The 57,671-nt window shown below is 54.8% G+C and carries 52 protein-coding genes, 1 tRNA gene and 1 pseudogene; 12 read left to right on the plus strand and 42 right to left on the minus strand.

What is annotated here, in order from left to right; all coding sequences use genetic code 11:
* Positions 1–219: 219 nt before the first annotated feature.
* Positions 220–1,260: an LOG family protein gene (locus WC370_04690; GenBank protein MFA5308770.1), complete on the plus strand. Its 1,041-nt coding sequence runs from the start codon at positions 220–222 to the stop codon at positions 1,258–1,260.
* A gap of 169 nt (positions 1,261–1,429) precedes the next feature.
* On the opposite strand, the gene WC370_04695 is transcribed toward WC370_04690, so the two are convergent.
* Positions 1,430–2,512, minus strand: coding sequence for an IS630 family transposase (locus WC370_04695; GenBank protein MFA5308771.1), 1,083 nt, complete (start codon positions 2,510–2,512; stop codon positions 1,430–1,432).
* 372 nt (positions 2,513–2,884) lie between these two features.
* Here WC370_04695 and pstB point away from each other — a divergent pair.
* Positions 2,885–2,977 (plus strand): annotated as a pseudogene (gene pstB / locus WC370_04700) (phosphate ABC transporter ATP-binding protein).
* 228 nt (positions 2,978–3,205) lie between these two features.
* On the opposite strand, the gene WC370_04705 reads toward pstB, so the two are convergent.
* From WC370_04705 to WC370_04730, 6 genes are all read right to left on the minus strand, one after another.
* A tRNA-Ala gene (locus WC370_04705) sits at positions 3,206–3,281 on the minus strand.
* A 30-nt stretch (positions 3,282–3,311) separates the two neighbouring features.
* Positions 3,312–4,124, minus strand: coding sequence for a transcription elongation factor GreA (gene greA, locus WC370_04710; protein ID MFA5308772.1), 813 nt, complete (start codon positions 4,122–4,124; stop codon positions 3,312–3,314).
* Positions 4,125–4,165: 41 nt separating this feature from the next.
* Positions 4,166–5,356 carry an NAD(P)/FAD-dependent oxidoreductase gene (locus WC370_04715; GenBank protein MFA5308773.1) on the minus strand — a complete coding sequence of 397 codons (1,191 nt, stop codon included), beginning with the start codon at positions 5,354–5,356 and terminating at the stop codon, positions 4,166–4,168.
* The gene (locus WC370_04720; protein ID MFA5308774.1) at positions 5,357–5,692 is read right to left on the minus strand and encodes a DUF1616 domain-containing protein; all 336 of its coding nucleotides are present in this window, start codon (positions 5,690–5,692) and stop codon (positions 5,357–5,359) included.
* A 59-nt stretch (positions 5,693–5,751) separates the two neighbouring features.
* On the minus strand, positions 5,752–6,792 hold the full coding sequence (locus WC370_04725; protein ID MFA5308775.1) for a PAS domain S-box protein: 1,041 nt from the start codon (positions 6,790–6,792) through the stop codon (positions 5,752–5,754).
* Positions 6,793–6,827: 35 nt separating this feature from the next.
* Positions 6,828–7,490 (minus strand): response regulator transcription factor, encoded by a 663-nt coding sequence (locus tag WC370_04730; protein MFA5308776.1) that lies wholly within the window; start codon positions 7,488–7,490, stop codon positions 6,828–6,830.
* A 221-nt stretch (positions 7,491–7,711) separates the two neighbouring features.
* On the opposite strand from WC370_04730, the gene WC370_04735 reads away from it, so the two are divergent.
* The 3 genes from WC370_04735 to WC370_04745 all read left to right on the plus strand — a co-directional run bounded on the left by WC370_04735 (position 7,712) and on the right by WC370_04745 (position 10,755).
* Positions 7,712–7,993 carry a hypothetical protein gene (locus WC370_04735; GenBank protein ID MFA5308777.1) on the plus strand — a complete coding sequence of 94 codons (282 nt, stop codon included), beginning with the start codon at positions 7,712–7,714 and terminating at the stop codon, positions 7,991–7,993.
* A gap of 42 nt (positions 7,994–8,035) precedes the next feature.
* Positions 8,036–10,108: an acetate--CoA ligase gene (gene acs / locus WC370_04740; protein MFA5308778.1), complete on the plus strand. Its 2,073-nt coding sequence runs from the start codon at positions 8,036–8,038 to the stop codon at positions 10,106–10,108.
* Positions 10,109–10,179: 71 nt separating this feature from the next.
* On the plus strand, positions 10,180–10,755 hold the full coding sequence (locus WC370_04745) for an acetate uptake transporter (protein MFA5308779.1): 576 nt from the start codon (positions 10,180–10,182) through the stop codon (positions 10,753–10,755).
* A 79-nt stretch (positions 10,756–10,834) separates the two neighbouring features.
* Here the strand turns inward: WC370_04745 and WC370_04750 are convergent, their stop codons facing one another.
* The 22 genes from WC370_04750 to WC370_04855 all read right to left on the minus strand — a co-directional run bounded on the left by WC370_04750 (position 10,835) and on the right by WC370_04855 (position 34,291).
* Positions 10,835–11,188: a histidine triad nucleotide-binding protein gene (locus WC370_04750; GenBank protein ID MFA5308780.1), complete on the minus strand. Its 354-nt coding sequence runs from the start codon at positions 11,186–11,188 to the stop codon at positions 10,835–10,837.
* 92 nt (positions 11,189–11,280) lie between these two features.
* The gene (locus tag WC370_04755; protein ID MFA5308781.1) at positions 11,281–11,709 is read right to left on the minus strand and encodes a pyridoxamine 5'-phosphate oxidase family protein; all 429 of its coding nucleotides are present in this window, start codon (positions 11,707–11,709) and stop codon (positions 11,281–11,283) included.
* A 14-nt stretch (positions 11,710–11,723) separates the two neighbouring features.
* Positions 11,724–12,128: a pyridoxamine 5'-phosphate oxidase family protein gene (locus WC370_04760; GenBank protein ID MFA5308782.1), complete on the minus strand. Its 405-nt coding sequence runs from the start codon at positions 12,126–12,128 to the stop codon at positions 11,724–11,726.
* 629 nt (positions 12,129–12,757) lie between these two features.
* Complete coding sequence (locus WC370_04765; protein MFA5308783.1) at positions 12,758–13,837, minus strand: isocitrate/isopropylmalate dehydrogenase family protein; 1,080 nt, start codon at positions 13,835–13,837, stop codon at positions 12,758–12,760.
* A gap of 701 nt (positions 13,838–14,538) precedes the next feature.
* Entirely contained in the window at positions 14,539–15,033 is a 495-nt protein-coding gene (locus WC370_04770; protein ID MFA5308784.1) for a 3-isopropylmalate dehydratase small subunit, read from the minus strand.
* A gap of 1 nt (position 15,034) precedes the next feature.
* Positions 15,035–16,288: a 3-isopropylmalate dehydratase large subunit gene (locus WC370_04775; protein ID MFA5308785.1), complete on the minus strand. Its 1,254-nt coding sequence runs from the start codon at positions 16,286–16,288 to the stop codon at positions 15,035–15,037.
* A 350-nt stretch (positions 16,289–16,638) separates the two neighbouring features.
* Entirely contained in the window at positions 16,639–17,592 is a 954-nt protein-coding gene (locus WC370_04780; GenBank protein MFA5308786.1) for a GNAT family N-acetyltransferase, read from the minus strand.
* On the minus strand, positions 17,593–17,802 hold the full coding sequence (locus tag WC370_04785; GenBank protein MFA5308787.1) for a hypothetical protein: 210 nt from the start codon (positions 17,800–17,802) through the stop codon (positions 17,593–17,595).
* Between the two features lie 374 nt (positions 17,803–18,176).
* Positions 18,177–19,721, minus strand: coding sequence for a carboxyl transferase domain-containing protein (locus tag WC370_04790; GenBank protein ID MFA5308788.1), 1,545 nt, complete (start codon positions 19,719–19,721; stop codon positions 18,177–18,179).
* A gap of 583 nt (positions 19,722–20,304) precedes the next feature.
* Entirely contained in the window at positions 20,305–20,565 is a 261-nt protein-coding gene (locus tag WC370_04795) for a Tex-like N-terminal domain-containing protein (protein MFA5308789.1), read from the minus strand.
* Positions 20,566–20,790: 225 nt separating this feature from the next.
* Positions 20,791–21,504, minus strand: coding sequence for a response regulator transcription factor (locus tag WC370_04800; GenBank protein ID MFA5308790.1), 714 nt, complete (start codon positions 21,502–21,504; stop codon positions 20,791–20,793).
* A gap of 65 nt (positions 21,505–21,569) precedes the next feature.
* Positions 21,570–22,331: a phosphate ABC transporter ATP-binding protein gene (locus WC370_04805; GenBank protein ID MFA5308791.1), complete on the minus strand. Its 762-nt coding sequence runs from the start codon at positions 22,329–22,331 to the stop codon at positions 21,570–21,572.
* Between the two features lie 54 nt (positions 22,332–22,385).
* Positions 22,386–23,690: an ABC transporter permease subunit gene (locus tag WC370_04810; GenBank protein MFA5308792.1), complete on the minus strand. Its 1,305-nt coding sequence runs from the start codon at positions 23,688–23,690 to the stop codon at positions 22,386–22,388.
* 47 nt (positions 23,691–23,737) lie between these two features.
* Complete coding sequence (locus WC370_04815; protein MFA5308793.1) at positions 23,738–24,679, minus strand: ABC transporter permease subunit; 942 nt, start codon at positions 24,677–24,679, stop codon at positions 23,738–23,740.
* A 6-nt stretch (positions 24,680–24,685) separates the two neighbouring features.
* The gene (locus tag WC370_04820; GenBank protein MFA5308794.1) at positions 24,686–25,465 is read right to left on the minus strand and encodes a cohesin domain-containing protein; all 780 of its coding nucleotides are present in this window, start codon (positions 25,463–25,465) and stop codon (positions 24,686–24,688) included.
* Between the two features lie 42 nt (positions 25,466–25,507).
* Positions 25,508–26,110: a hypothetical protein gene (locus tag WC370_04825; GenBank protein ID MFA5308795.1), complete on the minus strand. Its 603-nt coding sequence runs from the start codon at positions 26,108–26,110 to the stop codon at positions 25,508–25,510.
* Positions 26,097–27,824 carry a CARDB domain-containing protein gene (locus WC370_04830; GenBank protein ID MFA5308796.1) on the minus strand — a complete coding sequence of 576 codons (1,728 nt, stop codon included), beginning with the start codon at positions 27,822–27,824 and terminating at the stop codon, positions 26,097–26,099. Before WC370_04830 ends, WC370_04825 begins: the two co-directional genes overlap by 14 nt.
* A 16-nt stretch (positions 27,825–27,840) precedes the next feature.
* Positions 27,841–28,902, minus strand: coding sequence for a hypothetical protein (locus tag WC370_04835; protein MFA5308797.1), 1,062 nt, complete (start codon positions 28,900–28,902; stop codon positions 27,841–27,843).
* Positions 28,903–29,094: 192 nt separating this feature from the next.
* Positions 29,095–31,581, minus strand: coding sequence for a CARDB domain-containing protein (locus tag WC370_04840; GenBank protein MFA5308798.1), 2,487 nt, complete (start codon positions 31,579–31,581; stop codon positions 29,095–29,097).
* Positions 31,582–31,641: 60 nt separating this feature from the next.
* Positions 31,642–32,826: a substrate-binding domain-containing protein gene (locus WC370_04845; GenBank protein MFA5308799.1), complete on the minus strand. Its 1,185-nt coding sequence runs from the start codon at positions 32,824–32,826 to the stop codon at positions 31,642–31,644.
* Positions 32,827–33,146: 320 nt separating this feature from the next.
* Positions 33,147–33,947 (minus strand): phosphate ABC transporter substrate-binding protein, encoded by an 801-nt coding sequence (locus tag WC370_04850; GenBank protein ID MFA5308800.1) that lies wholly within the window; start codon positions 33,945–33,947, stop codon positions 33,147–33,149.
* Between the two features lie 104 nt (positions 33,948–34,051).
* Complete coding sequence (locus WC370_04855) at positions 34,052–34,291, minus strand: hypothetical protein (protein MFA5308801.1); 240 nt, start codon at positions 34,289–34,291, stop codon at positions 34,052–34,054.
* 305 nt (positions 34,292–34,596) lie between these two features.
* Between WC370_04855 and WC370_04860 the strand changes: the two genes are divergently transcribed.
* Positions 34,597–34,809: a hypothetical protein gene (locus WC370_04860; protein ID MFA5308802.1), complete on the plus strand. Its 213-nt coding sequence runs from the start codon at positions 34,597–34,599 to the stop codon at positions 34,807–34,809.
* 154 nt (positions 34,810–34,963) lie between these two features.
* Here WC370_04860 and WC370_04865 read toward each other — a convergent pair whose 3' ends face one another.
* Positions 34,964–35,566: a sulfite oxidase-like oxidoreductase gene (locus WC370_04865; GenBank protein ID MFA5308803.1), complete on the minus strand. Its 603-nt coding sequence runs from the start codon at positions 35,564–35,566 to the stop codon at positions 34,964–34,966.
* Between the two features lie 182 nt (positions 35,567–35,748).
* Here WC370_04865 and nusB point away from each other — a divergent pair, with 182 nt between their 5' ends.
* Positions 35,749–36,159: a transcription antitermination factor NusB gene (gene nusB / locus WC370_04870; protein MFA5308804.1), complete on the plus strand. Its 411-nt coding sequence runs from the start codon at positions 35,749–35,751 to the stop codon at positions 36,157–36,159.
* A gap of 24 nt (positions 36,160–36,183) precedes the next feature.
* Positions 36,184–36,438: an acyl carrier protein gene (gene acpP, locus WC370_04875; protein MFA5308805.1), complete on the plus strand. Its 255-nt coding sequence runs from the start codon at positions 36,184–36,186 to the stop codon at positions 36,436–36,438.
* A 55-nt stretch (positions 36,439–36,493) separates the two neighbouring features.
* Here the strand turns inward: acpP and purQ are convergent, their stop codons facing one another.
* The 8 genes from purQ to WC370_04915 form a co-directional block, all read right to left on the minus strand.
* Entirely contained in the window at positions 36,494–37,264 is a 771-nt protein-coding gene (gene purQ / locus WC370_04880; protein MFA5308806.1) for a phosphoribosylformylglycinamidine synthase I, read from the minus strand.
* Positions 37,265–37,380: 116 nt separating this feature from the next.
* Complete coding sequence (locus WC370_04885) at positions 37,381–37,902, minus strand: NYN domain-containing protein (protein ID MFA5308807.1); 522 nt, start codon at positions 37,900–37,902, stop codon at positions 37,381–37,383.
* A gap of 6 nt (positions 37,903–37,908) precedes the next feature.
* Positions 37,909–40,758 carry a phosphoribosylformylglycinamidine synthase subunit PurL gene (gene purL / locus WC370_04890; protein MFA5308808.1) on the minus strand — a complete coding sequence of 950 codons (2,850 nt, stop codon included), beginning with the start codon at positions 40,756–40,758 and terminating at the stop codon, positions 37,909–37,911.
* 302 nt (positions 40,759–41,060) lie between these two features.
* On the minus strand, positions 41,061–41,969 hold the full coding sequence (locus WC370_04895; protein ID MFA5308809.1) for a hypothetical protein: 909 nt from the start codon (positions 41,967–41,969) through the stop codon (positions 41,061–41,063).
* Between the two features lie 356 nt (positions 41,970–42,325).
* Positions 42,326–43,042 carry a thioredoxin-dependent peroxiredoxin gene (gene prxU / locus WC370_04900; protein MFA5308810.1) on the minus strand — a complete coding sequence of 239 codons (717 nt, stop codon included), beginning with the start codon at positions 43,040–43,042 and terminating at the stop codon, positions 42,326–42,328.
* 73 nt (positions 43,043–43,115) lie between these two features.
* The gene (locus WC370_04905) at positions 43,116–44,630 is read right to left on the minus strand and encodes a catalase (protein MFA5308811.1); all 1,515 of its coding nucleotides are present in this window, start codon (positions 44,628–44,630) and stop codon (positions 43,116–43,118) included.
* A 41-nt stretch (positions 44,631–44,671) separates the two neighbouring features.
* The gene (locus WC370_04910; GenBank protein ID MFA5308812.1) at positions 44,672–45,250 is read right to left on the minus strand and encodes a rubrerythrin family protein; all 579 of its coding nucleotides are present in this window, start codon (positions 45,248–45,250) and stop codon (positions 44,672–44,674) included.
* 27 nt (positions 45,251–45,277) lie between these two features.
* Positions 45,278–45,664 (minus strand): transcriptional repressor, encoded by a 387-nt coding sequence (locus WC370_04915; protein MFA5308813.1) that lies wholly within the window; start codon positions 45,662–45,664, stop codon positions 45,278–45,280.
* Positions 45,665–45,888: 224 nt separating this feature from the next.
* Here WC370_04915 and WC370_04920 point away from each other — a divergent pair, with 224 nt between their 5' ends.
* Genes WC370_04920 through WC370_04930 form a run of 3 tightly spaced genes read left to right on the plus strand, consistent with a single transcriptional unit; the run spans position 45,889 to position 47,952 of the window.
* The gene (locus WC370_04920; GenBank protein MFA5308814.1) at positions 45,889–47,076 is read left to right on the plus strand and encodes an FprA family A-type flavoprotein; all 1,188 of its coding nucleotides are present in this window, start codon (positions 45,889–45,891) and stop codon (positions 47,074–47,076) included.
* 23 nt (positions 47,077–47,099) lie between these two features.
* Positions 47,100–47,345: a hypothetical protein gene (locus tag WC370_04925; protein ID MFA5308815.1), complete on the plus strand. Its 246-nt coding sequence runs from the start codon at positions 47,100–47,102 to the stop codon at positions 47,343–47,345.
* A gap of 28 nt (positions 47,346–47,373) precedes the next feature.
* On the plus strand, positions 47,374–47,952 hold the full coding sequence (locus WC370_04930; protein ID MFA5308816.1) for a Fe-Mn family superoxide dismutase: 579 nt from the start codon (positions 47,374–47,376) through the stop codon (positions 47,950–47,952).
* 145 nt (positions 47,953–48,097) lie between these two features.
* On the opposite strand, the gene WC370_04935 is transcribed toward WC370_04930, so the two are convergent.
* The 4 genes from WC370_04935 to WC370_04950 form a co-directional block, all read right to left on the minus strand.
* A complete protein-coding gene (locus WC370_04935; protein ID MFA5308817.1) occupies positions 48,098–52,546 on the minus strand; it encodes a PAS domain S-box protein in 4,449 nt (1,482 codons plus the stop codon).
* A gap of 339 nt (positions 52,547–52,885) precedes the next feature.
* On the minus strand, positions 52,886–54,169 hold the full coding sequence (locus tag WC370_04940) for a (Fe-S)-binding protein (protein MFA5308818.1): 1,284 nt from the start codon (positions 54,167–54,169) through the stop codon (positions 52,886–52,888).
* A gap of 175 nt (positions 54,170–54,344) precedes the next feature.
* Entirely contained in the window at positions 54,345–55,730 is a 1,386-nt protein-coding gene (locus tag WC370_04945; GenBank protein ID MFA5308819.1) for an FAD-linked oxidase C-terminal domain-containing protein, read from the minus strand.
* A gap of 62 nt (positions 55,731–55,792) precedes the next feature.
* A complete protein-coding gene (locus WC370_04950) occupies positions 55,793–56,707 on the minus strand; it encodes a cation diffusion facilitator family transporter (GenBank protein ID MFA5308820.1) in 915 nt (304 codons plus the stop codon).
* A 507-nt stretch (positions 56,708–57,214) separates the two neighbouring features.
* Here WC370_04950 and WC370_04955 point away from each other — a divergent pair.
* Positions 57,215–57,433 carry a type II toxin-antitoxin system HicB family antitoxin gene (locus WC370_04955; protein MFA5308821.1) on the plus strand — a complete coding sequence of 73 codons (219 nt, stop codon included), beginning with the start codon at positions 57,215–57,217 and terminating at the stop codon, positions 57,431–57,433.
* Positions 57,434–57,671 lie beyond the last annotated feature (238 nt).

Below are 57,671 nucleotides of genomic sequence, written 5' to 3' on the forward strand. Positions count from 1 at the left end.
ACCGTTTAACAGCTATAAAACGAGAACTAGTAGGGTAATTATGAAGCGAACTACTTTAATCGCCGAGGGAGTATGACTGACAAAATCGCTGAACATTAAACCCTGACATTTTCCCTTGACAACAACAAACCGGAATTTAAATTATATTTTACACAACGTTAATCTGCCCTGAATACGGGCTTAACAATGCGGGCTTATTATAGTGATGGAAGTAAAAATATGAATGAAACACGACCGAACATCGCCGCCGATCTTTTAAAAGAAGCCGATGAAATTTTGACCGCCGGGGGCAAAGACCTGCGTTCCATATTGCACCGGGAAATTGTCACTAAAGCTCTAAAGTGCCGGCGTAACGACCTGGATATCCTCGACCTTAAGATATATAACCGGGTAGCCGCCGAGTTCTACTATGCCGCCCAGGTATTCAAGCCCTACCGGAACGTGCGCAAGGTATCTATCTTCGGGTCCAGTCGTGTGCAGGCCGGCACCCCGTACTATGAAATGGCTAAAAATCTCGGGCGTTTGATGAAAGAGCAGGGCTACATGGTGATAACCGGCGCGGCGGAGGGCATCATGCGGGCGGGTATTGAAGGCAGCGGCCCGGAAAACAGCTTCGGTGTGAATATCCTGCTGCCCGGTGAGAATAAGCCGGCTGATATCATCCGGGGCGACCCCAAATTGATGCAGTTCAAATATTTCTTTACCCGTAAGCTATTCTTCGTCATGGAGGCGGACGCCTTCGCGCTTTTCCCCGGAGGATTCGGCACCCACGATGAAGGCTTTGAGATTCTGACCTTGCTCCAGACCGGTAAAGCCCCGCCTATGCCGGTAGTACTGATGGAATTGCCCGGCGATGATTACTGGCAGACCTGGGACGAGTTCGTCCGGAAGCAATTACTGGCTAAAGATTTCATCCGTCCGGAAGACCTGTCCTTCTACCGGATAGCCCGCTCCCCGGAAGAGGGCGCGGCGCTGATAAAAGACTACTACAGCACCTATCACTCATCGCGGCAGGTGCAGGACAAACTGGTCATCAGGCTGGAAAAAGAGTTGCCGGAAGACGCTATCAGCCAGCTGAATGCTTCCTTCCGGTACATTATAAAAAGCGGGGGGATTGCCAGAACATCACCCCTTACCAGTGAAGAAGACGAGCCTGGCCTGCTGATTAAACCGAGGATTACCTTCACTTACGATAAAAAGAATGCCGGGCGTCTGAACCAGATGATTCTCATGATAAACCGGCTGGGACATTCTGCCTGACAATAAATCAGTTTTTTACTCCTCTCCGCTGTAATAGTCCCTGCATTGTATTCAGACAAACATATCTTGGTTATTGCTCGTTTATTCTTTTTAGTATTAATTAAATAATACGTAATCCGCCACTAACACATCCTTAATCCGGCCTTGAATTCTCTTTGCTAACCTGTAGCTAGTGTAGTGTTTCTATAATCGCTTTACAATGAGCAACTTTCTCAATAATGTTTTCAGCCCGCTTCGTCCAGACAAAAGGTTTCGGATCCTCATTGTTATAACGTATATATTCTTCTATAGCTGCTATCAATTCTGGGACACTACGAAAGATACCCCGACGAATCCTCTTTCGAGTGATTTCCCCGAACCATCGCTCTATTAAGTTTAGCCAGGATGAACTTGTGGGTGTAAAGTGCAATTTGAAACGGGGATGTTTTTCCAGCCATGTTTTTACATTCGGATGCCCGTGTGTTCCGTAATTATCCAGAATCATATGAATATCCAACTCCCCGGATACTTCCCGATTAATAGTGCGGAGAAATTTCAGGAATTCGATATGTCTATGTCGCGGATAACAAGAACCTAAAACTTTTCCTTCCAGGACATTCATAGCTGTAAAAAGACAGGTAGTTCCATTACGTTTATAATCATGCGTCATGGTTCCACAGCGGCCTTTCTTCATAGGGAGTCCAGGTTGTGTCCTGTCTAAAGCTTGTACCTGAGTCTTTTCATCTACACACAATACTACAGCCTTATCGGGCGGATTCAAATACACACCCACAACGTCAGTCAGTTTCTCCTCGAACCGCTTGTCTTTGGACAACTTGAAGGTCTTGACGCGGTGAGGTTGTAAGCCATGTGCATCCCATATCCTCTGTACCGTAGTATGACTAACACCCTGGGCTTTGGCCATCGTGCGGGTTGACCAGTGAGTCGAGTCTTTAGGTTTGGTTTGCAGGGTAGCTTCTACTATGGACTTCACTTTTTCCGCCTCAAGTCGTCGCGGACTGAGGCCATGAGAGGCATCTTCAGATAACCCGGAAAGTCCCTGTTCCTGGAAACGTTTGGTCCATAAAACAACCGTTGTCCGAGAGGTGTTTAATCTTTTAGCAATCGCATTATGAGATACATCCTCTGCCGCCAGCAAGCAAATCCTAGAACGTAATAAAATTCTTTGTGGTGTTTTCTTTGCCCGAAGCCAAGCTTCAATAGTTCTTTGGTCTTTTTCCGTCATAATCAATGCATCAGCTTTTTTCCACATATCTATATTATAGTGGAAATCAATAACATTGTATACATATTACTGTTACACTACACTAGATTGAACAGCCTGGTAATCTTTAAAAAGGTCGGGCAGGAAAATGGAAAAGATAACTCTGGCAGCGAGATATGAATAAAGCCATAGAAAGATACAAATCACTAACAAACGGCCTAAAGGTCAGTTGCTTTATCTGAGCCCTATTATATTTTTACCGCAGTAAATATCCTGGTGCCGTGGTCCTTACCCTATATCACCACCGGGCTGCTCTTGGGCTGCGCTGAGGCGGCCGGCAGCCTGGCGACTATATGGTTTATCTCCGGGACGGGGCAGTACGGCATCGGGTCTTTCAACCTGATGGATCAGGATCGGGCCGGCGCACTGGTGGAATACGGCAATACTTCTCATATATTTACCAATCCCAGATATAAGCGGACGGAGGACTATATTACCGGCCGGTTCGGGTAAACCTGCAGCGGAAAAATTCGATAGGATTCTTAAGGGCAATTCCGGAGGTTTCAAAGAGGTCAATGTTCGTAAACGGTAAGCTTAATGTTAGTGGAATTGGTGACATTAGAAATGGAGATAGGGGGACTCGAACCCCCGACCTTCCCGATGAATCGGGACGCTCTCCCGTGCTGTGTATAACGGTTTAATGACTTATTATTGGGGTTGGTGAAGTGGTGAGGCAGGGTCTGGTGGAGATAGGGGGACTCGAACCCCCGACCTCCGCGATGCGAACGCGGCGCTCTCCCGGCTGAGCTATATCCCCGTGTGACAAGACTATTATAGCATATTCAGGCTAGCGCTCGATGTTTTTTATCTGGTAGCGCAGCTTGCCGGCCGGCGCCGTAATCTCCACTGTCTCCCCGTCGCACCGCCCCAGCAGCGCCTTGCCCAGCGGTGAGGCGATGGATATCTTGCCCTTGGCGATGTTTACTTCCCGCGGGTCCACGATCATGTAACGGCATTCCTCGCCTGAGGCCAGTTCATAGATGACCATGGTATCGCCGATGCTTGATTTCTTGGTCGGCACTTTCTTTTCTTCGATTATCTGTGCCGCTTTTATCGTCTGCTCCAGCTCTTTGAGCCTCCCCTCCACGTGCCCCCGCTCCTCCCTGGCGGCGTGCAGCGGCGCGTTCTCCCGGAAGTCTTTGTCCGCGGCGGCGCGCTGTATTTCCCCCATAAGTTCCCGGCTCCTCTTTTTCAGCGTTTCCAGTTCTGTTTTCATTTCATCGTAGCGCTGCTGGGTGAGGGAGACGGTATCCGGCTGGGTTCTCCCGGCGGTGGTGGTGGACGGTGCGGTTTTGCCCTTTTTGGTTTTCATATGGGTGGCGAGGTTGGTACGGCTCCAGCCCGCTTTCTTGGCGTAGGTGAGGAAAGCGCGCAGTACCTCAAACTTTTTTCCGTAGTCAAGGTCGGACACATCCAGCTGCCCGGCATAGCTGGCTACGGCCGGTCCTGCCAGTTTGGCGAAAGAGCTTTGCCACCCGTACCACCGGGCGAATTTATACACCTCCGGCTGGCTGATGTCCCTATTTGCGGACGATAGTTTGCCCAGGTAAAGCGTTACCGCCTCGCCCAGGCTGGGGATTTGTTCCGTGCTGTCTGCCATTTATTTCTCCCTGTCTTTCTTACGCTTTATTCTAAACGCTATTAACGCCGCGGGTCAATGTTTTTGGGTTTGAAGGGCATCCGGACTATTCCCAGGTTTTTGGTTATCAGCTGGTATTTTAACAGGCTGGTGATGGTGCGCCCATGCCAGTCGAAGCTTACCTCCGGGGCAGCCAGCAGGGCTTTATCTATGCCGCCGGCCTTGATTATCTTGAACATGAGATTGATTTGTTTATCGCTCATTTTCTCAAAGATTTGCCGCGCCCAGTAGCCCGTCCTTATCTCTTTGCCCAGCTTCCGGCGCCAGGCGCGTTCATACTGTGCCAGCCGCTGGCGGGAAAGGTCGTCATCCGCCAGCGCCCGGTTAAGGGTGGCCGCTGCTATCTCCGCCCCCAGCAGCCCGTAAAAAATGCCGCCGCCGCTGGTCGGCTTTACCTGTCCGGCGGCATCGCCCACCGCCACTATTCTTTCACCGTAAGTGCGCGCCGGCGGCTTAAGCGGGATCGCCCCGTAGTGTAATTTAACGTCGGCGGAAGTTACTTTACCCTGCTCCGCCAGGCGTTCCAGCCACTTTTTCAGTTTTCGCCCCGCTTCCCGCCGTGCTAAAAGCCCCACTTTACCCCGGCCCGGCGTAGTAGGCACCAGCCAGCCGAAGAACCCCGGCGCCATGTCCCCGAACCAGACCTCTGTCTCTTCCAGTCCCGGAGTCTCCGTTTCCACCTGCACGCCGATAACGTAGTCTTTAGATACTCCCAGCCCCACCCGCTCGCTCAAGCCGGGCGTAAAGCCGGCGGCCAGTACGGCCGCCCTCCCCTGTATTGTCGATGCTTTGTTGTTATAAGAGACGGTAACGGCGGCATGCCCGCCTGTAACATTTATACCGGTTACCCGGGTCATAAACTGGTATTCCGCTCCGGCGCGCCGGGCCTGTTCCGCCATGGAAATGTCAAAAGCCGACCGGTCCAGCACCACGGCCTGCATTTCTGGCCGGTACACGCGCAGGCTGCCGCCGGAAGGTGAAAAAAGGGTGGCGCTGTTGAGACGGCGGAGGATAACCCTGTCATCTATATTAAAGGTAGCCACGCACTCCATGCCGACCAGCCCCGTACAGCAGGACTTCTCCCCCGGACGGGGCTTCTTTTCCAGCACCAGTACCTTGTAACCGTTTTCCGCCAGGCGGCGGGCAACCTCGCTCCCGGCTGGTCCGCCGCCGATAATTATCGCATCGTGCATTTACTCTCCGCCGGGTATCTTTGGGCCGCGCCGCCGGTATCTCTGGAAAAGGTAAATTCCCCCGGGGATGACCGTCAGCACGGCGATGGTAATCAAAGAGTTGGTCAGGTTGATATCCAGGTCGAAAATAATGTTCAGGACTACCAGGGATAAAGTAATCAGGGCGATGGAAAAGCCGATAGACAGGGCAATCCTCTCCAGGAGGTGTATTTTTTTAAAGATAACCAGCGTCCAGGCAAATCCCGGCACGAAAAATACCAGTATCCCCCCGCCCACCGCCCGCAGGATTTGCAGCGGCTCGGAAAACGTCATGGCGTATACCGGGCTCAAATCCATGTCACTATCCCACTTCCCCCAAGGATATCTCACTCTAGTATAACATGATGGATACCGCGCTATCCGGCGACCGGCCAGGGTAAGGTTACGGTAACCACCGTCCCTTTGCCTGGAGTGGACTTTATCTGCAAGTTGCCGTTCAGCAGCCTGGCCCGCTCATGCATGCCCATCAGCCCCAGCCGGCCCTCGCTGACCATGCCCTCTATTTTACCGGGCATCTCAAAGCCCTGCCCGTTATCGCTAACCGTCATCTTGATGTTCTTTAACCCGCCGTCCACCTTAATGTTCACGTTGTCCGCCCCGGCGTGCTTGCGGATGTTGTTCAGGGCTTCCTGGGCGATGCGGAAAAGCAATATCTGCGTTTCCGGCGGCAGCGTCCGCTCCATATTCCTGGTTTCCACCCTGGTGCGGATGTGCTGGTCTCTCTCCAGTTCCTCGGCAATCCACTCGAGAGCGGCCACCAGTCCCAGGTCATCGATAACGCGGGGGCGCAGACCCTGGGCCGTGGCGCGCAGTCCTTCCAGCGCTTTTTCCGCCTGGTTGCGGATATCTTTCAGGTTTTCTTTGACCTTAACCAGGCTCAAGCGCTGCGCCGCGGACAGCTTGTCCAGCTTTTGAATGAGGATAATCAGGTCCGGGGAGACGTCATCGTGGAGGTCTCTGGAGATGCGCTTGCGCTCTTCCTCCTGGGCGCGGGTAATTTGCTGGAGATAGGCACGCACATTTTCCTGAGCCTGTTTTTCCTGGGTCACGTCCCGGGCAACGTGCTCAAAACCGGTTATCTTGCCATTGGATATGATGGCGTTGGTGGACATTTTGACCGTTTTGATAGAGCCGTCCTTGATGTAGAACTGCTGCTCGTAAGGCTGGTTGAGCTCCTCGCCCCGGGCCAGCCTGTTGCGCACTTCCCGGGCCAGCGCCAGCGACTCGTTGCTGAGGAATTTAGCCAGGTGGACGCCCTTGACCTCCTCCACGCTATAGCCGGTCAGTTTGTGCCACGCCTGGTTGCCGTCCATGAAAAGCCCGTTAACGTCCTGAACCCAGATAGCGTCCGAGGCGTTCTCAAACAAATGGCGGTATTTCTGTTCGGATTCATCCATGGTTCGTATGGATTCTTTTGTAGAGGAAAAAGAGGTTACTGTATATCATCAAGGTCGATGTATCCCTGCTTAAGTCCTTTGATGATGGCGTCGGTGCGGCTACTGCAGCCGAGCTTATTGAAGATATTGGTCATGTGGGCTTTGACGGTACGCAGGCTGATAAACAGTTTTTCAGACATTTCCTTATTGCTTAGCCCGCGTGAAGCCCATTTCAGGATTTCCATCTCCCGCGAGGTCAACTGCCCGCCGGTATCGCGCTCGTCCTGGTTTTTGGAAAGGTTGGCCAGCCGTTGCACCAGCTTGCGTGTCACCTCGGGGTCGAGCACGGACTCGCCGGAGCGCACGGCGCGGATGGCTTTCACCACGTCCTTGCCGGGGGAGTTCTTTAAAAGGTAGCCGCAGGAGCCGGCTTCCAGCAGGCCGATGATATAGCGGATATCGCTGTAGGCGGTGAGTATGAGCAGGGCGGTGGATGGGCTGACCTGTTTAATTTGCTTGGTGGCTTCAACGCCGTTGAGCCGCGGCATCACGATATCCATGATAACGATATCCGGTTTCAGCTCTTTAGCCAGCCGGACGGCTTCCTCGCCGTCGGTAGCTTCTCCCACCAGTTCAAAGTCTTTTTCCTGCTCCAGGAGATTGCGCATGCCCTCTCTTAACATAGCATGGTCATCAGCGATTAATATCCTCGTTTTCATGCCGCTCCTGTTGCCTGAGATTGCCCGGTAACTCGCTTATATTGTAGAACGTTCCGGGGAAAAGCGCAATTTTCAAAGACATAAGACTCCGGCATTAGTACTAAAGGTCGTATTTGAGTAAGACTTTAGGATTCATAATATAAGACGGCAGGGCGGTTTGGTAGATTCTCAGTAGTGTTAGCATTAAAATAGCTGAAGGTGCGCGAAACCGGGGAGGCAGCGTGGGGCGCAGAAAAGATAGCAAACAGGCAAACCAGGAAGACCGCCAGGAGAAGAGGAAAGCCATTCTGGCCGCCCTGGCTAGAGTCTCCGATGACGGTCAGTTGCCGGAAAGTACCGCCGATGTCTCCACGTTAGAGCCGTACGATTATTACACCATGTCCCGCGAAGAGATAGCCGCGCTAATCAACGGCGACATGGAAAAACTGGAAAGCTGGGTAAGCAATATGGATAGAAACCACGCCACCCGGCTTTTGCGCTGGCTGATAAAAGAAAGGTGGTAATTTTAGTGCTATACTTATCATGAAACCCTGTAAGGGGAGTCATTGAACGATACACCAAAAAGAGAAAAGGAGTTTGATAAAAAAGTGAGTACCAAGGACAAAAAAGAGGCTGGTGGTAAGGCCAAGGAAGAGATACTTGGGCAAATCTCAGACCAGGCCATAACCTCCATGATGGAAGAAAACCGCGTGTTCCCCCCGCCCAAGGAATTCTCCAAGAACGCGGCTGTAAAGAGCATGGAAGAGTACAAGGCGCTCTATAACGATTCCATCAACAACCCGGACAAGTTCTGGGGCAAATGGGCGGAGGAGCTGGACTGGTTCAAGAAATGGGACAAATACGAGGTCTATGATTTCAAAGACAAGCCGGAAGTCAGGCACTTTGTCGGCGGCAAAATAAACGTTGCCTATAACTGCCTGGACCGCCACCTCAAGACGGCGCGCAAAAACAAAGCCGCCCTCATCTGGCAGGGCGAGCCGGACAGCGATGTCAAGACCTACACCTACCAGCAGCTGCACTATGAAGTATGCAAGTTCGCCAATGTCCTCAAGAAATTGGGCATCAAGAAAGGCGATTCCGTTTCTATCTACCTGCCGATGATTCCGGAACTGGCCATAGCCATGCTGGCCTGCGCACGCATCGGCGCTATCCATAGCGTGGTTTTCGGCGGATTCAGCGCCGAGGCCCTGCGCGATAGAATCCTGGACTGCAAATCAACACTGCTGATTACGGCCGACGGCTACTGGCGCAACGGCAAGCAAATCAAGAGCAAAGACGGCGCCGATAATGCCATGGCTGCCTGCCCCACCATCAAGAAAGCGATTATCGTAAAAAGACTCGGCATTGACATTAACATGACGGCTGGACGGGACTCCTGGTGGCATGAGCAGATGGGCGCCGCCGATATCACCGGCAAGTGCGAGGCGGAACCGATGGAGGCCGATGAGCCGCTTTTCGTTCTCTACACCAGCGGCAGCACCGGCAAGCCCAAGGGCGTTCTCCATACCCAGGCCGGCTACCTGCTCCACTGCTATCTGAGCATGAAATGGATTTTCGACATTAAAGACGAAGATGTCTATATGTGCACCGCGGACGTAGGCTGGATTACCGGGCACAGCTACATCGTTTACGGGCCGTTATCGGCGGGGGCTACCAGCCTCATGTTCGAGAGCGTCCCCACCTACCCCGCCGCCGACCGCTTCTGGCAAATCGTAGAAAAATTCAAGGTCAACGTTTTCTACACCGCTCCCACCGTAATCCGCTCCCTGATGAGAGAGGGCGAAGAGCTGCCCAACAAGCGCGACCTTTCCAGCCTGCGGCTGCTCGGCAGCGTGGGCGAGCCCATTAACCCCGAGGCGTGGATGTGGTATTACCGCGTTATCGGCAAAGAGAAATGCCCCATCGTGGACACCTGGTGGCAGACCGAGACCGGCGGCATCCTGATTACCCCGCTGCCCGGCGCCATGCCCATCAAGCCCGGCTCCGCCTCCCTGCCTTTCCCCGGCGTCGAGCCCATCATTTTCGACGAGAACGGCAAGGAAGTAGGTTCCAACGAGGGCGGCTGGCTCTGCATCAAGAAACCCTGGCCCGGCATGATGCGCACCATCTGGGGTGATGCCGCCAGGTTCAAGGAGACCTATTTCAGCAAGTTCCCCGGCTACTATTGCACCGGTGACGGCGCCCGCAAGGACAAGGACGGCTACTACTGGCTGATGGGACGCATCGACGATGTTATTAAAGTCTCCGGCCACCGCATCGGCACCGCGGAGGTGGAAAGCAGCCTGGTTTCCCATCCCAAGGTCGCAGAAGCGGCGGTTGTCCCAATGCCCCACTCCCTGAAGGGCGAAGGCATTTACGCCTATGTAACCCTGAAAACCGGGCAGAACCCGAGTACAGAACTGGAAGCCGAACTGAAGGCCCATGTCCGCAAGCAAATCGGCCCCATCGCCACGCCGGATGTAATCCAGTTTGCTGACGGGCTGCCCAAGACCCGCAGCGGCAAGATTATGCGCCGTATCCTGGTGAAAATAGCTGCCGGCAATACAGACAACCTGGGCGACACTTCCACTCTCGCCGACCCCTCGGTTGTACAGACACTGGTAGCTGGCAAGAAATAAAATACGAGATAAACGGCCGGGGCGGATTTTCTCTCCGGCCGTTTACTATATAAAAAGAATGGAGGATTTTCGTGTCACAAATCTCGACCAAGGAAGAACCATTGTGGGCAAATCCTGGCGCCCTGGGACTCGCTGCCTTCGGGTTCAACACTATCCTGCTGCAGATACACAATCTGGGCTGGATAGCCAGCACCATGCCTCTTATTTACGGCTTTTTCTGGGGGGGCGTGGCCCAGGTTATCGCCGGCATCATCGATGGGCGGCGCGGTGATACTTTCGGCCTGACAGCCTTTACTTCTTACGGCCTGTTCTGGCTGGGTCTCAGCCTGAGTTTTCTCCTGCAATGGACGGGCGTAGTCACGCTCGATAACGCAGGACTTGGGTGGACGTTTGTCATGTGGGGTATGTTCACCGGTTTCATGACCTTCGGCACGTTCAAGATGACCAAGATTCACATTACCATTTTCTCTACTTTAACGCTGCTTTTCTTCCTGCTGGCAGCCCACTTCTTCTGGGGCTTATCAGCAGTGGTGCCCGGCGTTGAAGGTATAATCTGCGGTCTGTCCGCGGTTTACGGAGCCGCGGCGATTGTCCTCAACAACAAATGGGGACGCACGGTTTGCCCGATGGGCGTCTGCAAAATGTAGAGATAAGTTTTGTGTAAAAAAAGGGGGAGGGCAATCAAAAACCCTCCCCTTATTTTTTATCCGGAGTCCGGTATAGCAGCTAACCCATGGTATCCAGCGGGCGCCCGCCCAGGATGTGTATATGGAAGTGGGGCACCACCTGGCCGGCCTCTTTGCCGTTATTGATGATCAGGCGGTAGCCTTTATCCGCCAGTCCCTGCTCTTTAGCCGCCCGGTTGGCCGCCATGATCATGCTGCCCGCCAGCGGGGCGTCCGCCGCCGTCAAGGCCGCTACGGACGCGATGTGCTTGACCGGGATAACCAGCAGGTGCACCGGCGCCGCCGGAGCTATATCCTCAAAGACCACGATTTCCTCGTCACGGTAGGTTATCCGCGCCGGTATTTGGCCGGCGACTATTTTACAGAAAATACAGTCGGGATTTTTTATAGTCATGATTTAAGTCTTTTCTTTAAGGGAAAATCCCTCTCTTGCGTAAAGAGGGGAAAGGGGAGATTTAGCCTTTCCCTTTTCCCCTCAACCAATAGCTACAGCGTCACCCACTCCTTGTGGGCAGCGGGGTCAACCGGCTTGCTCATATCCAGCACGGTGGCCTTGGCGTTCTTCAGCGTCATGACCTTAACGTAGTCCCAGCCGTTGGCGTCTACCTGGGGCTTGAGGAAGGGGCGGATTTTCAGCATTTCTTCTTTCTGGGCGTCCGTCATCTGCTTCCAGACATCGAACTTGCCGGCCACTCTCACCTGCACGCCGTTGGCGAAGTAGCAGAGCTCGACCTCCGGGTTCTTGGCAATCTGCTTGTAAACGTCCTTGACGGCCTGCATGGAAAAGATGATGCCGTCTTTCTCATTCGCTTTGTACGTGCCCATGGCGCGCACATGCGGCTTGGAACCTTCGGTCGTGGCCATGTAGGCCACCGGGTTCTTGGTGATGAATTCCAGGATTTCTTTTTTATCCAACGTAATACTCCTTCTTATAAATCAATAAAGGTGGTGGGGGCGGCCATATCCTGCATGCTCCAGGTGGTGGCCCGGCCCTTGAGGCGGCAGACCGCCATGCCTTCGTAGCTGTTTTCATAGGCGCCCTGCAAGAACGGCCGTTTGTTCACGATTTCCTTTTTCAGCGCCAGGTCTTCCAGTACTTCCATTTTGCCTCTCACCCTTACCTGGACGCCCTTGGCGAAGTAGCAGACCTCGACGTTAGGGTTGTCCGCAATCTGCTGGAAGACGTTTTTCATCTTGCCGGTATAGAAAATCAGGCCTTTTTCATCAGCGCGGAAGGTATCCATGCCGCGGACCCGGCCGGCTTTGCCTTCCACCGTAGCCAGGAAGCCGATGGGGTTTTCGGAGATGAACTGGAAAATCTCTTTTTTGTCCATTTGAACACTCCTTTGAATAAATTACCGCAGGGGCATTTTAGCATATACCGGATTTTACTTCAATGCGGGGGCGGGGGTTAAAGAAAGAAAAACCCAGTTAATCCCTGGTACCGACCCCTTTTCCTCTTATCCCCACCTGCGCTAAAGCTCCGGCGGACAAGCCTCTCCTCGCTGGCAGGGAGAGGGAGGATGTATTACACAGTCGGGGACGACGGTGTGTACCCGGTACTGACCCCTTTTCCTCTTATCCCCACCTGCGCTAAAGCTCCGGCGGACAAGCCTCTCCCCGCTGGCAGGGAGAGGGAGGGAGGATGAGTAATTTGTAGTTGGTAATTAGTAGTTGGGGGTACTTGACCTGACCCCTTCGAAGACGACCAGGGCAGGCTTTTAACAAGGGGGAGGCGGGAAGGGGAAAAGCAGGAATACCGCCGCGTCACTTTGGTTCGACAGGTCCCGATTCGCTACGGTCATGCGGGATGGCGATAAAATCGCTCACTCACCATGAGCGGTTCGACAGGTCCCGATTCCCTATGGTCATGCGGGACACCGGATGAGGTGCGAATCGGTGCGGGATGGCGGTAAAATCGCTCACTCACCATGGGTTCGACAGGCTCACCATGAGCGGATAATTATTTCAGATGCCGGATGACGGCATCGGCGACCTGCGAGGTGCCCACGGCGGAGGGGTCATCGCGGGAGGGTTTCATATCGTAGGTGACGCTCTTACCCTCTTTAATGACGGCGGCGATAGCGCTTTCCAGTCGGTCCGCGGCTTCGACTTCCCCGAGGTGCCGCAGCATCAGCACGCCGGAGAGCATCATGGCCATGGGGTTGACCTTGTTCTGGCCGGTGTATTTGGGCGCGGAGCCGTGGGTGGGCTCGAAGAGGGCGATGCCTTCCCCGATGTTGGCGCCCGGCGCCAGCCCAAGGCCGCCCACCAGCCCGGCGCAGAGGTCTGAGATAATGTCCCCGTACAGGTTGGGCGCCACGATGATATCAAACTCACCGGGACGGCGCACCAGCTGCATGCAGAGGTTATCGATAAGGACTTCATTTAGCTCAATGTCCGGGTAGTCTTTGGCGACATCCCGCGCCACGGCCAGGAAAAGCCCGTCCGAGAACTTCATGATATTGGCCTTGGTGGTGGCCGTGACTTTCCGGCGCTTGTATTTGCGGGCGTACTCGAAGGCGTATTTGACGATGCGCCGGGTGCCGAACTCCGTAATCATCTTGATGCTGATGCCGGCGTCCGACCGGATAACGTCGCCTTTTTGCCGGTTAATAAAAGCAATAAGGTCGGCGGTTTCTTTAGTGCCCTTCTCGAACTCCACGCCGGCGTAGAGGTCTTCCGTATTTTCCCGGACGATGACGATATCCACGTCCCGGTAGGGGGTGGGGGCGCCGGGATAGGTCTTGCAGGGCCGCACGCAGGCGTAGAGGTCTAAAGCCTTGCGCAGGGCGACGTTAACGCTGCGGAAACCGGTGCCGATGGGGGTGGTTACCGGGCCCTTGATGGCCACTTTATTTTTTTTGATGGAGGTCAGGACGCTTTCGGGGAGGGGGGTGCCTTCTTTGGCCATGACGTCCGCGCCGGCATAGGCCAATTCCCAGTTAAACTTAACGCCGGCGGCTTCCAGCACGCGGCGGGTGGCCTGCGATATTTCCGGCCCCACGCCGTCCCCCGGTATGAGTGTGATGTTATACGGCAATGTCAAACTCCTGAATAATTGTTTTTTATATTTTTTTTAGGGCGGCTTACGAGTGATTTGTACGTAAGCAATTGTTTTTTAATTTATGGTAAGTCAGCTATAAAATCCGGGCAATTGTTTTTTGTTATATGTTAAGTTGCCATAATGTACGGGCGGTGTTTTAACCCGGACAGTAAAGAGTGTAGCGTAAAAGGGGGGCGGGAGGCAACAGGGGGATGTCGCGGGGAAGAGGGATGAGAGAAGGGGGAAGTAGTTGGTAGTTGGGAGTACGGACCCCTTTTCCTCTTATCCCCACCTGCGCTAAAGCTCCGGCGGACAAGCCTCTCCCCGTTGACAGGGAGAGGGACGATAGATTACACAGTCAGGGACGATGGTGTGTACCCGGTACTGACCCCTTTTCCTCTTATCCCCACCTGCGCTAAAGCTCCGGCGGACAAGCCTCTCCCCGCTGGCAAGGAGAGGGACGATAGATGGATGGCTAATTTGGGGTCAGGGTTCAAGGCAAAGGGTGAGATTGCCACGCCTGCATGCCTTAACGCACTTCGGCGTGCGGGCACGTCACTAGATTTCCCGTAATGACCCTTCGACAAGTCCCGATTCCTGCGTCATGCGGGATGGCGACAAAGTCGCTCACTCAGGGTGAGCGGGAGAAAAAGCGGTGAGATTGCTTCGTTACTGCGTTCCTCGCAATGACAGTTAAACTACACCTTGATGTCCCCGTACTTTTTCACGTAGTCGATGAGGCCGCCCTCGTTGAGGATTTTGAGCATAACCGCCGGTATTTTGCCGGTGGCCAGCACGGCGCCGCTGGTAAGGTCTTTTACCGTGCCCGCCGTGAGGTCGATTTCAAGCTCATCGCCGTCATTGATTTTATCCGTATCGCAAATCAAGACGGGCAGGCCCAGGTTGATAGCGTTGCGGAAGAAAATACGGGCCACGCTCTTGGCTAAAATAGCGCTGACGCCGGCCATCTTGATGACCAGAGGGGCATGCTCGCGGCTGGAGCCCAAGCCAAAGTTATTGCCCCCCACCACGAAGTCGCCCGGTTTGACCTGCTTGGCAAAATTCACGTCCGCGTCTTCCAGAACGTGCTTGGCCAACTCCGGCAGGTTGCTGCGTAAAGATGCATACCGCCCCGGTATGATATGGTCAGTGGAAATGCTGTCACCGAATTTATGCGCTTTGCCAATAAGCATTTTATAAAACCTCCCGGGGATCGGTAATAAAGCCCTTGATAGCGGTGGCCGCGGCCGTGGCCGGGCTGGCTAAGTAAATAAAGCTCTTGGGGTTGCCCATGCGGCCTTCAAAGTTGCGGTTGGCGGTGGAGAGGCAGCTTTCGCCGTCGCCCAGCGCCCCCTGGTGCAGACCGAGGCAGGGGCCGCAGCCGGGCGGTAAAATAATAGCGCCGGACTCCACCAGCGTTTTGATATAGCCCTGCTGAATGGCCGCCAGCAGGACGGAACGGGAGGCCGGGGCAATAATCAGCCGGACAGTTTTAGCGGGTCTCTTGCCCTTTAAGATGCTTGTGGCGAGGGCCAGGTCTTCCAGCCGGCCGTTGGTGCAGGTGCCGATAACCACCTGCTGGATTTTCACGCCTTTCAAATCTTTAGCCAGGGCGGTATTGTCCACCGTGTGGGGCTTGGAAACAGTAGGCTCTAATTTACCGGCATCTATGGCTATCGTCTTTTCATATACAGCGGAGGGGTCGGCGGCGAGGGGCTTATAGTCTTTGCCCCGCCCCTGCGACTCCAGGAAGCGGCGGGTGGTCTCGTCCGAGGCGAAAAGCCCCACCTTGGCGCCGGCCTCCACGGCCATATTGGCGATAGTGAAGCGGCCGCTCATGCTCATTTTTTTAACGGTATCGCCGTGAAATTCCAGCGACTTGTAGGTAGCGCCGTCCGCGCCGATAAGCCCGATGAGGTGCAGAATCAGGTCCTTGGCGCCGACGCCCTTTTGAAAATCGCCGTTGACTTCAACCTTGAACGATTCCGGCACGCGTAACCAGTTCTTGCCCAGGCCCATGGCCACCGCCACGTCCGAGGAACCCATGCCGGTCCCGAAAGCGCCCAGGCCGCCGGCGGTCACGGTGTGGGAGTCCGCGCCGACCACCACGTCCCCCGGGCGGGCGTAGGCCTCCTGCACAATCTGGTGGCAGACGCCGTCCCCCGCTTCAGACAGGATGCAGCCGCTCTGCCGGGAAAAGTCCCGCAGGGTAATATGGTCGTTGGAGAGGTTGGCGTTGGGGGAGGGGGCGGCGTGGTCGATGAACAGCACCGTCCTATCAGCGTCCGCCAGCCGGCCCATGCCGCTGCTCTGGTAGAGACGCACGGTTAGCGGGCCGGTGGTATCCTGGACGAAAGCGAGGTCCACTTTAGCGATGACGATGTCCCCGGCTTTAGCGTCCGTGCCGCTCTTTTCACTTAAGATTTTTTCCGCTAGTGTTTTGGGCATGTGTTAAAAACCCTCTCTAGCTCTCCCTTTATGAAAGGGAGAGGATATATTGTACTGACTCCTTTTCCTTTACTGACCCCTTTTCCTCTTATCCCCGCCTGTGCTAAAGCTCCGGCGGACAAGCCTCTCCCCGCTGGCAGGGAGAGGGAGGATTCTAAAAACTCCCTATTATCCCTCTTTACGAAAGAGGGATGGTGATGTGTGGGGTACGCGGTGTTTCACCCACTTTACGGTTTATATTATACGTTAATTCCGGTCAAGGCTGAAATACCCGGATCCCGACCCCGTATCGCGGCCCCGATTCATTTCACCCTCAGGTTTCGCTCAGATAGGGAGGGGAATAGGGGGGATTAGCTTAGTTTCTCCCGCATTTTTTCTACAAAAAAGTCGAACTCCGCTTTGCTTTCATAGGGGGGCGGGAATATTTTAGCGTAGTCTATGGATGTTCCGGCGTAGGGGTCGTCCAAATACCGGGGGAAAAGGTGGGCGTGGAGGTGGGGGAGGGTGTTGCCGTGAATTTCCATGTTAATTTTTGTGGCTCCGGTGACCTCCTTGAGCGCTTTGGAGACCTTCTGCACGTCCGTCATATAGCCGATAAAGTCCGGAAGGGGCATATCTTCCAGCGTAACGTAATGCTTTTTACACACGACCTCGCACTTGCCCCAGAGTCGGCCCTGGGCGGCGAGCTGTGATGCCTCGACCCGGGAATACTCCAACTCTTTTATTACCAGAGTATCCGGGGGACCTTTTTCACCGTAGGAACAGACCGGGCATTTTTCCGCGTCCTGCCAGTCCAGGTAGGCGGCGTAGTGGTGGTGAAAGGAGGCGGGGCGGGGGATAGCGACGGGCGGGCGTTTCATCTGGATGGCCGGGACGCCGTTCTCCACGATGGTATTATCATATTCGACGAAGCTGAACCGCTCGTAGAGGACGCGTTCCTGCCGGATGGTCGCCTCGTCCGATTTTAAAATATTGGCGGTTATTTCTGTAGTGTTATCCAGTTGGTTGAGAGCGATTTCCATGAGCTTGCCGCCGACTATCTGAAAATCCGCCCCCTTGGTCACCCCCAGAAAGGTTATGCGGCTGTTGTTCCCGGAGAAAGCGATTATCCCCAGGCAGCGGCCGGAGATGCGGTCCACCGCGATGAAGGCCTCGCGCTGCTCTATCTTGGCCGCCATATAGTCGTCAAAGCCCTCATAGAACTTATCGATGTCCGGGATAAGCTCGCCGACTATATCGTCGGCTTCATAAGCCAGGGCCAGCCAGGCCGGAATATCGTCGGTGGTTACCGCTCTAATTAGCATCTATCTGCCTCTGATATACCGCATGACCGCCTTGCGGTGGTAGATGATGTGCCGCAGGCAGGCCACGGTAAAAATTACCGCCGCGATGATGTGTATTTCCATGGGGTCGCTGTCATGGGTGGCGATGGCCGAGACAACCAGCGCCACGCCGGAAATCATCATGACCCAGATATTTACGCGGTTGGCGATTTCTTTACGGTTAACGGTCATTTTACGCTCACCTTTAAACTGACCCTTTTTCCTCTTATCCCCGCCTGTGCTAAAGCTCCGGCGGACAAGCCTCTCCCCGCTGGCAGGGAGAGGGAGGATTTTAAAAACTCCCTATTATCCCTCTTTACGAAAGAGGGATGGTGATGTGTGGGGTACGCGGTGTTTCACCCACTTTACGGTTTATATTATACGTTAATTCCGGTCAAGGCTGAAATACCCGGATCCCGACCCCGTATCGCGGCCCCGATTCATTTCTTCATACGGGATGGCGACAAAGTCGCTCATACGGGGCAAGCTTGCGTAGGGATGATTTACATTTGGTACTCTGTTTTAAATATTTATTGTTACTTGCCCCTGGCTACCTGTTACTTACCCTACATGGGTATATTGCCGTGCTTGCGGGCGGGGCGGGTCTCTTTTTTATTCCGTAAAGCCTCTAAAGCGGCGATGATGCGGGGTCGGGTTTCTGCCGGCGGTATGACGGCGTTGATGTAGCCCATTTTGGCGGCCACGTAGGGATTATAGAGCAGGTCGCGGTACTCTTCGACTTTTGCCTGCTTGGCCGCAGCCGGGTCGGCCGCCGCCTGGATTTCCTTGTTGAAAATGATGTCCGAGGCCGCTTCCGCTCCCATGACCGCTATCTCCGCCTGCGGCCAGGCCAGGGTGTAGTCCGCCCCCAGCCCCTGGCTGCACATGGCGATGTAAGCACCGCCGTAAGCCTTGCGGGTGATGAGGGTTATCTTGGGCACGGTGGCTTCAGCGTAGCACCAGAGCAGCTTGGCGCCGTGCCGGATGATGCCGCCCCACTCCTGGTGGCTGCCGGGCAGAAAGCCGGGCACGTCCGCAATGGTGAGCAGGGGGATATTAAAGGCATCACAGAAGCGGATAAAGCGGGTGGCTTTATCGGACGCGTTGATATCCAGACAGCCGGCTAAATAGCTGGGCTGGTTGGCGATGATGCCCACCACCTGCCCGTTCATCCGGGCGAAGGCGGTAATCATGTTCATGGCGTACTGGCGGGAAGGCTCCATAAATTCCCCGTTATCCACGATAGCCTTGATAATGTCCTTCATGTTATAGGTCTTGTTGGAGTTAGGGGGGAGGATATCGTTTAAAGACGCATCGGCGCGGGTGGGGGAATCGGTGGCGACCGCGCAAGGCGGCTGTTCCCCGTTGGAGGAAGGGAGATAGCCCAAGAGCTTCTTGATTTCCTCGACGGCCTGTTGGTCATTATCGCAGGCGAACTGGGTGACGCCGCTCCTGGTCATGTGGGTCACCGCCCCGCCCAGCTCCTCGTTGCCGATTTCCTCCCCGGTAACGCTCTTGACCACCGCCGGGCCGGTGATGAACATATAGCTGGTCTTTTTCACCATAAAGACGAAGTCCGTCATGGCCGGGGAATAGACCGCGCCCCCCGCCGCCGGGCCCATGATGGCGGATATCTGCGGGATGACGCCGGAAGCGCCGGAGTTGCGGTAAAAGATATTGCTGTAGCCGTCCAGGGCGTTAATACCCTCCTGGATGCGGGCGCCGCCGCTATCGATAAACCCGACCATCGGGGCTTTGATTTTCATGGCCGTATCCATGATGCGGCAAATCTTCTTGGCGTGCATCTCCCCCAGGGTGCCGCCGCGGGCGGTGAAGTCCTGGGCGAAGGCGCAGACGGTGCGCCCGTTCACCTTACCGAAGCCGGTGATAACGCCGTCCGCCGGTATGGCTACCTTGTCCAGCCCGAAGTTGACGGAGCGGTGCTGCACGAAAAGGTCCATCTCCTGGAAGGTGCCCGCGTCAAAGAAAAGGTCCAGTCTTTCCCGGGCGGTGAGCTTGCCGGAGTCATGCTGTTTCTGGACGCTTTTTTCCCCGCCCCCCGCCTTAAGTTCACCGGTAAGCTTTACCAGCTTTTCATTTTCCTGTCTCAAGTTGATATCACCTCAACAATGCGGTTAAAAACAAGTAAATGATAACATAAGGTGTGTGAAGGGGCAACATGGGGACAAGACCGGGCGGATACTCAGGCGGAAATAGAGACTGCCACGTCACTTTGGTTCGACAAGCTCACCACGGGCGTTCCTCGCAATGACAGTAGGGCGGAGAGGGAGGGGCACGAACCTCTCCCTCTGTTTCTCCCTCTCCGTTGACAGAGAGGGAGAGGATTAATTATTAAGACCTGCGCTGCTGGCTAAAGCTTATTTACCCCTCACCTGACCTCTCCCACAAGGGGAGAGGAAAGTGTGGATTCCGGCCCCCGATTGTCATACGGGGCAAGGCTGCGCGGGAATGACAGTATAGCGTTTTGACCTTTAGGTTATGGTTTTGTGCCGATTCCTCATCTCATACGGCATCCCGCATGCAATCGGGAAGTTTAGATTTTTACCTTCCCCCGTAGCGCTCCTCCGTCCAGGGGTCGCCGTTGATAAAAATCCTCCTCTCATCAAAAAAGTCGGATAGCGGCGAAAGAGATTGAGAGCGGTAATCCAGTGCCGGTTAACCGCCCCGGTTTGTTTATAATGAGCTTTTATTTTTCAGCGGCTTCAGGAGATATTCCAGTCCATTAATTTTTATTTCATATATTGCGGCCAATTGCGCCAGGCGGTCGCGCACCCGGGTGATTACTACTTCGTCCAGAGAGCCGGTCTGTTCCTTCCGGTAGCGGGCAATAAAAGGAACGGTGGCGCCTTCGGCCATAAGCGACTCGATAGAACGTATTTGCCAGAGCTTGACCCCCAGTTCATCAGCGACCCGCGCAGTATTTAGTCCGGTCATAAATCTTTAGCTTCTTCTCATAAATTGATTATTTACCAACTTCCCCCTATCATTGAAGCATTATCCAAGAGTAATATTCAAGCGATGTAACCGGCGCAAGGGTATTTATTCCCCGGGAGGCTTTGCGGGTGCAGGCAGTTCTGGGGAAGACCGCCGGTATAAAGTAAAGTGTTAGTGGATTCGAGAATTATTTTACTGTTGGTTATCATCACCGGCTGGCTGCCGTCAGGGGCGCAGGAAATAGCCAAAGCCGCGGGCGGTCAACAGGTGCTGCGGATTCACCGGGTCGGTTTCTATCTTCTGGCGCAGTGACCATATGTGGGTATCGATAGTTCTTTCGTTGCCTTCATAGTTGAATCCCCATAGCCCTTGCACGATATCGTTCCTCTGGAATATTTTCCCGGCGTTTTTCGCCAGTAATGAAAGTATGGCGGATTCTCTCGGTGTAATGGGCACTACGCTGCCGTCCTGGCGTTTTAGCTGCTTGTTGGCGGTGTCAAGCTGATATTGCCCGATTTTTATCTTGACCGGCTCATCCGGATTTTTCACGGGTGCGGCGTGGCTGGAACGCCGGAGGTGATTCCAGATGCGGGCTAATAATTCCCGACTGTAAAAAGGCTTGGCGATAAAATCATCCGCCCCGAGTTTGAAACAGGCAATCTTGTCATCTTCAGCGGTGTCGGTGGAAATGATGATAATGGGAATATATGATTTTTTACGCATCATTTTGCAGATTGAATGTCCGTGAATATCCGGAAGCTGGATGTCCATAATTACAGCATCGGGATAACAGGCATCGAACAGCATTAGTCCGTCTTTACCGTTTAAAGCGGGAATTACCTTAAAGTATTCCTCGGCCAGCGTCATCTTTATCTGTGACAGTGAAGGCTCGTCGCCGTCGATACAGAGTATTTTCTTCCGCTCTATGGTCGCGCTCATACGCTTAAGACCATCCGGTCCCCGCTGTAGCTGTCCGGTGCTTCGTGCCATGAATTCATTTTTCTTTATTCTCCAAGAATCCAGTTGCGCCTGTTTTTCAGATATTCTTTTGTTTCCGGCTGTTGCGGGTTTTTAAAAACCTGTTTCGTTTCTCCGTACTCGACCACCCTGCCGTCGGCCATAAAGACCAGAAAGTCGGAGATATTCAGGGCGTCGCTCATATTATGCGTGACCAGTACCTGCGTGTACTCGGTTTTCATCTTTAAAATAGTGGACTCCAGCTGGGCGGTGGACACGGGGTCCAGGGAAGAAGAGGGTTCATCGAGCAGTATTACTTCAGGCGAAACGGACAGGGTACGCGCGATGCACAAACGCTGCTGTTGCCCCAGTGAAAGCTCCAGCGCGCTGTCTTTAAGCCTTCCGCACAGTTCGTCCCACAGGGCGGCTTTCATCAGGCTGCTTTTCACGATTTCCTTGTGGTCGTATTTCCGGTTTCTGTCCGCTTTAAGGCCGTATACAACGTTGGACTGGATAGACATTGGAAACGGGTTCGGTCTCTGAAAAACCATCCCCACCCGCCGCCGCAGCAGAATAGGGTCAATCTGACGGATATCCATGCCGTCCAGCAGGATACTGCCCTTCACTTTACAGGAATTACTCATCTCATTGAGGCGGTTTAGACAGCGCAATAAGGTGGTCTTGCCGCAACCGGATGGGCCGATGATGGCGGTAACCGCGCCCTTTTCTATATTAAGGTTGATGCCCTTGATTACGGCGGTGCCGCCATAATACACGTAAAGGTCCTTAATCGTTATACAAGCGGTCATATTATACCTTCCCGGTTTTACTCTTATAGCTTCATCAGGGCATCCGCCATCACGCTACGCCTGATACCTTTTGGAGTAAGCGCGTTTAAGTATCAGCGAAGCCACGCCGAAGCTGAGGGTAATGATTATCAGCAACAAAGCCGCTGAATATTCGTAGCCCACCATCGTATCACGGAAAGACTTGGGCCCGCCGAAGTTTACATTGAAAATCAAATGGGAAAGTGATATTACTTCAGAAAAAGGCCCGACCCCCGCTTCCCCGGTTGTAGCCATGAAGATCAATATAGATACGCTTCCGGCAGCCTCAGCGCATCCCAGCAGCCATCCCGTAATGATGTTGGGCATACTCCACGGTAATAAGATATGAGTAAAAGTGTATCCCTGGGAAGCTCCCATCGCCAGCGAGCCTTCCTTCAGATGCAGCGGCACGGAGCGCAGGCCTTCTTCCGTGGCGCTGGCTATTAGCGGGATGACCAGCATGGATAGAAATATGGCCGAAAGGATAAACGACCCGTGGGCGATATGCTCGTAGCCGTTGGCATCCCGGTAATAGCCGGTAATAAATTTGGCGAGGGGGAAATCGTAATTATTCTCGGCCACTCTCACCAGGCTGTAAGCCGTGATGCCCAGAATAAAAACAGAAACACCGCGCAGCGCCGTGGTACAAAAGCGTATTATCCCGGCGCTTTTTCCGGCATACTCGCTGATAAAGGCGCCGGTCCCGATACCCACCGGGAGAGAAATTATGGACACCAGTATTATCAGCAATAATGTACCCAGGATATGGTTGCTCATCCCGACCTGCTTGCTGGCCTGGTCGTATGAGCTGGTGATAACCTGCCAATCAAGCTGCGGAACGCCTTCTATCATTAACCGGATTAACACCAGCAGATAACAAATGAGAACGATTAATACCGGGAAGACAATCACCGGGTATCTCGCTAAATCTTTCGCGCTTGGCGTCGCTCCCTTCAGAAAGAACAGCGCGTAGCTGAAAACAGGCAGCGCTGAAGCTAAAATAAAAACGGCGGAAACCACCGAACGATTTATGACGGCCTGACCGAGATTATAGTTTCCCACGCCCACCCCGCCCATGTTGAATGTCTCCGGTATCAGGCTGATGATAACGGGATATATCACCGCTAAACCCGTTAAGAACATCATCTTTTTTGATATAGTATTTCTGATAATCCGGCTGGTAAACATTAACAGCAGATTGGCTGACGCCAGGATTATCAGCAGCGGAATAGTGTACATATCAATTGTGTTTAGACTGATTGACAGGAAACCTATAACCAGGGCGGCTGAAGACACCAGCAAAACCATGCCGGGGATGATTTTATGCCATAACCCGTTCATTCCGTTTTTAAAATGCGGAGCCGTGGCGGTTGGGGATATTGTCGTGCTCACTTGATTGAAACCTTTTTAAGTCTTGAAGTTATTATCGTCAGCAGTATCATGATGCCGAAGGCTATTATCAGCAGAAAAAGCGCCGTAAGATAAGCGACCGCGCAGTCATAACCTTCACATGACCCGCGTACCTGGAAACCGCCCGCCAGGTTGGCGGCGCTGGATGTCAGGGTGGGTGTTGATTCCAGGATGTCCCATAACGGATTGGTCATGTCCGGCGCGGCCGCCGGTCTTTCATAGCCGATGGCGAAGGTGACGATAATCAGGTCGCCGATTGCTTTTAAAGACCCCAGGCTTATGGCGGAAATAATGCCCGCCATTGAATTAGGAAGAGTAATGTGCCATAAGGTATGCCACCGGGACATACCCAGGGCCAGGGAGCCTTCTTTAAGCTCACGGGGGACGTTCTTTATCGCGTCATCGATCAGCGGCGCCATAAATGGAATAATCATCAATGCCACCATGAGGCCGCCGAGGAGGGTGTTGTTATTGAGCGAGAACTTGGGCTTCATAATCAGCTCCACGAATACCACCATCAGCAGGGCGTACACTATCGGCGGTATTCCGGATAGCAGCGTGAGCGCGTTCCGTATGGAGCGGCTGACAACACCGAGGCGGAACTCGGATGATATTACGGCCAGCGCCAGGGAAGCCGGCAGGGCGATCCCCAGGGCAAGTATTACCACCATGACCGTGCCCCAGATAGCCGGCAGCATGCCGTAGACATGAGTGGAAGCGGTGAATTTTCCCACGAACTCCGTGGAGAATATTTCTCCTATCCCGATACCTTTGATGGCCGGCATACTCTGCCAAACCGTCAGGCTGATAACCGCCAGCAGCATCAGGACGGGTACCGCGGTCAGCAGAAAAGAGATGCCTTTGGGCCAGGACCTCATCCAGGGCCTGGTCTCGCCGAATATGGAGTTCAGGTGAGGCATGCCGTCCTAAGACCGCTTTCCTTTTCTTACCACGATAGCGATTACCACCCCGACCACCACCACGCCGGCCACTACGCCGATGACGATGCCGGTGGGGAATGAAGAGTCTTTTTCCGCCTGGCTATCAGTTCCCGGCTGGCTGGTTCCCGGCTGACTATCGGTAGCCCCGGACGCGGAACCCGCCGTGATTACGGCATCGCTTATGACCAGCTCCGGCGCTTTTACGCTATTATAGCCATCCAGATCATAGACGCTGGCGGTGATATCGACTGACCCCGTGCTGTCTTTAAGATTGCTCGTAGCTATGCTTATATCGGCCTGTCCGTTAGCTATTACTTCAAAAGAATAACGGGCTATAACGCCGCTCCCTTTTACCCCGCTGAAAGAGGCGATGCCGATGATATCCACATAACCTATATCATTGTATATACCGGACTCGATTGACGGCAGGTCCGGCATGCTGGGCCCGGTTATCATGCTGTCCGGGGGGAAAAGAGCGTCCGCCGGCATTTCCACGGCTTTACACTTTAGTATTTTAGAGCTGAAACTCAGGGCGAACTGTACGCCGGAGCAGTCATAGTCGCTGGGAAGCTGCAAATAGACATCGACATCGAATTTGTCTCCCTTGGAAACCTGTAAATCGGATTGAATGCCCGCGGCTGCTGTGTCCGTATCAACACTTAATTGAAATCCTGTTTCCGCCATTACCGGCTGGGAGAGCAGTCCCAAGCCCAGCAGGATTACACCCATAAGGCTGATTACTTTTATCTTTATTTTTCCTGGCATTTCTTTTTTCCTTTCTAACTTTTTTCCCCTGTTTGCTTACCGCTATCTCGCCTTTTTCCTGCAGGCCAGCAATAAATACATCACGATTCCCGCTCCGAATATCGACACCAGAATCAGCATCAGCGTAGACCAGGGAAATGCTTTTATTGCTGCCGCGAGCGCCGGCGGAGCCGCCACCGTATAGTAGACCTTGGTGGTGGCATCCAGGTCAAAAAACGCCCCCTGTACTCCGGTGACCCGGTGAGCGCTGATATATGCCAGATAAGTGCCCGGCTCGGTATCGGGCGGTAATTCCAGCGTCAGCTGTATGGATTGTTCTCCGCTGGGTTTCAGCAGGAACGGTTCTTGCGGATTAATGCGTAAATAATCGCCTGATTTGTATTTAGCGGCGTTTGTTTCCGATATTTCAGCGATGAAATAGCCGTCTACCTTTCCGGGATTCAGGACGATAATATTGGGTAACCTGTATATTTTGCCGCTTTCGAGCGGCTCATCGACACGCACTATGCCGGGCACGATGCCTACGCCCATTTCAGTCCCGCCCCTGGCCGGGAACGGGCTCATCTGTATACTTATAATCACCAGTAAAATGGCCGCGGCCGCCTGGATAAATTTGCCCGCTATGTTCTTCTTATGGGTTTTCATGGGTGGTCGCCTGCAAAGAAATACGTATATTGTGTGGATTGGGGTCTACCGAGTAGGTAGGCATGAAGATTTTTAGGTCGAAGGTTGCGGTCTGGTCCGGCTTCAGGGCCTGAATCAGCGGCTGATAATCACGCTTCAGGTTAATCCACGTGGTATTACTGTTCAGGCGCACCTGGTGAGAATACTGTTCATCGCCCGGCGTATCGGCGAGGTACCAGGTGATGCCGTTGTCCCTGGTAGCGTCGGAGCTTTTTATATCGATATCGATGGTAACTTCGCCGGTATTCTTGACCGTTTGCGTGTCCCACATATCCACGGTACTGCGGGAACCGCCGAATTCTATCGTGCCGTATTCTATTAACCCGTCATCGACGGAAAAACTGATGATAACGGCGGCGGCGACGGTGCAATTGATATTCACTTCAGCGGCCATATACGGGTCGCTGACGGAGCCGGTGTTATTATTTTCCAGGGCTTCCGTAACGGCATCTTCATAATCTACGTAGATTTCCACGATATCTGAATCGCCGGAAACCGTAAATACATAATTCTGGAAGTTGCCTTCCAGTTCAGCGCCGATACCGAGACTACTGACCGTCTCGGTAATCTGCGGAGAGCTCGAACCGTCCACAAAAGCGCCCACTTTAAAGGCAGGCGCTTCAAGACTGCCCTGGTTCTTGACCGTGTAATTTATCCGGTAGGCCAGCTGGCCTTCATCCAGTTCCTTGGCTTCAAAATCGGTCAAAACCAGGTCGGCCATCTGGGGCCATATATAGACGGCCGTGTTATTGTTTTCCGATGACTCTTCCACGATGCCCGTGCCGTCACACTTCAAGGTTATCGCGTCCACGGTATCTGATAGCGTCACCTCCAGGCCGTTGAAATTCCCCTGGTAGGAATCGCCGGCTGCCAGCACAGGTACCGTCTCGGTGGCCAGCGCCTGGGTCTGGTTATCGATAAATAATTGGGCCTGTGATGCCGCCGCATCGGCATCGCCCTGGTTGGTGATGGTGTAATCAATTGAGTACAGACCCGTTTCCTGGTCCAGCCAGGCAGCCGCCAGGTGGGTAATGGCCAGGTCCGGCATCGGCTCGCCGGTGCCTACCGTCACGGTCCCGTTTTGAATGGTCATTTGCGATTCCGGGGGCAGGGGCGGCGGCGGCGACTGCAATAGCGCATCGGAACCATCCTGATTGGATATGCTGCTGCCGACGATATTGATATCCGTGGTACCGTTGGTGATGGCTTTGAACGTATAACGCGCCATCACACCGCTGCCGTGAGCGGTAGTGGTAAAGGAACTGGGGCCGGTATTATTCGTCTGGCCGGGTGTGCTTACGTCAAAAGCTACAAAAACCTGGAATGAGGGGGCGGGATAAAGGTAGAAGCTATCGCTCCCCACGTTCACGGCCTGGCATTGGATTATGCTTGGGTCCCAGGTTAGCTGGGCGCAGGCGCCGCATGACTCATAGCCGCCGGCCAGTTTTATCCAGAGGTCCACATTAAAAGTGGTCCCGGCGGTGATAATAGTACTGGATTGGATATCGCCATCGCCGGAGGCGACGCAATCGATACTGATACTGGGAGCCGGAGGGGCGGCATCGGCCAAAACAGGCTCCGCTTTACGGCTGACGCCCAGTCCCAGGCTTAAAACCGTTACCAGTATCAGGCCTATTTGAAAAACAAGTCTTATTTGCGTCCTGGTCAATAACATACTCTACTCCGATTGTTTATCTTCCCCGCCTACGGGAAACGATTATAAATATTGTCATGCCCACGGTTACTACGGAGGCGAAGACCGCTATCATGGTATACCACGGGAAAGCCAAGACCTTTTCCTGTTCCATGTCGCCCAGCACTGCGGTGTTGCCGTAATCACGGAGCAGCCTTTCCTGCTCATCCGGCGGCAGGGTTGGCGTTGCCTCTTCTTTTAAAGGCTCCAGCACTTCAAATTCAGCTTCCCGGCTGTCTATAAGCTCATCTACCGTATTTCCGCTAGCATCGGCGGCGGGATGGTATACGCTGGATTTCATCCTGTATTTCCCGGCCGGCAGTCCTTCCTGTAATGTCTGGGTAAAGCGGAAGGAGAACTCGGGAACGATTGAACTCGTGGTGAGTGAAGTATTGCTGGAGATTACCATTTCCCCGCTGGAATTACGTATCTCTAACGCGTTATAAGCTTTATAATGATGGTTTCCCGTGTTTTTTACGATTGTCTGAATCGGTATAGGCTCACCGGATGGCACGGTTTCCGCCATCAGGTCGGTTATCTCGCCTTGATGTGTGAGCCCGGCGTTTACCGGCGTTAAGATAACCGGGACCTTTATTCCCTGAGCGAAATCCATGCTTTCCATGGAGCTTTCCGGGTAAGCCAGGACGTAAATAAGGGCATACAACGTGCCGTCTTCATTAAAATCATCCGGTATTTTTATGGTGAATTTGGCCTCTTGTTCCTCGCCGCCCTTCAGGGTGAAAGAGGCGTTTTCTATGTTGCTTATATAAGGAAGGGCGGTAAAGGGGGAAATATCGTGGATTTCGTCCAGTACTTCGTAGATGCCGTCCAGGTTTTGCCCGAAACCGGCTGATAAGATATTGACTATCAGCGCCGGGTCATTGGCCTTACTTGAAACGAATATCTCGTGGGTGTATGACTGCCCGGCCTGGACATCGATATCACAGATGCCGTTGCGGACACGCAGCGACGGGCCATCCGCCTGGACCGGAATGACGCCCAGGAGCTGTAGCCCCAAGCCCAGTAATAATACGATAATTGGCGATATTATTTTCTTCATCAATACTGATTATACCGGTATGTTGTTAAGGTTCTATCAATACGCCGTTAAAACGTAGTTAAGAGTTTTTAAAATATTTGTTAGGTATATAGTAAGGTGTCCCGGGGTGATACAGGATTTTCTCCCCAAAAAAGAAGGAGGGATGGACTGAAATAGTCCACCCCCCCCCGCGTTATACGGAATTGCCGGTGTTTAGAAAACTACCCCGGCGTTGAAGGTTACGCATATGTAGTAAACGTTACCGTTGGTTAGCATGGCGTCAGCCCACTCCACTTCCTGGCTGAAAGTAATCTGGAAATTTTCGCCCAGATTGCCGTTTTGCCCGTCAGTGTCGCCTTCGCAAATCATCCCCGGCCCCGCCAGTATCACGGTGAAACTGCCGCACTTGATGATCATGGCATGGTTCAATTTTTCCGGGTTATCAGCGAAAGTGCTGCCGTTCCATTCGGTCATAAAGCCGTTGGAAATGGAATCTGCATCGCTGACATCTACCTGCCAGGGAACGTTGCTCTTGATGTTCAGTGTGCCGCTAGCCGTGTTGATGCCGATGGTAAGGTGCCAGGAATCGATATCACTCGGACTGGTAAGCTCGATATCGGCCATGACATTACCGTTGATATCCGTCGTGTCGGAATCGCTTTCATAGGATATCAGGTTGGTTTTGATGTTGTTGCCCTCATTGGACTCAACAACCAGGCCGGTGCTGTCCGCGGTGATGGTGATGATATCGTAAATACCCACCAGGTTGAAAGGCCCGACGGCGGTATAGGTCTTCTTCTGTCCGGCCGCCAGGCCGCCGGTTACCGTCACGTTTTTGGTCTGGGCGGGGTCGCCATTGCTCACGGAAACGATGAATTCCGGGGCGGCCAGGTCGCCGATGTTTTCCACCGTGAAATTAACCCGGTAAGAAACTCCATCGGATATCCAGGTCTCCGCCTTGTAGTTGACGACGATGTCAGGAAGACCGAACAGGTCGGTGGCGGTGTTGTTGTTTTCGTTCGACTCCGTGATATCCATGATGTAGTCGGCGATGACGGTTATTTCATCGGAGCCGTCGGATAGGGTGAAGGGGCCCTTGGTGATATTGGCGCTCGCGCCGCCCACCAGGTTGTTGGGGAACTGGGCGAGAGTAATGAAAGCGCCGTCAATCAGGATACCGCACTGGTTGGCTTCGTGCGCGGTAGCCGTGCCGCCGCCGATGTTCTTCACGGTGAAAGAGATGTTGTAGGTCCCGCTACCCTGGTCTACCCACGTTTCATTAAGGTTTTCGATGGTCAGGTCAGGCAGGGTGGAGGCGGTGATGTTTACGCTGTCGTTATAAACATTCAGGTCAGGTTCGGTAATGGGATTGCCCACATCATCGGAGAGGCTGGGGGTGATGAGGCTGATGGCGGCAACGCCGGCGGCCTTCGCTTTGAACTCGTATCTCATGAAGACCTTATTGGTGGAGCTGTCGCCGGGCAGGTAAAGCAGACCGGTGATAGCTACCTGGCCGGTAGTGTTATTGATGCCGCCGTTGGCAATGGTCGGAAGCTCCGCCAGGGGGCCTACCACGAGGGACGGAGGGACCGGATATTTGTAAGGAGCCCCGCTCCCCACGGTTACGGATTTGCATTCCAGTTTATTCTGGTCAAAAGAGAGCGCCGCCGCGGCGCCGGAAGAAACGAAGCCGCTGGGTACGGTCACCTCGACATCTACGTTGAAGGTAGAGTAAAGGTCGGCGTTGGTCGGGGCGTTGACCGTCATGGCATAAGCGGCGAAGATGCTGGTCATGGTGTTGTTGGTCTCGTTTTCTTCGGTGATGTCTTCATTACTATCCGCGAAGACGATGATAGTGTCCGTGCCGCCGGTCATGGTAATGGGCCCGACGGTCTGTACGGGAGTGCTGGCGCCAGCCGCCAGGTTGCCCAGGGTTACGGAGCCGGCAGCCGGGGTGATGTCCGGGTCGCTGTCCGGGTAAACGCCGGTTATCCAGCTGCTGGTGATATCGGCCGCGCCCTGGTTCTTGACGACGAACTTGACCTGGTAGGTGCCCGCATCCGGGTTTATCCATTCCGCGTACTGCTGGGTGACGATCAGGTCCGGTCTAGGCTGGGCCACGGTGATGGAACCGCCCTGCACGTTCAGGCCGGATCCCTGGAGAATAGGAGATTCGCCACTAGGGTCCGACACGCTGGCGCCGACGATGTTGATGTTGGTGCTGCCCGCGCCGATGGCATGGAAGGTGTACCGGGCCATCACGCCGCTGCCCTGGGCGGTGGCGGAAGAGGAGCTGGGGCCGGTATTATTCGTTTGCCCCGGGGTGGTCAGGTTGAAGGCAACGGCTAAGGAGAATGGCGGAGACGGGAAAAGATAGGGGGCGGCGCTGCCTATAGTCGCTGCCGTGCACTCCAGCACAGCCGGGTCCCAGGTGAGCTGGGCGGCCGCGCCGGCGGACTCAAAGCCGCTTTCAAGTGATACCCATGCGTCTACATCAAAAGACTCACCGATAGCTACCGTTCTGGTCTGCTGTATGTTTCCATCGCCTGAGACGGTGCAATCAATGCTCATGCTCGGCGCCGCTGGCGGTGCGTCAGCGTAGGCGGCGGCGGCGGGGAGCAAAAATGCAGTGAGAGTCACTATCCCGGCGGCAGCTAAACTGATAGCTTTTGCCCTTATTTTTTTAAGAGAGCTATTCAATTTGTTCCCTCCATTATTTTTTCTTGTTCTGGTTGTCAGTTTGATAAGCCCAAATTATTTTTACTGGGGGGCGATCCACGAGCGCCCGAGTCTCTTGCCGACGACGACGACATCACCGATATCCACGGCGCCGTTGCCGTTAGCGTCCTTGTGATTGGTGGGATACCAGCCGGACTGCCCGAGCGCGCGTCCGACGACGACGACGTCACCGATGTCGCAAGCCCTGTTATTGTTCTGGTCCCAGTACAGGGTCTGGGTTACGGCGGTTATGGCATCGTTGGTGGGTAGTTTGACATACCCCTCGTCAACAACGATAGCCTGGCCCTCGGAGCTAAGTATCCAGTTGACGTAATCAAGGGCTTCAAGCTTGTAGGTGTTGCCGCCGGTCCTGTCAAAATCCGGGTGCCGGGTGTATAAGTAAAGGAGACGTGACAGCGGGTAGGTGCCGTTACCCACGGTGGTCTGGCTGCACTGTATGGGAGTGCCGCTGCTGTTCTGGACGGGAATAGTGGTAATTCCGGGAGTAGTGAGGAAACCGAGACCGCAGTAACCTATCTGCGATTCCTCGTGCGTGGGCGCCGGTGATTCTACCATGCCGGCGATGGCGCTCGCCATGGTGTCATTGCTTTCCAGCCTGTTAAGGCCGGTAGCATCCACCGCTAGCTCTTCTCCCGCTTCGGTGGCGGAGCCTATCAGGCTCAGGAATGAAGACCGGGTGCCGGAATCTGTAATCCTGGCGCGCGGGATGATGGGATATAGAGACCCGTGAGTACCGGTATACCCTGAAAGGCTGTCCCAGTATACTATATCGTTGCCCTGGTAGATATTGTAAAGTTCCACCTTGGTAATGGAAGTGACGCTGCCGTGGATATAAGCGGAAAGTCCGTCGTTTACGATGACGGCGATTCCGTCCCAGGCTATCTTGGTTTCAAAGACCTTGTTGATATCGTAGCTTGATTCCAGTACTTTGGAACGCATGGCGATATCGCACTGGGCGGGTTCGGTGAAGAGGGCTACGGAGCCCTGGCCGGAACCGCCGCCCTGGTATTGCAGGTCGATGTTGGGGAAGTCGGACTCGAATTGAATTTCGCTGCCGTTTACAATGGGATAAACGGTGGTGGAACCTTTTAGTAGTATACCGACCGGGGCGGCCAGCGCCGGGATAGAGGTTACGAGGATGACACCGAGCATCAAGAGGACGCCCAACAGTGCCAATAAAGACTTCTTGCCTTTCAATTTAATCAATTTTCTCCTCCATATTGTTTTATCGGATATTCTCTTTGCTGAAAAATAACATTAGCAACTCCGCTGAACTATCACCCCCTTTACATAATCACGCTCCAGTATTTTCTTCCCCTCTTGAGCATAAATAATTGTTGTTAGGGCATCATCTAGACGCCGTGAAAATTGTGTAAAGAATGGGTTAATTTTTAGTTAATATTCCGGGTTAATGAATACTTGAGTCTGGTTATTTGGCGTTGACCAAAAGCGTGATATTCTAGATAAAAAAACGCCCCGGTCTTTTTACTGACGGGGCGCTGGATATGCCGGGTGAACGGGCTGTTTTAGCCTAACCTGAAATAGCCTTCCCTTTCCGCGATGGCCTGCCCTTCCGGCCCCTGGCAAAAGTCCAGGAAATCACGGACACAAGACTTGACATTACCGCGGGTCAGTAATAAAAGCCTTCTGGTTATGGGATAGGTGCCGTCCTGGAGGGTTTCCAGTGAAGGCTTTATGCCGTTCAGCGTCAGCACTTTGACCGAATCATCCGCGTAAGCCAGGGATACATAGCCTATCGCCCGCAGGTCTTCAGCGATAACGGTACGCAACGCGCCGTTGCTGGCCTGCAGGATGGCGGTATCCGCGAAATAGGTGCCCGGCAAGACCGTCTCCAGGAAAGTCTGCTGCGTGCCGGAGCCTTCCTCGCGGGAGACCACGGTAATCTTACCGGACATGCCGCTGACTTCACTCCAGTCCGTAATTACCCCGGAGAATATATCCCGCAGCTGCTCCATGGTCAGTCCCGTTATCTGGTTTCCCGGGTTGACGATAACGGCGATGGAGTCTATGGCGATAGGGTACTGCTTGACCGGCTTGGCCTCGCTTTCCGTCAACTCCCGTGAGGAGGCCCCTATGTCCACGATGCCGTTGCATACCGAAGAAATACCGCTGCTGGAACCGCCCCCGGCGACAGTGATTTTTACGTCCGGGTGCAGTCCCATGTATTCTTCTGCCATCACTTCCATCAGCGGCTGGACCGTCGTCGACCCGCTCTCATGTATTGTTGTTTCCCCGCTGCTGCATCCGGGCGCCGCCAGCATCAGGCAAATAATGACGATGGCGACTATCGACTTTAGATTTTTCATTGGCAGTCCCCTTTTTGGCTATTAATACACATTAACCGGTGATGCGCTTGACGCTTCTCTGGTTTATAGCGTGCCGTTTCCCGGACCATAAAGCCACGCCGTTTTCAGCCGTTATCCGGTGTATCGCCCAATTTCCAGATACAATTCCAGATACGCTGATGCTCATTGATATAAGCAAGCGGGATATTGCTGATTTGTGTCACCTTCAAGGCATAGGCGCAGCTGCGGGCGATATCACAGAGTTTTTCGCCCTCTTTCTTCGGGCCTTCCACGGACAAAGTAGAGCCGATTTTCCTTATAACCCAGGTGCGGCCAGCCTCGTCCTTAAATACTTTTACTCTCATTCGCGGATATATTTACACCATTTTCTTATCTAAGCATAAGGCCGGGAGTTTAAGGATGGGTCAGGGTTTTGTTATAAGATTATTATATTTTTTTAAATATTTGGTTAAAGCACGGCGGGCGGTAAAAATCCCTTGCCGGATGTCTCCCCTCCCCGCGCTGGACATAAGCCTGAAGAATCAACCGGTTTGTTAGCTAATTGTTACTTTTGCGCCCCCCTTGTTTACTAATTTGTTACGTAGTCTGAATACAATTAGGTTATGGGTTGAACAACTAGAGCAATTTGTAGCTGTGAGGTCCTGAGAATATGAGCATCAGAGTTTACTTTCTGGCGTTATCAGCCCTGGGTATGTCGGCTTTCCTGCTGCTGCATTTCGGTTTGATACTGATTTACGGACAATTCTTGATATTTGAATCTAACCTGCCGGTACTGATACTGGAAATAGGTTTAACCGCGGCTATCATGATATTTGGATTTTACTGCGTGATTTCTGAGCTGAAAAAAGGCCGGAATATATAAATATATAATAGGTAACAACCGCGGTATTCAGCCGGTTGCATGGCCGCCTCCCGGCGTTAACGGCGCCAGGCATGATTGACCGGCGGTAAAAGATGTTTTCCGCGCCTTTCCCCCCCGCCCCTTTTCAGGTACGGGCCAGGTTTTGCGCTTTGAGTTACCGCCCCCCGTAACGCTCTTCCGTCCAGGGGTCGCCGTGCATGTGGTAACCGGCTTTTTCCCAGAATCCCGGCTCGTTCTTGGCCTGGAACTTGAGGCCGGTAAGCCACTTGGCGCTTTTCCAGAAGTACAGCCGCGGCACCACCAGGCGCACCGGGCCGCCGTGCTCGTCGGAAACCGGCTGGCCGTCATGCTTGAGGGCGAAGAGCGCGTCATCCGCAAAAAAGTCGGACAGCGGCAGGTTGGTGGTAAAGCCACCCTCCCCCTGCACCATGACGTATTTGGCGTCCGGCTTTATCGCCACCAGGTCTTTAATAGCGGAGGTGGCTACCCCTTCCCAGGTGTTGTTATAGCGCGACCAGGTGGTAACGCAGTGGATATCGGAAAAGACTTCAACGCGCGGCAGGGCGGCGAGCTCGCTGTAGGTGACGGCGCGCTCCCGCGCCACCAGCCCGGTGATTTTAAGCGTCCAGTCCTCCGGTTTGATATGATACACCTTGCCGTAGTGCAGCACCGGCCATTTTTCCGTGAGGCGCTGCCCCGGGGGGAGGCGGTTTTCCCTTAAGGTATCCGGGCTGATAATTTTAATAATATCGCTCATAATTTAATGATAGCACTCCTTCACATAAAGTAAATCCACCCGGCATGAAGTTTTTATGACACTTTGAGGCTGACAGGAGAGGATTTTATTTAAGGCGGGGAAAAGAAGAGGGGGGTAAGGGGAGGCTTTTTTATAGCTTGGCGGCGTTATGCTATAATACATACTCAGGACGTTAATAAAACATGGCAGGAACAAGACACAAGGCCAGGACGCTCGCCCTACAGGCGCTATACGAGGTGGACGCCGTAGCCCGCCCGCCGGAAGCGGTAACGGAACGCCTCATCGCCGACACCACGCTATCCGCGGAAAACGCGGACTTCGTCCGGGAGCTGGTAAACGGTGCCGTAAGCAACCGGGAAGAGATAGACGGCAATATCCGCAAGTTCGCCCCGGCCTGGCCGCTGGAGCAGATGGCCGTCATTGACAGGAACGTCCTCAGACTTGCAATCTTTGAAATATTATATAATAATAAAGTACCGGTCAAAGTAGTGGTAAATGAAGCGGTTGAGCTGGCCAAGACCTTTGGCAGTGAAAATTCGGCCAAGTTCATCAATGGTGTTCTGGGGTCGGTTAGCGCCCTCACCAGCCGCTAGCAAGCTCAAAAAAAGGGGGGAAATGTGGCAAGTGTCTTTGAAAAAATAAAGGCGATGGTAGTGGAGCAGCTCGGTGTCGATGAAAAGGACGTCGTGCCCACAGCCAGCTTTGTTGAAGATTTAGGCGCCGATTCTCTGGACCTGGTGGAACTGATTATGTCCCTGGAAGAAGCCTTCAGCACTCCGGAAAAGAAAGTGGAAATACCGGATGAAGCCGCGGAAAAAATCATCACGATCCAGGACGCCATCGACTACATCAAGGAACAGGGAGTAGAGTAAAACCCGACTGTCACGGCGAGTCCAGCGACGCGCCGTTTTTTTATACCAGTAAAGTTTAAATCCCCCTGGCCCAGGCCACGGCGTTGGTGAATATCTGCAAGCCGTAAAGGTCCGGCCGCTCTTTCTCCCGCGTCCAGCGGGGGTGCTGCGTCCAGCGGATAAAGTCCTCCGGGTGGGGCATCAAGCCGAAAATGCGGCCCGTGGCATCACAGATACCGGCGATGTCACTGACCGAGCCGTTGGGGTTGGCGGGATAGCCGGGGGCCAGCTCTCCCTTTTCATTAACGTACTGCACCACGATATTGAGCTTTTCCAGCACGCCCGGCGCCGCCGCCAGCTTACCCTCCCCGTGAGCGATGGGCACGTACATACTCTTTATCCCCCTGGTAAAAACGCAGGGGCTTTTCTTGTTCACCTTGAGATAGACCCAGCGGCACTCGAACTTGCCGGAATCGTTATTGGTAAGCGTTACCGGCTGGGGGCCCTGCCCCTCGATGCCGGGGAGGATGCCGGTCTTCACCAGCACCTGGAAGCCGTTGCAAATGCCCAGCAGCAGCCGCCCGTCCGCGACGAATTTCTTAATGTCCTCCCCCAGGCGCAGCCGTATCTCGTTAGCCATAATGCGCCCGGCGGAGATATCATCGCCGTAGGTAAAGCCGCCGGGAATGACGGCGATGTGGTAATCAGACAGGGATTTTTCTTTGCGGAAAAGCTCGGTGACCAGCGCCGCGTCCACTGATGCGCCGACCATCTCTAAAGCGATCCGGGTATCCACATCACGGTTGGTACCGGGCGCCCGCAGCATTAAGACTTTAACTGTATTCATATTAGTTCCTCACCGTATCGAGTTACTACTCAGCCGATGCCTGCCTTAGCATCAAATACTTGACATATTAGTGATATTTTAGTATAATAATTAATGAATTTCGATGGAAGGGTACGTCATAAGGTTCCGTCCTTATGAAGTCCCCTTTCTTTTTTATATTCCAGATTACTCCGGCAATTATCAATAAAATATACTCTTTCTCTGCCAGCCTTTCTTAACAATTTTGAGCACAAAGCCAGGCGCGGGGCTAACACGCATCCCAGCTTTCCTTCTTCACGCAAGTAGTTGACCAGACAATAAAAATCGCCATCACTGCTCACGATTATCGCTTTTTCGTAGTTGTTAAAGTCTATCATCGCCTGTAATACCAACTCGGCGTCACAATTGCCTTTAACTCTTCCATCCGGTGTTTGCAGGATAGGTTTGAAAATCAGGATAAATCCCGCGGACTGTAAAAAAGTATAAAGCGCCGTGTTTTCCGGTATGTATCCAAAAAAGTAATAGGCCTTACCAACTCCATAATGTTCACTCAGGTAGATTCTGAAACGGCGGTAGTCCAAATCCCAGCCAATCCTTTTCATGGTCTGGTGAATATTGGTGCCGTCAATAAACGCGTAGTTAACCTGCGGCTTTTTCAATCCCGCCTACCATCTCAGGGGTTTCTGCCAGGCTTCTTTAAGCTCGGCGATATCCGCGGTCAGGATAATTTTACCTTTGCGGCCGGTTATCTCCAGCTTTTTATCCTTCATCACCCGCCCGATTTCCGCGCAGGCCACGCCGGAGAGGGCGCTTTCAAAGTCTTTTTTGTCTTTGGGGGCTACTTCCACCAGGAAACGGGTGTTGGATTCCGAGAACAGAAGATAGTCGTCACGGGCAACGGTTTCACCCAGCGGCACGTCTTTCAGTTTTAAAGCCATACCCAGCCCGCCGGCAAAGGCCATTTCCGCCGCCGCCACGCCTAATCCCCCCTCGGAAAGGTCATGGCAGGCTTTGACCAGCCCGTGCTGCATCGCGCCGGAAAGGGCATTCATTAATATCTTGCCTTTGGCCGCATCGACTTTGGGCACGCTGTTGCCGATGAAGCCGTGCGCGGCGTAGTAATGCGAGCCGCCCAGCTCGTTATAGGTAGCGCCGACGATGTAAATAAGGTCGCCGGCGTTTTTGCAGTCCATGGTGACCGCCTTGCTGACGTCTTCCATGACGCCCATGGCGGAGATGAGCAGGGTGTGGGGGATGCAGATGGTGCCGGCGCCGGTATCGTACTCGTTATAGAGGCTGTCCTTGCCGGAGATGAAGGGCGTGCCGTAAACGGTGCCGATATCATAGCAGGCCTGGGCCGCCCGCACCAGCGCGCCGAGGCGGTCCGGCTTTTCCGGGTTGCCCCAGCAGAAGTTGTCCAGCAGGGCGAGCTCGTCCAGGGTGCCGCCCACGGCGATGACCTGCCGCAGCGCCTCGTCAATGGCGGAGGCCGCCATCCAGTAGGTATCGATATCGCCGTATTTGGGGTTGATGCCGTTGGAGACAACGATGCCTTTAGGGGAATCGGCCAGGGGCTTGATGATAGCCGCATCGCCGGGGCCGTCGTTAGTGACGCCCACCAGCGGCTTGAGCACGCTGGTGCCCTGCACCTCATGGTCGTACTGGCGGATGACCCACTCCTTGCTGCACACGTTCCAGGAGCCTAAAATTTGCTTTAAATCGTCCTTCAGGTCCAGCGGCGCGGGGAAGTCCGGCTCCGGGCGCTCGACCGGCTGCCAGAGGGCGTCCCGCTCCAGCTGGGGCAGGCCGCCGTGCAGGAAGGCCATATCCAAATCGCACACCAGATTGCCGTCGTAATAAAGCTGGAGTCGCTTATTATCCGTGAACTCGCCGATGACGGTGGCCTCCGCGTCCTCTTTGCGCATGATGGCCATGAGCTGTTCCAGCTTGTCCGGCGGCACGGCCAGCAGCATGCGCTCCTGGGACTCCGATACCCAAATTTCCGTATAAGAAAGCCCCGCGTATTTCAGGGGCACTTTTTCCAGATTCACTTTAACGCCGGTCTCCTCCGCCATTTCCCCCACCGCCGAGGAAAGCCCGCCGCCGCCGCAGTCCGTGATACGGCGGTACAGACCGAGGTCGCGCGCCTGGATAATAGCGTCCAGAGCTTTCTTTTCCACGATGGCGTTACCGATTTGCACCGAGCTCTGGGAGAGCGTTTCCGACTCCTTATCCAGGTCACCGGAGGCAAAGGTGACGCCGTGAATGCCGTCCCGCCCGGTCTTGCCGCCCACCACCACCACCAAATCGCCGGGCTTTTGCATACCTTTCTGGCTCATATTAACCGGCATGATGCCCACGGTGCCGCAATAGACCAGCGGGTTGCCTACGTAACGCCGGTCAAAGCAGATGGCGCCGTTGGAGGTGGGAATGCCCATGCGGTTGCCGTAATCGGCCACGCCGGAGCGCACGCCCTTGAAGAGGCGGCGGGGATGGAGAACGCCCCGGGGCAGGTCCGCGTGGGGCAAATCCGGCGGGCCGAAGCAGAAGACATCCGTATTCAAAACGGGGAAAGCGCCCAGCCCGGTGCCGAGGGGGTCGCGGATGACGCCGCCGATGCCGGTGGCCGCCCCGCCGTAAGGCTCCACGGCGGAGGGGTGGTTGTGCGTCTCCACCTTAAAGCAGACGGCGTACCGGCCATCGAAGTCGATAACGCCGGCGTTGTCCTTGAAAACGGAAAGGCACCAGGGCTTGTCCATCTCCCGGGTGGCTTTCATCAGGGTGCTTTTCATCAGGTTATCAATGGCTTTTTTGCCGAGGGTGATTTTGGCCTTGAAGGTCTTGTGGATGCAGTGCTCCGACCAGGTCTGGGCGATGGTCTCCAGCTCTACATCGGTGGGTTTTTGGCCCAGCTTTTTAAAATAGTCCCGGATGATGCGCATCTCCTCGATGTTCAGCCAGAAACGGTTCTTGCTTAATTCCATCAAAGCGGCATCGTTCATGGCGGCGATGTCTATCTTTTGCAGGTTGAATTTATAGGTGGCCGAGGGCAGCGCCACCGCCTCTTTATGGGCGACGACGTGCTGGACGATGCTGTTGACCAGCAGCTTATCAGAAACCGACTGCAAGGTGGCATCGTCAAAATCGCCCCAGAAGAGGTACTTTTTGGCGGTGCGTACGGCGGTGACGGCGGCAATACCGAGGTCGCGGATGCCCTTTTTCACGCTCTCTTCCACGGGGTCCATGACGCCGGGGTTATAGGCCACCTCCACCAGGCGGGTGCCGGGCGGGGCGGGGACATCCTCGACAGCGTAGTCCTCCACAATGGGGTCGGCGAGAAGCTCCCGGCAGATAGTCTCCAGCTCTTTGGCGGTCAGCTTGCCTTCCAGGAGATAGATGCTGCTGACGCGGACGCGTTTGACCGTTTTGACGCCGAGGTCCAGAATGTCTTTTTGCAGTCCTTCAGAACGGGGGTCGGCAAACCCTTCTTTGACCGATACCTCAATGCGATACACAGCGTGCCCCCTTTATGTAGTTTACCGTAGACAGTAAACAGTTTTCCGTTGCCCCGAACCACCCCTTAACGCAAAAATACAGCGTAAAAATAATTACTATTTATCAAGTTTAAAGCGTCCATTTTACGGGAGTATTACAAATCCTATGATATTGCGAGAACCCGATGGAATCAGGGCGAGATTGAAGCGGATGGACTCGTAATGACAGTGGAAAAACCCCCTGAGTCCCCTTCCGATTTCATCGGAATCTTCGACTTTACTAAATGGGGATTGTATTGTTGCCCCACTCCTCGCAATGACAGCTATGGTTGCGCTCTCTTTTCCACCCGGTCCACCAGAAAGGTTATCCAGCGGCTGGGCTGCGCCGTCTGGCTGAAGTCGAAATCAGGATAAGCCGTCTCGGCGCTTTCCGCAAAATACCGCCCGTCCTTAGCTTTGGCGCGGACGAAGTCCAGCATGCTCCGGAAACCGCTGGTCCGCAGGGCGTAAGGGAACAGGGAAAGTACGTCCAGGACACGCAGGATGCCGTACTTAACGGCGGGGTAGGTGAGGGCCTTGAAGCGTTTCCCCACCCCGAAGCCGTAAAGGTGGGTCTCCATCACCCAGTGCGTGGTCAGGTTCTTGATAGCGCCTTCCAGCTTAGGGCTTTCCCGGTAGTCCAGGTACTGGCCCAGTAGCATCAGGATATTCATATCGTCCATGGGGCAGGAGCCGCCGGGGCTATCGAAGCTGTCCCCGTAGCAGTCCCAGCCGCCGCCGGACATCTGCTCGCCCAGGGCCATACGGGCGTATTTGATAACCCGGGGGTCGTCCCGGTAGCCCATTTTAGCCAGGGAAGCGATGAGAATGGCGGACATGCAGAGGTAGTTGTCCTTGACGTTGGGGGGCATGGTAAAGGAGCCGTCCCGCGACTGGTATTTGAAAATCTCTTCCACCTCCGCCTCCAGCCCCAGGTCGGCCACGGTGAGGCCGATATCCGCCAGGAAAAAGAGGTCCCAGTAAGCTTTGCCGGAATCGGTGTAATGCACCTTGCCTGTCTTTATAGCGGGGATGCCGGCGGTGTTGCCCTTGAGCCGGGCGACCAGTTTTTGAATGGAGGCGTCTTTAAGGACGGGTGAGATATCCGGCTTTAAATCCAATAGCTGGAGCTCCACGGCGTACTTGAGCCAGGCGGGGCCTTCCCGCAGCCATTCCAGGGTTTTTTTATCCAAGATTCATGCCTGCTAATCCAAGATTTTCCGGCACCGGGTGAGGATGTGCTGACACTTAGTATTTTAGCGTTTTTTGGCGGGGAGGTAAAGGGGAAGGGGGAATAGTGGTAAAAAAATCCCTCTCGCTCTCCCTTTGACAAAGGGAGACGAAATACCCCGGATAAGTTGCTTTCAAGAAATGGATTCCCGATCAGGTCGGGAATGACAGTGGGGCAAGGTGAGGTGGAGTGCTTACCTCTCCCCCCTAGCCCCCTCCCCGCTGGCAGGGAGGGGGGCGGGCTTCAAAGATACGGAGGGGCACCCCTGCAAGGCCTTGGCGGGGGCCCCTCCGCAAGAACGATATTTAATGAGAGCGGCTAATCATCAAACGCCTGCCGGACCTGCCACACCTTCCACACGTTGCCCACCAGTTCCGGCGACGGCTTTAAAGTAGGTTTACCGGGTTTCCAGCCGGAGGGAGTGGCTTCCGTGCCCTGGGAATTACGCACCAGCTGGAAGGCCTTGATTTGCCTGAGAGACTCGCTGACATTACGGCCGACCGACGGTGTCAGGACCTCAAAGCCCTGGATTTTACCGTCCGGGTCAATGATGAACCTGCCGCGGGTTTCCACGCCGGTATCATCATCGTATATCCCGTAAAGTTTACCGATACTTCCATCCTGGTCCGACAGCATAGCGAAGGGGATGTCCTTATTAATCATCTTCGACAGCTCGTGTTCATTCCACATCTTGTGGACGTAAATGCTGTCAACGCTGACGGACAGCACCTCAACGCCCAGGCTCTGAAGCTCAGCATGTTTTTCAGCAACCGCTGAAATTTCCGTAGCTCACACAAAGGTGAAATCTCCCGGGTAAAAACACAGCAGCACCCATTTCCCTTTGTATTCGGAAAGGCCGATGTTCATGAATTTGCCGTTGTGAAACGAGGGGGCTGTAAAATCCGGCGCCGGTTTTCCAACTTGTACCATAGCTTGTTTTACCTCCCTTTCAATTGTTGCGGCAACAGTAGCGGCCGCAATCGCCGGTTTTTTAATCGGCGGTCTCTGGCAGCCAGGCTTGAACTCTTCAGGCATAAAACAGTCCTCCTCCGTGAATATTTTTTAATGCCGCATGTTTGGCCTATATTCAGTTATCGGGCGATGCCGTTTATTTTTCCGCGGTGGCTTTGGCGCGCTCTTCCGTGGTCATTTCCGCCAGGCTCTTGACCTGTTTGACGTCCAGCTTGAGACCCTTGGCGACGCGGGTGCCGTAATCGGGGTCGGATTTATAGAAGACGGCCGCCTGCCTGAGCTGGATGCGCTTTTGCGCGTTGCAGAGGTGGGTGGTGATATTGCCGATAAGGTGGTCGCGGTCAACATCCGTCATGACGCGGCGGTAAAGCTCGCCGGCCTGGAAGGCATCGTCGTTGGGATGGGTATAAGGCTGCCGCGCCGCCTGGCCGGAAACCTCGAAAGGCGGCTCGCCGGAGCCGGCGTCCGGCTCCGGCCCGCCGAAGCTGTTGGGGTAGTAGTTGGGCCCGCCGCCGCCGTTATCGCCAAAGGCCATGGGAGCGTCCCGCTGGTAGTTTTCCACTTTAGCATTCTTGGGACGGTTGATGGGTAAAAGCTGGTAGTTGGGGCCAAGGCGGTGGAGGTGGGTATCGTGATAGGAAAAGAGGCGGCCCTGGAGCAGCTTGTCCGGGGAAGCGGCGATGCCGGGGACGAAGTTGGCGGGGGAGAAAGCGGCCTGCTCCACCTCCGCGAAGTAGTTCTCCGGGTTTTTATTCAGCACCAGCCGCCCGATGGTGACAGGCTTGACGTCCGCATGGAACCAGACCTTGGTGACATCAAAAGAGTCAAAGCGGTACTTGTCCACCTGCTCCGGGGTCATGATCTGCATTTCAAGTCGCCAGGAGGGATAGTCTTTCTTCTCGATGGCCTGATGGAGGTCACGGGTGGCGTGGTCGGGGTCTTTGCCCTTCATTTCGGTGGCCTCGTCACGGGTGAGATTTTTAATGCCCTGCTCCGTCTTGAAGTGGTATTTCACCCAGAAGTACTTGCCCCTGGCGTTGTACCACTTATAGGTATGGGAGCTATAGCCGTTCATGTGCCGGAAATTAAACGGCGTGCCGCGGTCGGAGAAGAGGATGGTAACCTGGTGGACGGACTCCGGCGTCAGGGAAAGAAAGTCCCAGAACATGGTTGCGTCCTTGAGGTTATTGCCCGGGTGGCGTTTCTGGGTGTGGATGAAGTCCGGGAACTTCAGCGGGTCGCGGATAAAGAATACCGGCGTATTGTTGCCGGTCATATCGTAGTTGCCCTCTTCCGTGTAGAACTTGAGGGCGAAGCCGCGGGGGTCGCGTTCGGCATCGGCGGAACCCCTTTCCCCGCCCACGGTGGAAAAGCGGGCGAAGACCTCGGTGCGCTTGCCGATTTCCGAAAGGAATTTGGCCCGGGTGTACTTAGTGACATCCGCGGTCACCTCGAAGTAGCCGTGCGCGCCGGCGCCCTTGGCGTGAACGACGCGTTCCGGGATGCGCTCGCGGTCAAAGTGCCCCAGCTTTTCCAGCAGGTGGGTATCCTGCATGAGGATAGGGCCGGGATTGCCGGCGGTGCGGGAATTCTGGTCGTTGTCCACGGGCGCGCCGAAGCCGGTGGTATAGGTCTTTTTGTTTTTAGCCATTAGCTACCTCCCTTTATGAACCAGGTAAAACTCAGGTTATACTAATAGTTTTCCGTCAGCAGCTCGTAGTAAGCCTGGGGGTGCTGGCAGGCGGGACATATCTTGGGCGGCTCGGTGCCTTCATGGATGTAGCCGCAGTTGGTGCAGTGCCAGCGCACCGGGGTCTTTCTCTTGAAGACCTCGCCGTTGACCACGTTTTTGTGCAGCTTGCGGTAGCGTTTTTCGTGGAACTCTTCCACTTCCGAGATTTCTTTAAAGGACGTGGCTATCTTGATAAAGCCTTCCGCGCGGGCGGTCTTGCCCATGTCCGCGTAAATCTGGCTCCACTCCATCTTTTCCCCGTTGGCGGCCGCTTCCAGGTTGGCGGCGGTGTCCCCGATGACCCCGGCCGGATAAGACGCGGTGATTTCCACGTCCCCGCCCTCCAGGTATTTAAAGAATATCTCCGCGTGCTCTTTCTCATTGCCGGCCGTCTCCGTGAAGACGTTGGCAATCTGCTCGTAGCCCTCTTTGCGGGCGGCGCTGGCAAAGAAAGTGTAGCGGTTGCGCGCCTGGGACTCCCCGGCGAACGCCGTTAAAAGGTTTTTCTCCGTCTGTGTTCCCTTGACCGATTTACTCAATGTTATTTCCTCCTAATAATTATTAGTTTATGGCTTGTCCCGGCAATCACGGCAGAGGCCGCGGAACTCCAGCTGGTGGTGGGTAACCTGAAAGCCCGTCCTGGCCGCCACGCGCCGGTCCAAAGCGGTATCCACCGGCTCGTCAATATCAAAGACCTTGCCGCAGCTCTCGCAGCGGAAGTGGTAATGGCTGTCCTTCTTGGCCTCGTACCGGGTGACGGTGCCCTTGAGATTAAGCTCGGCCACCAGTCCGCTTTCCCGGAGCACCTTGAGGTTACGGTAAACCGTCCCCTGGCTGATACGGGGAATTTCTTTTTTTACCGCCTCATAGACCATATCCGCGGTGGGGTGGGAGGCGGCGCGCCGCAGATAGCTTAAGATGCTTTCCCTTTGTCTGGTCTCTCTTCTCATCATAATTAATAATAGTTCTCAATATTGATTATCCGCCACCTGAAAGAGTTTGTCAACATACGGGGCGCCAACCAGATTTATAATAAATCGTACCTCAGCCATCAATCTGTGACTTTTCTCATATTTTGCCGCCCGCTTTTTGTTGCATGCTGTTAAATGTAATGCTTTAATGGGACTGTTACACGGCGGGGAAGACAGTGGCCGCGAATTTCTCAAGGAGGAAGTTCATGACGAAACCGAGACAGATCAAGAAAGATATTTATTACGTGGGCGCGGTGGACTGGGACCGGCGCTTGTTCGACTCCCTTATCCCCCTCCCGGACGGCACCAGCTACAATGCCTATTTAGTCAAAGGCGCGGAAAAGACGGCCCTGATAGATACGGTGAACCCCCCGATGAAGCAGGTATTGCTGGACAACCTGGACCAGCTGGGGGTTAAAAAAATCGACTACGTTATTTTCAACCACGCCGAGCCCGACCATTCCGGCTCCATCCGCGAGGTGCTGGCCAAATACCCCTCCGCCAAGGCCATCTGCACCCCCAAGTGCAAGGCGATGCTGATGGACCGCTTCATGGCGGCCGAGGACAGGTTCCAGACGGTGGAGGACGGGGACACCATAAACCTGGGGGGGCGGACGCTAAAGTTTATCCATTTGCCCTGGGTGCATTGGCCGGAGACCATGGTCACCTACCTGGAGGAAGACAAGGTGCTTTTCTCCTGTGATTTCTTCGGGTCTCACATCGCCACCACGGATATGTTCGTTAAAGACTACGGGCAGGAGCACGAGGCCGCCAAGCGGTACTGGGCGGAAATCATGATGCCTTTCAGGTCCCAGATTCAGAAGAACCTGGAGAAAATCAAGGACTACGAGGTAGACATTATCGCCCCCAGCCACGGCCCCCTGCACGATAAACCGCAGTTCATTAAAGACGCCTATCACGGCTGGGCTTTCAACGAGCCGGGCAACATCGCCGTGATTCCCTATATCTCCATGCACGGCAGCACCCGCGCCATGGTGGCCTACCTGGCGGAAGCCCTGGCCCGCCGCGGCGTGACCGTCCGGCAGTTCGACCTGGCGGGGAGCGATATCGGCAAGCTGGCCATGGCGCTGGTGGACGCCGCCACCATTATCATCGGCACACCGACGGTGCTGACCGGGCCGCACCCCAATATTGCCCACGCGGCTTTCCTGGCTAACGCCCTCCGGCCCAAGGCCAAATTCGCCAGCATCATCGGCTCTTACGGCTGGGGCACCAGGGTGGTGGAGGCCACGGCGGCCATGATTCCCAACCTCAAGGTGGAGATTATCCCGCCCATCATTATCAAGGGCTATCCCAAGGAAGCGGACTTCCAGGCGCTGGATAAACTGGCGGAAACCATCGCCGGCAAACATAAAGAGGCCGGCCTGGTCTGATATTCCCACGAGGAAGGAGCGACATGCTAAAAATCAGCAGGGAATCCAAAATCAAGCCGGAGGAGGCCATTAAACGCGCGGTGGCTTTCTTCGGGCCGGAGGGTTACGGGCTGGAGGTCAAGGATGAAGGCGGCTGCTGCGTATCCTTCGAGGGGGGCGGCGGCGGCATAGATATCAGCGCCGCGGCCAGCCAGAAGGGGAGCGTGGTGGATATAGAGTCGCGCGAATGGGACTACCAGGCGCAGCAGTTCCTGGATAAACTAAAGTAATAAAAAACGGCACAAGAGGAGGCATATCATGGCTTATACGGCTAAAGACTACGGCAAACTGATAGGCATGGAGGGGTTCAGCGAGACCCTGCTGAAAAATCACTTCACCCTGTACCAGGGGTATGTGACCAATACCAACAAGGTATCCGATGCGCTCAAGGCCATGCTCAAGGACGGTAAGACCGGCACCCCGGAGTACGCCGAGCTGAAGCGGCGCTTCGGCTGGGAGTTCGACGGCATGCGCCTGCACGAGCTTTATTTCGAGAATCTGGGCGGCAAGACGCCGCTGGTCAAGGGGGCAGTCCTGGGTAAGCTGATGGAAGGCAGCTTCGGCAGCTGCGAGGCCTGGGAGCAGGACTTCCGCGCTACCGGCGCCATGCGGGGCATAGGCTGGGTGGTGCTTTACTATGACACGGCGGCCTGCGTGCTTTTCAACCAGTGGATTAACGAGCATGACGCGGGGCACCCGGCCGGCTGCCAGCCCATCCTGGTGATGGATGTCTTCGAGCACGCTTACATGACCGACTACGGCCTGAAGCGCGCCGACTATATCAACGCGTTTTTCAAGAACATCAACTGGAAAGCGGCGGAAAGCCGCATAAAATAGCGGATTCCTTTTCTTCACGGTTTTGAACAGAGAACAAGGTATGAAAAGAGCATTGTACCCGGTTTTAGCGGGTATCCTGTTGACGGCGGGGCTGCCGGCGGTTAATTCCCGCAGCGCCGCCGCCGCAGGTATTTATATTGCGCGCTTAGTTGTTTTTCCTCCGGGGGACCATGCTTAAAGATTCCTGAAGCTGTTTCACGCTGTACGGCTTGGCGATAACCGCCTTGAAGCCGTACTTTTTGAACTCCGACATAATGGGGTCGGTGGCATACCCGCTGGAGACGATGACGGCCGCCTTGGGGTCGATTTCCAACAGCTTTTTAATGGTCTCTTTGCCCCCCATCCCCCCGGGAATGGTGAGGTCCATGATAACGGCGTCAAAGGGGTCCTGGCGCAACATAGCCTGGCTGTATTTTTCCAGGGCTTCCCGGCCATCGGCGGAGAGCTCCACCTCATAGCCGGACAGGCTAAGCATATTTTTAAGCATTTTGCGGATGATTTCCTCATCGTCCATCACCAGCACCTTACCCCCCACCCGGCGCGAGTTAGCTATTACCATTTTCCTGCCTCCTTTTCCCGTCTTTTTAGAAGCCGGCAGATAAATGTGGAAGGTCGAACCTTCATTCTGTACGGATTCGGCGGTGATATCGCCGCCGTGATTTCTGACGATGGAATAGGCGGTGGCCAGGCCGAGCCCGCTCCCTTTCTGCTTGGTGGTAAAATAAGGCTCGAAAATCCTTATCAGGTGCTCCTGGGCGATGCCCATCCCCGAATCTTTTATCACGATATTCACATAGTCGCCGCCGGGCAGGGGCAGCCCGCTGGACCGGTTTACAGTAACATTAACGGCGGTAATTTTAAGGATACCGCCCTGGGGCATAGCTTCATCGGCGTTGATGACCAGGTTGTTGATAACCTGCCCTATTTGCCCCTCGTCCGCCTCCACCGACCATAGTTCCGGCGGGAAGGAGAGCTCAAGCCGGGCAGCGGAGCCGCGCAGGGCAAACTCGGCCGATTCTTTAACCACGTCGGCGATGTTCACCAGTTTTTTAACCGGTTTGCCGCCCCTGGCAAAGGTGAGCAACTGCTGGGTCAAATCCCTAGCGCGCACGGCCGCCTTTTCCGCTTCGTCCAGTATTTCAAAGGCGGGGTTGGGGGAGGTTATGGTGGTTTTAGCCAGGCCGATATTCCCCATGATGCCGGTCAGCAGGTTATTGAAGTCGTGGGCGATGCCGCCGGCCAGGGTGCCGATGGACTCCAGCTTAGCCGAGCGTACCTGCTCCTGCTCCAGGACCTCGTTTCTTATGCCCAGCTCGATATCCCGCAGGGCGAAGGCGATGTCCATGGCGACCTCGGTAAACAGGGACACCTCGTCTTTATCGGTCAACAGTATGCGCTCCATCGAGGCGCAAAGCACCCCGTAAGTCTTCCCTTCAATTTCCAGGCGTATGGTCATACTGCCGATTTCCTCGAGCGCGCCTATCACCGGGCACTCCGGGCACATGGTACGCGGGTCTTCCGTCACGACTACCTGCGGCTGCCGCAAGGCCTGCTGCACGCAGCGGGGGAATATGCCGCGCTGGAAGGCTTTGATTAATGCGGGGAAGTTGCCGGTATTATTAGCGGCCCAGGTCACCGGCTGCCCGGCATCGTCAAACAAGACAATCCAGGCGCTGGCGAAGCTGTGGTTTTCCACCAGGTTATCACAGATGCCCCGGATAAGCTTATCACGGTTTTTCTCCCGGGTTATCAGCTGGTTCACATTGCGGATGGAGCGCAGCGCCAGGTTGAGATGTTGAATCCTTTCCTCCGCCTGCTTGCGTTCAGTGATATCCAGGGAGAGGATAAAGACCCCCTCCGGCACCGGCTGCAAATCAAGCGCGAACCACCCCTTGTCGCCGTCCGGGAAGAAGAACTCATTTTCCATCCGGTGAGCGGTGCCTTTTTCCATGCACTCCCGCAGGCGGGGAAACAGGCCCGTTTTTTCAATGCCCGGGAAGACTTCCATCATGGTATGGCCCAGGAGGTCTTCCCTTTTCAGGCGGCTCTGCCGTACCGCGGCATCATTGACATAGATATAGCGGTAGTCCCGCCCGATAATCTGGCAGCCTTCCATCATGTTATCCAGCGTGCTCCGGTAGCGCTCCCCGCTTTCCCGCAGTAATTCCTGCGCCTCTTTACGCTCGGTGATATTAGAAAAGACGGACACCACCCCGAGTGCATTACCCTGCGCATCTTTAATCGTGGAGACGGAGATCAGTACGGATAATTCCACGCCGTCTTTCCGGTGATGAACAGCCTCACCCTGCCAGTAGCCGTCCTTTATCAGCCGTTTCTCAATATCGGCAATAGTGCTGTTGGAGAACACCGGTTTAACAAGTTTCATGAGGTTTTTGCCCAATACTTCATCCTCGCGCCAGCCGTAAATTTCTTCGGCGGCTTTATTCCAGCTGATCAGCTTGAAAGCCATATCACAGGAGACAATTGCGTCCGATACGTTCTCAATAAGGCTGGCATGATAGCGGATGCTTTCTTCCAGCCGCCGGCGTTCGGTAATATCCTCAATCATCGCCAGGAAACCCAGCGGCTGGCCGGAGCTGTCACGGAGCAGCGTGGCCGTGACACTGCCCCAAATGGTGTCTCCATTTTTCCTAATATAGCGTTTTTCCGTTTTGTAGTATGTTAATTCACCGGTTACCAGCTTCTGCAGGTTGGGAACATTTGCGGCGATGTCTTCCGGGAGCGAAATATCCTTGAAAGTCATGGACATAAGTTCTGCCTCAGAATAGCCGAACATCTGGCAGAAACGGCTGTTCACCATGGTGTATCGATATTCCAGGTTGGAAAGAATGATACCGAGAGGTCCCTCCTGAAAGATGCGGCGGAAACGCTCTTCACTCTGGTGGATGGCAATCTCCGCCTGCTTGCGTTCCGTAATATTGCGGCAGACACAGAAAATCAGCTTTTGCCCCGCAAATACCGCGCCGTTGGTGCTGATTTCCACGTCATAAATGCTGCCGTCTTTGCGGCGGTGCCGTGTTTCAAAATGGTCGCCGGCTTCATCCACGGTACTTAGCATCTCTAGCACCTGCTCGCGGGGAAGGAGGAATTCCCAGTCCCACACGGTAAGCTCCCGGAGCTCTTCCGGGGAGTAGCCGAGCATTTCCGCGAAGCGCCGGTTGGCTTCATATACCTTGCCCTGCTGGTCCAGAACGACGATGCCGTCCCGGGACTGCTCGATGAGAATACGCCGGCGGGTGATTTCATCGGCCAGTTTTTCTTCTATATGCCGGCGTTCGGTAACGTCCTGCCCCACCGCCAGCAACCCCACCACTTCTCCATCCAGGCCTTTGAGTGTCTTGTCATACCACTCGATATCTTTTTCATGCCCGTCTTTGGTGATGATTTTGTTAATCACGCCCCGCGTCCGGACATCATCTATGGCCCGGTCAAACAAACGCTTGATAGAGCTGCGCGCTTCTTCCGGAATAAAGACATCAAACCAGAAGCGGCCCTTTACCTCCTCCAGTTTATAGCCGGATATTTCCTGCATATACGGGTTGAAGGTACGGATGCGGCCGTCCGGCTCCAGCACCAGCATGATGACCTGGGCGGTATCAAACATGCTCTGGTTGAAGTCCCGCTGGAAAACGAGTGCTTCCTCCGCTTGTTTACGCTCGGTGATATCACGGATAATAGCCATATCCGCCTTTTCACCCTTATAGTTGAAAATGCTGGCGCTTACTTCCGCGTAGACCCTGCGGCCGCCTTTGGCCATTAAAATAAGCTCGTATCTTTCCGGCACTTTCTCGCCGGCCACGCGGCGGCGGTAGATATCCGCCACTTTATCCCTGTTTTCCGGCGCGACGAAATCAAGGAAGGACCTGCCGGCAATCTCCTCCGCGGTATAATCGCTGATATCCATCATCTTGGAGTTGAAGTAAGTGACCCGGCCGTTCTGGATGAAGATAATACCGTCATTGCCGTGTTCCACCAGGCTGTAGTATTTTTCCTCGCTCTCCATGAGCGCTTCCCGGGCCCGCTTACACTCGGTAATGTCAAGGTACATGGCCAGGTACTGACGCGCGCCGCCCCAGAGTATTTCCTTGCGGAATACCTGGAGATTTCTCACGGCGCCGTCCGGACGCCGGATATCTATTTCATATTCCGGGGGGAGGTGTTCGCCCTGCTGCCGCCGCTTTTTCCTGATGAGGTGCCCGGCATAGCTTTCCGGGGTGTACAGCCGCTCTTTGGGCACGGCTTCCAGCTCTGCGGCGGTGGCGTAGCCGCAGATATCGAGGATAGCCTGGTTGGCATAGATGAGGCGGCCGTCTTCCGTGACGATGCGCACGCCCAGGGGACAGCCGTCAATGGAGTTGCGGAAGTTTTGTTCTGACGCCGCATAGGCTACTGCCATTTGGCGTGAGTCCGGCAGGGCGCTGCCGCCGGCCCGCCCCGGTTCACTGGATTCAGAGGCGGCGGCGTGCCCGGAAGTAATTTTATCACCATCAACACCGCGCAGCCGGTTAAGCTGCGCTTCAGTCTCCCGCAGCTTTTGATGCAGCTCTTTATAGGTAGGTCTTTTTCCGCTCATCGGACACCCCCATTGTACCGCGGGTGATGTTACCGGCATCAAGATATAAAAAAAGCGCCGCGTACCGCTACCGGATGGTTTTTATCGCAAGCGATACCGTCACCGTTTTTAACACTCTTTGACCTTTAATGCAGACGGAAAATATGTTAGGTGTGCCCAGGGGGCATTAAATAAGGGCAATTTTCAAGTTTACCTTTTAGGCGATGTATTGTCAAGTGGCAAAGAAAATATATAAAACATAGCCAGGTGACAGCACCAAATAAAACGCCGGGCGGGATAAATATGAAGGGCTGTCTAGCCAAGTCCGTTTTGGCGGGGAAAAGGGGCGGGGGCTTTGGATTACTCGAAAAGCTCCATGATGTGCCGGATGTTTTGCGTCATACCGTTGCGGGTGGTGCTATCGATAAGCTGTATCTGGCAGCCAGGGCAATCGGTCACCACCACGTCCGCCCCGGTGGACTTGATAGCGGCGGCTTTTTTATCCCCGATTTTCCTGGACAGCTCATAGAAGTGGATGCTGAAAGTCCCGGCCATGCCGCAGCAGCGGTCGGCGTCCGGCAGCTCCACGTATTTGATGTCCGGCAGAGACTTGAGGATTTGGCGCGGCTGCTCCTTGACGCCGAGATAGCGCCCCAGGTGGCAGGGCTCGTGGAAGGTGACGGTCTTGCCGCGGAACTCCGGGGCGACGGTGTAGGCGGCGGGGGGCAGCTTTAAAATGTCCACCAGGAACTCGGTGATGTCCTTGATTTTGGCGGCGAACTCCGTGTACCGCTGCTTTCTTTCCGGCGTATCCGCCAGGAACTTGGCGTAGTCCTTCATCGACGAGGCGCAGGTAGCGCAGTCGGTAATAATATAGTCGAGGTCTTGAAACGCTTTGACGTTGGCGTCCGCCATTTTCCTCCCCGTTTTAAAGTCGCCCGCGCCCAGGAAAACGGGCGCGCCGCAGCAGCCCTGGCCCCGCGGCATGATGACCGCCACGCCGTTTTTGTTTAAAAAACGTATAATTTGCTTGCCCAGCTCCGGGAAAACGTAGTCCGTCATGCAGCCGGTGAAATAGCCCACCGTGAATTTGGTTGCCACTCCGGGCGGGGGGCTATTGACCTCCGGCACGGACCGGCGGAGGAAGCGGGGGGCTATCTGGGGTATGTGCCGGCCCTTGCCCAGCGCGCTGAGGAACAGGGAAAGATGGCGGATGCTGCCCTGCGTTTTGGGGAGGAAAATGCCCTGGAACCAAGAGGCGAAACGCACCGTGTACCCGAAGAGCCGCCGCCGCGGCAGTAGCCAGCGGAAGATAAAGTTGTAGGGGAAGGACACGCCCCGCTGCCGCGCCTTATCCGCCCGGGCGGCGGTGATAAGCTCCGGCACGTGGGTGCCGGCCGGGCACTTTTGCTCGCAGGTCATGCAGAGCGTGCACTGGTCCAGCATTTCCGCCGCTTCCTTACTGGCCTTGCGCCCGCCGTCCAGCAGCGACCGCGCCAGCATTATTTTGCCCCGCGCTACCGCCGTTTCTATCTTTTGCTCGCGGTAAACGGGGCAGGCGGACATGCAGAAGCCACACTTGGTGCATTTATCAAGGTCGTCCTTGAATTTGGCGAGCTCCGGGTAATCATTTTTAGCGGTCATAATACCAATTACTGCTGCTAATATCCATTACCTGACCTTTCCTCCTCTTCGACTCCGGCTTTCGCCGGACCCTTCGACAAGCTCAGGGTGAGCGGGGGGGATAAGGGGGGGATGGCCGCGCCGTCCCGATTCGAGGGTAATAAGGGGCTCAACGGGACTCCTGGCAATGACATGCTTATTCTTCCTCCCAAATCTTACCCGGATTGAGAATGTGCTGCGGGTCCAGCACGTTCTTGATTTGTTTCATCAGCTCGATAGCCCGGGGGTCCATGGCTTTTTTAAGGAAACGCTGCTTTTCCAGTCCGATGCCGTGCTCCCCGGAAAGCACGCCCCCCAGATTGAGGGCGATTTCTATGATTTCCTCCACGCACTGTAAAGCGCGCTGGTAATGCTCTTTATCCCGGCTGTCCGTAAGCACGGCCGGGTGAAAATTGCCGTCCCCCACGTGCCCCGCGAAGCTGACGGGCACGTCATGGCGCTTGGCGCTGGCCCGGCCCAGCCGGATAAACTCGGCGATTTTATCGCGCGGCACGCAGACGTCCTCGTTGACGATAGTGTGGGCGCGACTGGAGATATCGGAGAAGTGCGCCCGCCGCGCCGCCCAGTATTTTTCCGCTTCCGCCGCGTCCGCCGCCACCCTGACCTCCCGCGCTGTTTGCTTACAGACGGCCGCCACCTGCTCCGCCTCCGCCGCCACCGTCTGCGGCAGGCCGTCCACCTGTATCAGCAGGATAACCTGCGAGGTGTCCAGGACGTTATCCGGGATGACGCCGCGGAACTTCTCGAAGGTCCAGTTGTCCATGAACTCCACCTTGGAGGGCAGGACGCTGCCGGCGATAATGGAGGTCACCGTTTCCCCCGCCACCGCCGCGTCATCGAACACGGCCACGATAGTCTTTTCCGCTTTGGGCGCCGGAAGCAGGCGCAGTGAGATTTTAGTGATAATGCCTAAAGTCCCCTCCGACCCGGTGAAAAGCATCATCAGCTCATAGCCGGTGCGGTTCTTGGGCGTGAGGCCGCCCAGCTTGATGATATGCCCGTCCGCCAGGGCCACCTCCAGGCCGAGCACGTACTGCTTGGTGACGCCGTACTTGAGGCAGGAAGGGCCGCCGGCGTTTTCCGCCACCACCCCGCCCATGGTACACCCGGCGAAGCTCTGGGGGTCCGGGGGGAAGAAAAGCCCTTCTTTGGCCAGGGCCGCCTGGAAGTCCTGAAGCACCACGCCCGGCTCCACGGTGGCGTTCAGGTTGGTCTTGTTAATCTCTAAAATACGGTCGAGGCGGGTGGTGCAGAGCACAATGCCGCCTTTTATCGGGATGGAGCCGCCGCTGACGTTGGTGCCGCCGCCGCGCGGCGTGACCGGGATATTATTCTCACCGGCGAACCCGAGGATGGCGGCTACCTGGGCGGCCTGCGTGGGCAGCACCACCACATCCGGCAGGTGCGACCACATGGCGGTGCCGTCGTAAGAATAGGCCCGGGTCTCTTCCAGGGAGGCCAGCACGTTGGTGCGGCCGACGATTTGGCGCAGGGCTTCGATGTGTTTTTGGTTAATGGTCATAAAGGTTTCCCTAACTAATACTTTAGCGCGTCAGGACGGGCGGTTCAAGATAAGCCCGATATTCAGTGTTTATCCGGCCGCGGCAGCTGGCAGACAAAGCCGTTGGGGCAGGAATCGCACTCCAGCTGGAGGGTGGTGTGGGTGATATCGAACTCCGCCGCCAGGGCCGCGTTCACCTGTGTAACGATATCGCAGCTCTGGCTCACCGTCTGGTCGGTAATGCGCAGGTGGGCGCTCAGGGCGTAAATGCCGGTGGTTATCGTCCAGATATGGATATCGTGCAGGTCTTCCACGCCGGGGACGTTTTTCACGGAGGCTATCACTTTCTCTATCGCCACGTGGCCGGGGACGGACTCCAGCAGGATGTCTGAGGACTCCCGCACGATGCGCACCGCACCCCAGAGGATGATAACGCCGATAACGACGGCGAGAATGGGGTCGGCGATGTTCCAGCCGGTAAAGTAGATTATAGCGCCGGCGATGATGACGCCCACGGAAGAAAGCGTGTCCCCGATGACGTGCCAGAAGGCGGCCTTGACGTTGATGCTTTGGCGGCTGCCCCGGCGCAGCAGGAACAGCCCGATGACGTTAGCCACCAGGCCGATGGCCGCCACCGCCAGCATCAGGGGGCTTTTGACCGCCGGCAGCTCGGTGAAGCGGCGGTAGGCCTCGTAAAAAATGAAGATGGAGAGGACGACCAGGATGGCGCCGTTGGTCAGCGCGGCCATGATTTCAGCGCGGTGGTAGCCGTAGGTGCGGGTGGGGGTGGCGGGGCGCCGCGCCAGGCGCATGGCGAAGAGGCTCAAGCCCAGCGCCAGGGCGTCCGTGAGCATGTGGGCGGCGTCGCTGATCAGGGCGAGACTGTTGCTCAGGATGCCGCCGACTATTTCCGCGACCATGATGAGCAGCACCAGCCCCAGCGTTATCTGGAGGGGCCGTCTGGCGGCAGCGTTATTGTGCCCTGCGTGACTGTGCATGGTTACTCCGGTATTACTTTAACGCGTTGGGGCGGTTTAGTAAAATCCCCCGCCTTGGTTCAATCTAATTTTCCCTTGGTAAAAGGGGGATTTTCCCGGCGACGCCCTGAAATTCAGCCGGTTTGAATACCTGGATACCGGCTTGCGCCGGTATGGTTAGCAGGTGAAAAGCTATGAAAGCTAATCCTTTATTCCTCCCGCCGTATGATGATGCCGGAGATATATACCCGGTTCTGAAACTCCCCGATTATCTTTAGGATGGTCGATGACTATTTCCGAAGTCCTTATCAATTCGTCCAGCCGCTGCCAGAATAGTGTTTTCATGGCGCCTCCAGAAAGATTTGAGTTATTATAGCACTATTACGGCCATCCGGATGAAAAACTGGAATCCGGTCTGCTTTTTCTGCCCACCGGCAGCTCATCACTCCGGTAAATAGACTTTCCGGCATAAAATTGATAGCGTTGCCTGATTATCTGTTGTATACTTAACAATAAGGAGTCTGCATCATGGAACAAACTTTTGAAGCTACCATTGAAAAGTGCGACAAATGGTATGTAGGATGGGTGGATGCCGTGCCGGGGGCTTTCAGCCAGGGTAAGACGGTCAGGGAGGTCGAGAACAACTTAAAGGAAGCGGTGCAGCTCATACTGGAAAGCCAGCGGGAAATAGTAGACCAAAAAGCACACGGTGAAATCCTGAAAAGGAAAATCCAGGTCAAAGTTTAATCCCATGAAGCGCCGCGACTTCATCAGCCATTTAAGAAGTGAAGGTTGCGTAATGCACCGTGAAGGCGCCAAACACACGGTGTTCTACAATCCAGGAAACGGACACCTTGCCGCCGTCCCCCGCCACAGAGAAATAGTAATTACCCTGGCAAAGAAAATTTGCTGTCAACTGGACATCCCTCTGCCAACCGAAAAAGCTTAGGCATATTCCCCCTTTCCCCAACTTGCCATCCCGCCT

This window comes from Dehalococcoidales bacterium (assembly GCA_041652735.1).
Classification (GTDB): domain Bacteria; phylum Chloroflexota; class Dehalococcoidia; order Dehalococcoidales; family RBG-16-60-22; genus RBG-13-51-18.

What these genes read in the sequence shown, in the direction of transcription:
- WC370_04690 (MFA5308770.1), top strand. Translation starts at nt 220, where the DNA reads ATGAATGAAACACGACCGAACATCGCCGCCGATCTTTTAAAAGAAGCC.
- WC370_04695 (MFA5308771.1), bottom strand. Translation starts at nt 2,512, where the DNA reads ATGTGGAAAAAAGCTGATGCATTGATTATGACGGAAAAAGACCAAAGA.
- greA (MFA5308772.1), bottom strand. Translation starts at nt 4,124, where the DNA reads ATGGCAGACAGCACGGAACAAATCCCCAGCCTGGGCGAGGCGGTAACG.
- WC370_04715 (MFA5308773.1), bottom strand. Translation starts at nt 5,356, where the DNA reads ATGCACGATGCGATAATTATCGGCGGCGGACCAGCCGGGAGCGAGGTT.
- WC370_04720 (MFA5308774.1), bottom strand. Translation starts at nt 5,692, where the DNA reads ATGGATTTGAGCCCGGTATACGCCATGACGTTTTCCGAGCCGCTGCAA.
- WC370_04725 (MFA5308775.1), bottom strand. Translation starts at nt 6,792, where the DNA reads ATGGATGAATCCGAACAGAAATACCGCCATTTGTTTGAGAACGCCTCG.
- WC370_04730 (MFA5308776.1), bottom strand. Translation starts at nt 7,490, where the DNA reads ATGAAAACGAGGATATTAATCGCTGATGACCATGCTATGTTAAGAGAG.
- WC370_04750 (MFA5308780.1), bottom strand. Translation starts at nt 11,188, where the DNA reads ATGACTATAAAAAATCCCGACTGTATTTTCTGTAAAATAGTCGCCGGC.
- WC370_04760 (MFA5308782.1), bottom strand. Translation starts at nt 12,128, where the DNA reads ATGGACAAAAAAGAGATTTTCCAGTTCATCTCCGAAAACCCCATCGGC.
- WC370_04770 (MFA5308784.1), bottom strand. Translation starts at nt 15,033, where the DNA reads ATGCTTATTGGCAAAGCGCATAAATTCGGTGACAGCATTTCCACTGAC.
- WC370_04775 (MFA5308785.1), bottom strand. Translation starts at nt 16,288, where the DNA reads ATGCCCAAAACACTAGCGGAAAAAATCTTAAGTGAAAAGAGCGGCACG.
- WC370_04780 (MFA5308786.1), bottom strand. Translation starts at nt 17,592, where the DNA reads ATGCTAATTAGAGCGGTAACCACCGACGATATTCCGGCCTGGCTGGCC.
- WC370_04785 (MFA5308787.1), bottom strand. Translation starts at nt 17,802, where the DNA reads ATGACCGTTAACCGTAAAGAAATCGCCAACCGCGTAAATATCTGGGTC.
- WC370_04795 (MFA5308789.1), bottom strand. Translation starts at nt 20,565, where the DNA reads ATGACCGGACTAAATACTGCGCGGGTCGCTGATGAACTGGGGGTCAAG.
- WC370_04800 (MFA5308790.1), bottom strand. Translation starts at nt 21,504, where the DNA reads ATGAGCGCGACCATAGAGCGGAAGAAAATACTCTGTATCGACGGCGAC.
- WC370_04805 (MFA5308791.1), bottom strand. Translation starts at nt 22,331, where the DNA reads ATGACCGCTTGTATAACGATTAAGGACCTTTACGTGTATTATGGCGGC.
- WC370_04810 (MFA5308792.1), bottom strand. Translation starts at nt 23,690, where the DNA reads ATGAACGGGTTATGGCATAAAATCATCCCCGGCATGGTTTTGCTGGTG.
- WC370_04815 (MFA5308793.1), bottom strand. Translation starts at nt 24,679, where the DNA reads ATGCCTCACCTGAACTCCATATTCGGCGAGACCAGGCCCTGGATGAGG.
- WC370_04820 (MFA5308794.1), bottom strand. Translation starts at nt 25,465, where the DNA reads ATGCCAGGAAAAATAAAGATAAAAGTAATCAGCCTTATGGGTGTAATC.
- WC370_04825 (MFA5308795.1), bottom strand. Translation starts at nt 26,110, where the DNA reads ATGAAAACCCATAAGAAGAACATAGCGGGCAAATTTATCCAGGCGGCC.
- WC370_04830 (MFA5308796.1), bottom strand. Translation starts at nt 27,824, where the DNA reads ATGTTATTGACCAGGACGCAAATAAGACTTGTTTTTCAAATAGGCCTG.
- WC370_04835 (MFA5308797.1), bottom strand. Translation starts at nt 28,902, where the DNA reads ATGAAGAAAATAATATCGCCAATTATCGTATTATTACTGGGCTTGGGG.
- WC370_04850 (MFA5308800.1), bottom strand. Translation starts at nt 33,947, where the DNA reads ATGAAAAATCTAAAGTCGATAGTCGCCATCGTCATTATTTGCCTGATG.
- WC370_04855 (MFA5308801.1), bottom strand. Translation starts at nt 34,291, where the DNA reads ATGAGAGTAAAAGTATTTAAGGACGAGGCTGGCCGCACCTGGGTTATA.
- WC370_04860 (MFA5308802.1), top strand. Translation starts at nt 34,597, where the DNA reads ATGAGCATCAGAGTTTACTTTCTGGCGTTATCAGCCCTGGGTATGTCG.
- WC370_04865 (MFA5308803.1), bottom strand. Translation starts at nt 35,566, where the DNA reads ATGAGCGATATTATTAAAATTATCAGCCCGGATACCTTAAGGGAAAAC.
- nusB (MFA5308804.1), top strand. Translation starts at nt 35,749, where the DNA reads ATGGCAGGAACAAGACACAAGGCCAGGACGCTCGCCCTACAGGCGCTA.
- purQ (MFA5308806.1), bottom strand. Translation starts at nt 37,264, where the DNA reads ATGAATACAGTTAAAGTCTTAATGCTGCGGGCGCCCGGTACCAACCGT.
- WC370_04905 (MFA5308811.1), bottom strand. Translation starts at nt 44,630, where the DNA reads ATGGCTAAAAACAAAAAGACCTATACCACCGGCTTCGGCGCGCCCGTG.
- WC370_04915 (MFA5308813.1), bottom strand. Translation starts at nt 45,664, where the DNA reads ATGATGAGAAGAGAGACCAGACAAAGGGAAAGCATCTTAAGCTATCTG.
- WC370_04920 (MFA5308814.1), top strand. Translation starts at nt 45,889, where the DNA reads ATGACGAAACCGAGACAGATCAAGAAAGATATTTATTACGTGGGCGCG.
- WC370_04925 (MFA5308815.1), top strand. Translation starts at nt 47,100, where the DNA reads ATGCTAAAAATCAGCAGGGAATCCAAAATCAAGCCGGAGGAGGCCATT.
- WC370_04930 (MFA5308816.1), top strand. Translation starts at nt 47,374, where the DNA reads ATGGCTTATACGGCTAAAGACTACGGCAAACTGATAGGCATGGAGGGG.
- WC370_04935 (MFA5308817.1), bottom strand. Translation starts at nt 52,546, where the DNA reads ATGAGCGGAAAAAGACCTACCTATAAAGAGCTGCATCAAAAGCTGCGG.
- WC370_04940 (MFA5308818.1), bottom strand. Translation starts at nt 54,169, where the DNA reads ATGACCGCTAAAAATGATTACCCGGAGCTCGCCAAATTCAAGGACGAC.
- WC370_04945 (MFA5308819.1), bottom strand. Translation starts at nt 55,730, where the DNA reads ATGACCATTAACCAAAAACACATCGAAGCCCTGCGCCAAATCGTCGGC.
- WC370_04950 (MFA5308820.1), bottom strand. Translation starts at nt 56,707, where the DNA reads ATGCACAGTCACGCAGGGCACAATAACGCTGCCGCCAGACGGCCCCTC.
- WC370_04955 (MFA5308821.1), top strand. Translation starts at nt 57,215, where the DNA reads ATGGAACAAACTTTTGAAGCTACCATTGAAAAGTGCGACAAATGGTAT.